General features: G+C 42.7%; 42 protein-coding genes, 1 tRNA gene and 2 pseudogenes (2 of these 45 running past the window's edge). 32 read left to right on the top strand and 13 right to left on the bottom strand.

Annotation, left to right across the window (positions count from 1 at the left end; genetic code table 11):
- Positions 1–1,337, top strand: the final stretch of a protein-coding gene (locus RXX31_RS04075; RefSeq protein WP_317587815.1) for a DUF4157 domain-containing protein. Its footprint begins 2,260 nt before the window's first position; the window shows 1,337 of its 3,597 coding nt (coding positions 2,261–3,597); its start codon lies beyond the left edge, outside the window; it ends in the stop codon at positions 1,335–1,337.
- A 312-nt stretch (positions 1,338–1,649) separates the two neighbouring features.
- On the opposite strand, the gene RXX31_RS04070 is transcribed toward RXX31_RS04075, so the two are convergent.
- The gene (locus RXX31_RS04070; RefSeq protein ID WP_317587814.1) at positions 1,650–2,141 is read right to left on the bottom strand and encodes a hypothetical protein; all 492 of its coding nucleotides are present in this window, start codon (positions 2,139–2,141) and stop codon (positions 1,650–1,652) included.
- Positions 2,142–2,230: 89 nt separating this feature from the next.
- Positions 2,231–2,321: transfer RNA gene (locus RXX31_RS04065), tRNA-Ser, on the bottom strand.
- Between the two features lie 325 nt (positions 2,322–2,646).
- On the opposite strand from RXX31_RS04065, the gene RXX31_RS04060 reads away from it, so the two are divergent.
- The gene (locus tag RXX31_RS04060; protein WP_317587813.1) at positions 2,647–3,327 is read left to right on the top strand and encodes a MaoC family dehydratase; all 681 of its coding nucleotides are present in this window, start codon (positions 2,647–2,649) and stop codon (positions 3,325–3,327) included.
- A 52-nt stretch (positions 3,328–3,379) separates the two neighbouring features.
- On the opposite strand, the gene RXX31_RS04055 is transcribed toward RXX31_RS04060, so the two are convergent.
- On the bottom strand, positions 3,380–4,207 hold the full coding sequence (locus RXX31_RS04055) for a phosphate ABC transporter substrate-binding protein (protein WP_317587812.1): 828 nt from the start codon (positions 4,205–4,207) through the stop codon (positions 3,380–3,382).
- Between the two features lie 227 nt (positions 4,208–4,434).
- On the opposite strand from RXX31_RS04055, the gene RXX31_RS04050 reads away from it, so the two are divergent.
- Positions 4,435–4,788 carry a DUF3024 domain-containing protein gene (locus RXX31_RS04050; RefSeq protein ID WP_317587811.1) on the top strand — a complete coding sequence of 118 codons (354 nt, stop codon included), beginning with the start codon at positions 4,435–4,437 and terminating at the stop codon, positions 4,786–4,788.
- Positions 4,789–4,857: 69 nt separating this feature from the next.
- On the opposite strand, the gene rnb is transcribed toward RXX31_RS04050, so the two are convergent.
- Positions 4,858–6,861, bottom strand: coding sequence for an exoribonuclease II (gene rnb / locus RXX31_RS04045; protein ID WP_317587810.1), 2,004 nt, complete (start codon positions 6,859–6,861; stop codon positions 4,858–4,860).
- A 612-nt stretch (positions 6,862–7,473) separates the two neighbouring features.
- Here rnb and RXX31_RS04040 point away from each other — a divergent pair.
- The 14 genes from RXX31_RS04040 (at position 7,474) to RXX31_RS03970 (ending at position 28,347) form a co-directional block, all read left to right on the top strand.
- Positions 7,474–8,409 (top strand): universal stress protein, encoded by a 936-nt coding sequence (locus tag RXX31_RS04040; RefSeq protein WP_317587809.1) that lies wholly within the window; start codon positions 7,474–7,476, stop codon positions 8,407–8,409.
- 560 nt (positions 8,410–8,969) lie between these two features.
- Positions 8,970–11,576 carry a hydrogen gas-evolving membrane-bound hydrogenase subunit E gene (gene mbhE / locus RXX31_RS04030; protein WP_317587885.1) on the top strand — a complete coding sequence of 869 codons (2,607 nt, stop codon included), beginning with the start codon at positions 8,970–8,972 and terminating at the stop codon, positions 11,574–11,576.
- Positions 11,576–11,932, top strand: a complete 357-nt coding sequence (locus RXX31_RS04025; protein ID WP_317587807.1) for a Na+/H+ antiporter subunit C — start codon at positions 11,576–11,578, stop codon at positions 11,930–11,932. Before mbhE ends, RXX31_RS04025 begins: the two co-directional genes overlap by 1 nt.
- Entirely contained in the window at positions 11,929–13,425 is a 1,497-nt protein-coding gene (locus RXX31_RS04020; protein ID WP_317587806.1) for a proton-conducting transporter membrane subunit, read from the top strand. The genes RXX31_RS04025 and RXX31_RS04020 overlap by 4 nt, the downstream gene beginning before the upstream one ends.
- Complete coding sequence (locus tag RXX31_RS04015) at positions 13,422–13,898, top strand: Na+/H+ antiporter subunit E (protein ID WP_317587805.1); 477 nt, start codon at positions 13,422–13,424, stop codon at positions 13,896–13,898. Before RXX31_RS04020 ends, RXX31_RS04015 begins: the two co-directional genes overlap by 4 nt.
- Positions 13,891–14,169, top strand: a complete 279-nt coding sequence (locus tag RXX31_RS04010; protein ID WP_065298408.1) for a cation:proton antiporter — start codon at positions 13,891–13,893, stop codon at positions 14,167–14,169. The genes RXX31_RS04015 and RXX31_RS04010 overlap by 8 nt, the downstream gene beginning before the upstream one ends.
- Positions 14,169–14,465, top strand: coding sequence for a monovalent cation/H(+) antiporter subunit G (gene mnhG / locus RXX31_RS04005; protein ID WP_317587804.1), 297 nt, complete (start codon positions 14,169–14,171; stop codon positions 14,463–14,465). The genes RXX31_RS04010 and mnhG overlap by 1 nt, the downstream gene beginning before the upstream one ends.
- Positions 14,466–14,885: 420 nt before the next feature.
- Complete coding sequence (locus tag RXX31_RS04000; protein WP_317587803.1) at positions 14,886–15,602, top strand: DeoR/GlpR family DNA-binding transcription regulator; 717 nt, start codon at positions 14,886–14,888, stop codon at positions 15,600–15,602.
- 273 nt (positions 15,603–15,875) lie between these two features.
- Complete coding sequence (fucI, locus tag RXX31_RS03995; RefSeq protein ID WP_317587802.1) at positions 15,876–17,624, top strand: L-fucose isomerase; 1,749 nt, start codon at positions 15,876–15,878, stop codon at positions 17,622–17,624.
- A gap of 42 nt (positions 17,625–17,666) precedes the next feature.
- A complete protein-coding gene (gene fucK, locus RXX31_RS03990) occupies positions 17,667–19,121 on the top strand; it encodes an L-fuculokinase (RefSeq protein ID WP_317587801.1) in 1,455 nt (484 codons plus the stop codon).
- Between the two features lie 86 nt (positions 19,122–19,207).
- The gene (gene fucA / locus RXX31_RS03985; protein ID WP_317587800.1) at positions 19,208–19,855 is read left to right on the top strand and encodes an L-fuculose-phosphate aldolase; all 648 of its coding nucleotides are present in this window, start codon (positions 19,208–19,210) and stop codon (positions 19,853–19,855) included.
- Between the two features lie 15 nt (positions 19,856–19,870).
- Complete coding sequence (gene fucO / locus RXX31_RS03980; protein ID WP_317587799.1) at positions 19,871–21,019, top strand: lactaldehyde reductase; 1,149 nt, start codon at positions 19,871–19,873, stop codon at positions 21,017–21,019.
- 293 nt (positions 21,020–21,312) lie between these two features.
- The gene (locus RXX31_RS03975; protein WP_317587798.1) at positions 21,313–27,234 is read left to right on the top strand and encodes a PAS domain S-box protein; all 5,922 of its coding nucleotides are present in this window, start codon (positions 21,313–21,315) and stop codon (positions 27,232–27,234) included.
- Positions 27,235–27,240: 6 nt separating this feature from the next.
- Positions 27,241–28,347, top strand: coding sequence for a two-component system response regulator (locus tag RXX31_RS03970; protein WP_317587797.1), 1,107 nt, complete (start codon positions 27,241–27,243; stop codon positions 28,345–28,347).
- A gap of 36 nt (positions 28,348–28,383) precedes the next feature.
- Here RXX31_RS03970 and RXX31_RS03965 read toward each other — a convergent pair whose 3' ends face one another.
- Positions 28,384–29,253, bottom strand: a complete 870-nt coding sequence (locus RXX31_RS03965) for an AraC family transcriptional regulator (protein ID WP_317587796.1) — start codon at positions 29,251–29,253, stop codon at positions 28,384–28,386.
- Positions 29,254–29,419: 166 nt separating this feature from the next.
- On the opposite strand from RXX31_RS03965, the gene RXX31_RS03960 reads away from it, so the two are divergent.
- Together RXX31_RS03960 and RXX31_RS03955 are read left to right on the top strand one after the other, a co-directional pair.
- A complete protein-coding gene (locus tag RXX31_RS03960) occupies positions 29,420–30,385 on the top strand; it encodes a phytanoyl-CoA dioxygenase family protein (RefSeq protein ID WP_317587795.1) in 966 nt (321 codons plus the stop codon).
- Positions 30,386–30,872: 487 nt separating this feature from the next.
- The gene (locus RXX31_RS03955; protein WP_317587794.1) at positions 30,873–32,765 is read left to right on the top strand and encodes a DEAD/DEAH box helicase; all 1,893 of its coding nucleotides are present in this window, start codon (positions 30,873–30,875) and stop codon (positions 32,763–32,765) included.
- Positions 32,766–32,841: 76 nt separating this feature from the next.
- On the opposite strand, the gene RXX31_RS03950 is transcribed toward RXX31_RS03955, so the two are convergent.
- The gene (locus tag RXX31_RS03950) at positions 32,842–34,380 is read right to left on the bottom strand and encodes a bifunctional diguanylate cyclase/phosphodiesterase (RefSeq protein ID WP_317587793.1); all 1,539 of its coding nucleotides are present in this window, start codon (positions 34,378–34,380) and stop codon (positions 32,842–32,844) included.
- A gap of 361 nt (positions 34,381–34,741) precedes the next feature.
- Here RXX31_RS03950 and RXX31_RS03945 point away from each other — a divergent pair, with 361 nt between their 5' ends.
- From RXX31_RS03945 to RXX31_RS03935, 3 genes are all read left to right on the top strand, one after another.
- Complete coding sequence (locus RXX31_RS03945; protein ID WP_317587792.1) at positions 34,742–35,941, top strand: acetate/propionate family kinase; 1,200 nt, start codon at positions 34,742–34,744, stop codon at positions 35,939–35,941.
- 249 nt (positions 35,942–36,190) lie between these two features.
- Positions 36,191–37,111, top strand: a complete 921-nt coding sequence (locus tag RXX31_RS03940) for an IS5 family transposase (protein ID WP_317587791.1) — start codon at positions 36,191–36,193, stop codon at positions 37,109–37,111.
- A gap of 69 nt (positions 37,112–37,180) precedes the next feature.
- Positions 37,181–37,495 carry an outer membrane protein OmpK gene (locus RXX31_RS03935; RefSeq protein ID WP_317587790.1) on the top strand — a complete coding sequence of 105 codons (315 nt, stop codon included), beginning with the start codon at positions 37,181–37,183 and terminating at the stop codon, positions 37,493–37,495.
- 123 nt (positions 37,496–37,618) lie between these two features.
- Here RXX31_RS03935 and norR read toward each other — a convergent pair whose 3' ends face one another.
- Positions 37,619–39,151 (bottom strand): nitric oxide reductase transcriptional regulator NorR, encoded by a 1,533-nt coding sequence (norR, locus tag RXX31_RS03930; RefSeq protein WP_317587789.1) that lies wholly within the window; start codon positions 39,149–39,151, stop codon positions 37,619–37,621.
- A 196-nt stretch (positions 39,152–39,347) separates the two neighbouring features.
- Here norR and norV point away from each other — a divergent pair, with 196 nt between their 5' ends.
- The 3 genes from norV (at position 39,348) to RXX31_RS03915 (ending at position 42,372) form a co-directional block, all read left to right on the top strand.
- On the top strand, positions 39,348–40,829 hold the full coding sequence (gene norV, locus RXX31_RS03925) for an anaerobic nitric oxide reductase flavorubredoxin (protein ID WP_059678405.1): 1,482 nt from the start codon (positions 39,348–39,350) through the stop codon (positions 40,827–40,829).
- 9 nt (positions 40,830–40,838) lie between these two features.
- Positions 40,839–41,987, top strand: coding sequence for an NADH:flavorubredoxin reductase NorW (gene norW / locus RXX31_RS03920; protein ID WP_050934930.1), 1,149 nt, complete (start codon positions 40,839–40,841; stop codon positions 41,985–41,987).
- A 73-nt stretch (positions 41,988–42,060) separates the two neighbouring features.
- Positions 42,061–42,372, top strand: a complete 312-nt coding sequence (locus tag RXX31_RS03915; protein WP_317587884.1) for a DUF1971 domain-containing protein — start codon at positions 42,061–42,063, stop codon at positions 42,370–42,372.
- A gap of 59 nt (positions 42,373–42,431) precedes the next feature.
- Here the strand turns inward: RXX31_RS03915 and RXX31_RS03910 are convergent, their stop codons facing one another.
- Positions 42,432–43,502 carry an HPP family protein gene (locus RXX31_RS03910; RefSeq protein WP_059678406.1) on the bottom strand — a complete coding sequence of 357 codons (1,071 nt, stop codon included), beginning with the start codon at positions 43,500–43,502 and terminating at the stop codon, positions 42,432–42,434.
- Between the two features lie 287 nt (positions 43,503–43,789).
- Between RXX31_RS03910 and RXX31_RS03905 the strand changes: the two genes are divergently transcribed.
- On the top strand, positions 43,790–44,437 hold the full coding sequence (locus RXX31_RS03905; RefSeq protein ID WP_317587788.1) for a hemerythrin domain-containing protein: 648 nt from the start codon (positions 43,790–43,792) through the stop codon (positions 44,435–44,437).
- A 56-nt stretch (positions 44,438–44,493) separates the two neighbouring features.
- On the opposite strand, the gene narL is transcribed toward RXX31_RS03905, so the two are convergent.
- Complete coding sequence (gene narL, locus RXX31_RS03900; RefSeq protein WP_317587787.1) at positions 44,494–45,174, bottom strand: two-component system response regulator NarL; 681 nt, start codon at positions 45,172–45,174, stop codon at positions 44,494–44,496.
- A 1-nt stretch (position 45,175) separates the two neighbouring features.
- Positions 45,176–46,927, bottom strand: a complete 1,752-nt coding sequence (locus RXX31_RS03895) for a histidine kinase (protein WP_059678409.1) — start codon at positions 46,925–46,927, stop codon at positions 45,176–45,178.
- A gap of 289 nt (positions 46,928–47,216) precedes the next feature.
- On the opposite strand from RXX31_RS03895, the gene RXX31_RS03890 reads away from it, so the two are divergent.
- The 6 genes from RXX31_RS03890 (at position 47,217) to RXX31_RS03865 (ending at position 55,972) form a co-directional block, all read left to right on the top strand.
- On the top strand, positions 47,217–48,617 hold the full coding sequence (locus RXX31_RS03890; RefSeq protein WP_317587786.1) for a NarK family nitrate/nitrite MFS transporter: 1,401 nt from the start codon (positions 47,217–47,219) through the stop codon (positions 48,615–48,617).
- A gap of 99 nt (positions 48,618–48,716) precedes the next feature.
- A complete protein-coding gene (locus RXX31_RS03885; protein WP_317587785.1) occupies positions 48,717–52,481 on the top strand; it encodes a nitrate reductase subunit alpha in 3,765 nt (1,254 codons plus the stop codon).
- A 2-nt stretch (positions 52,482–52,483) separates the two neighbouring features.
- Positions 52,484–54,022, top strand: coding sequence for a nitrate reductase subunit beta (narH, locus tag RXX31_RS03880; RefSeq protein WP_317587784.1), 1,539 nt, complete (start codon positions 52,484–52,486; stop codon positions 54,020–54,022).
- A complete protein-coding gene (narJ, locus tag RXX31_RS03875; RefSeq protein WP_317587783.1) occupies positions 54,022–54,744 on the top strand; it encodes a nitrate reductase molybdenum cofactor assembly chaperone in 723 nt (240 codons plus the stop codon). The genes narH and narJ overlap by 1 nt, the downstream gene beginning before the upstream one ends.
- Positions 54,741–55,418: a respiratory nitrate reductase subunit gamma gene (gene narI / locus RXX31_RS03870; RefSeq protein WP_065298438.1), complete on the top strand. Its 678-nt coding sequence runs from the start codon at positions 54,741–54,743 to the stop codon at positions 55,416–55,418. The genes narJ and narI overlap by 4 nt, the downstream gene beginning before the upstream one ends.
- A gap of 107 nt (positions 55,419–55,525) precedes the next feature.
- On the top strand, positions 55,526–55,972 hold the full coding sequence (locus RXX31_RS03865; RefSeq protein WP_317587782.1) for a hypothetical protein: 447 nt from the start codon (positions 55,526–55,528) through the stop codon (positions 55,970–55,972).
- Positions 55,973–56,185: 213 nt separating this feature from the next.
- Here RXX31_RS03865 and RXX31_RS03860 read toward each other — a convergent pair.
- The 3 genes and pseudogenes from RXX31_RS03860 to RXX31_RS03850 all read right to left on the bottom strand — a co-directional run.
- Positions 56,186–56,401, bottom strand: a pseudogene (locus RXX31_RS03860) (hypothetical protein); the annotation flags it as partial.
- A gap of 84 nt (positions 56,402–56,485) precedes the next feature.
- Positions 56,486–56,782, bottom strand: a pseudogene (locus RXX31_RS03855) (HipA N-terminal domain-containing protein); the annotation flags it as partial.
- A 534-nt stretch (positions 56,783–57,316) separates the two neighbouring features.
- Positions 57,317–57,671, bottom strand: the 3' portion of a protein-coding gene (locus tag RXX31_RS03850) for a LysR family transcriptional regulator (RefSeq protein ID WP_317587781.1). 530 nt of this gene lie beyond the right edge of the window; the window shows 355 of its 885 coding nt (coding positions 531–885); its start codon lies off the right edge, out of view — the gene reads right to left on this strand; the stop codon is at positions 57,317–57,319.

The following is a 57,671-nucleotide window of genomic DNA, read 5'->3' as shown; positions in this document are numbered from 1 at the left end:
TTGGCTATCAAAATGAACAATGGAGTTTTGGCGGCCAGGTAGGCATTGAGCAGGGCGTTATTTCTGGCATTAGCAGCGCCCAATTGACAGTAGGCTGGGCTGAAGATGTACTCAGTGGCGATGGCAATATTGAGTTTACCTATCCTTGGTTAGAAAGTGGCACGCTAAATTTCAGGCATACTGCCACTGACGGTTTCTCGTTAGGTGCTGAAGTTGGTTTAACCAGTGCCATCCCAGGACTTCAATCAGCCACTTTAGGCACCTCTATCAGTAAGAATGAAGCGGGGGCGTGGAGCCTTGGTGCATCAATTGAAGCCGAGCTAGATACTACGCGCATTCCGGGTCTCAACAGCACAACACTAACAGGGCAAATTCAAGATGGTATATTTACCGCGAGTGTGGAAAACGTGGAATTTGAACGAGATATCGCCACTGGCACGGTCACTCTAGGTGTGACTAATCAGGCAGTCGATGAAAATGGCGACCCGATTGAAGGCCAGTCAACAGAACTACTTGTTTTCTATGGTAGTGGTGATATTAGCTTGCAACTCACCCCTTGGCTGGAAGCCAGTGCGGGTGTTACCTTCGACCGGGAGGGCAGCATCAGTATTGTCGGTAGTGTTGAAGTTACCGAAGACATTGAAATATTAACGGATGAACAAACGCCAGATTTAGAAGTACCAAGAGCAAGAAGACCCGGTTTTGACGTGAATATTCCCTTGGTTAGCGCCGGCGTAGCCGATGTGGCATTGGATTTATCCGGTGAACTTAATGCCTACATACATACCAGCCCACTGATACTCACCGATGTAGTGCTTGCTGTTTACTATGAGTTTGATAACCCGCAAGCGACACGCGTAGACGGCAACGCCAGATTGCACATGGATGCCCAGGCGGGAATTTCGGGCGCACTAGAGCTCGGCTTATCCGCTCGTGTTCTCGTGCTCAGAGGCGGTGGTCGTATTGTACTAACCGTAGGAGCCGAACTTGATGGCAATGTCGATCTCGTTGTTCATCCCTCATGGAATGTGAGCGAGGGTTTTGCGGTAACCGGCGAACTTGATGCGGTTGTACAACCCGTGGTGTTTGTCTCACTGGATGGCTACCTCTACGCAGAAATTGATGCCCTGATTGGTTCAATTGATGTTTGGGAGTCAGAGCGTTTGAATCTTGCGGACGAGCGTGTTCCTTTGGATATCAGAGTAGGTGCCACAGCCGAAGCAAGTTATCACCAATTCCCGCGCGGTGAATTAACCTACAGCGGCATAAATTGGGTAGTACCAACGGCGAGTGAAATGAAAAATGCGCTGTTAATTTTGATTAGGGATAAGGTATAAGCTCACTGATTCAAATAAAAGGCGGCGTATAAGACCTAATACCGATCAGTTAAGTACAAAATAGCTGGTTAAACGATCCTCCAAGGATGTCAAAATCCGAGTTTTGGCGATTGAGAACGACGGCAGGAGACATTAGTCCGGCGCTGCTATCATAAAGCTCCCTCAATACATAACGTCACTGCGGACAAAAAAACACATAGCCACTGATGGAGGATGCAATAAGCCCCAGACTTCAAGATACTATCAGGCGATTAGAAATGGTTTTGTTTTTGAGCTCTTTCTCCACATATGTAAGTGGTCAGCAAACGCCATTCAGTCTGAAGAGGAGGCTTTCATAATGCTTAGTTTTTTCTTTTTTAGATGATCAAGGAAGTAGCGCGTCCTTTGGTTTAATTGATGTACCGTAAGGTTGGTAATTCTCTGTTGTTGTTTAGAGGCGATGAAGTCCTGCTGCCACTTGTAGCCTTGGGCAAAGTTATTTCTTATCGCTTTTGGTTCGCTAGTTCCACTTTGAAAAATCGAGGGAGAGTAGTGCGTTCCCTCATCAGTAAACGAAGCTCGCAAGGCATTAACGGTGGAAACAATCTCTGAGCGCACTTTCTTGTGGCAATCCCTATCTGGATCAACCTTATCTAGGGACTCAAGAACTTTTATGATGATTGGTTGGCTTCGCCTAATCGCAATGGCGCGAATTTTGGTCTTGAGGCTGAACTTAAAATCGAATGGATAGCTGAGTTTGACTAAGGTCTTTGGGGTACAAAGTCTGACAAAGTAAACAGAGTAGCGGTTTTTGAATAGATACATTGACTCAACTGATTGACTCACTGTAGCCAAACTAGGTGCCCTGAAACGAAAAAACCGCTGATAAATCAGCGGCTTCTTTCTATGAATAGTGGCGGAGAGATAGGGATTTGAACCCTAGATACGCTATTAACGTATGCCGGTTTTCAAGACCGGTGCTTTCAACCACTCAGCCATCTCTCCGTGTGGGTCGTATAATAGTGAGAGCGTTGAAGCTTGTAAAGCCTTGAACTCACGAAAAAGAACTGTTTGGTCGTTTTGTAATCATAGGTCTATGCTGTGATAGGGAGTGGCTTAGAAAATTCTATTAAAACAGGGCATTTTATAGAGTTTTTACTTTATCTCCTGACCACTCAATAAAATGGTGTTTTATTGATATCTTTCTGAAAATAAAGAAATAATCTACTTTGAGAATACATGTGTTCGCCCGAAAGTGTTTGCATCAGTTTGTGAACTAATTCAAAATTAACTGGTATAGCCAGTTGTGCTTAAATTTCTAAGGGTGTTTATGAAGGTCACAAATCTATTTAAAGACAAAGTTGATGCGATATCTGCACATCAATCCGAGTTTATGAATTGGATGTCTCCAACGCTACGCGACTATTGGAGTGACTTTTTGGATAAAGCTCAGCACAGTCTCCTGTTCTCAAAAGTACGCGACTACCAGCAGCCTGCGATTAATGAAGAAGTTGCGCCACAACCAGCGCCTATCGTCATGGCACCAGAAGCTCAAAAGTTGTACCAAGAGCTTGGTGAGAAAATTGGTGAAGTCATCCACGTGGGAGAGTGGGTACATGTATCTCAAGACCGTATTAATCAGTTTGGTGCGGTAACGGAAGATATGCAATGGATTCATACCGATCCTGAGCGTGCATCTGCAGAGTCACCATTCAAGACGACGATTGCTCATGGTTTCTTAACCTTAGCGTTGTTGCCAAAGCTGACAGATTCGGTTGATCCAGACAAGCCATTGTTCCCAACAGCGAAGCTCGTTGTCAATCTAGGGCTGAATCAAGTTCGTTTCCCTTACCCAGTAAAAGCGGGTAATAACGTTCGAGCTGTAAGTACACTGACCAAAGTAACGCCAATTAAGAAAGGTCTTGAGGTTGAGCGTGAAATCAAAGTGGAAATTGAAGGTATACGTCGTCCGGGAGCGGTTGTCGTTTCTGTTATCCAACTGCATTTCTAAACGACGGAATAAATTAAAAAAAGAGAGCATCGTATGTGCTCTCTTTTTCTATTTATTGATCAAACTTTTTCACTGGCGTATAGCCATATTCCTCTACCGCCTTTTGGCCTTCTTCTGATTTTAAGAATGCCACGAAGTCTTTTCCTGCTTTGTCCAGTGAACCCACTTTATACAGAACCAAGAAAGGTCTTGCTAACGTATATTTGTGGTTCGCGATGTTTTCTGAGGTCGGTTCAGTACCTTCAAACTGGATAGGTTTTACCGAGCGATCAACCGAACCCACTGAGATAAAGCCAATCGCACGCGTGTTATGGTTTACGATCGTTTTCACCATACTGTTGCTGTTTACTACCAGGTTGTTAGGGCTGATATCAGAGACTAAGCGATCATTAACGATTGTGGTGAGACCCAATAGGCTTTCAAAACTGTAGCGTGAGCCTGAAGACGCTTCACGAGTTACAACCGCGATAGGCTGATCATCACCACCCACTTCTTTCCAGTTCGTAACCTTACCTTTGTATATATCAAACAATTGCTGTTGAGAAAGGTTATCTACAGAGTTCGCACGGTTTACGACAATAGCCAAACCATCGTAAGCGATAGGGATAACGTTAAGATCTTCTCCTTTTTCGCTTTCTGTCAGGTATCGGGAGCTCATCCCAATTTTAACCACACCTTTGTTCACCATGGTGATGCCTGCACTCGAGCCAATGCCTTGGACAGCAATATAATCGTCTGGGTGTGTTTTATTATATTTCTCGGCAAGTACATCCATAACACGAGCAACGGAGGTTGAGCCAGAGATATTCACTTCTTTCGCCATAGCGGAAGGAAGAGCGATGGCCATGGCTAGCAGAGTCGCCACAGTAAAACGTAACATATTAAACTCCAAAAAATGGTATATAGCAGCGCATATGATATTTCGCTGAGGTTACACTTTTGTGAACTAGGAAGCCCTTAGGCAGGGAAACACCTTCTTTTAAAGAAACTTTATTTTTGGGAGTATCAGATGTCATCCACTCACAAGTTGAGCAACACATAGGTTGACAGTACCGCTTTTAATAGTGGTAGGGTGTATACTAAGAACTACCTATCAGGAGATCTTTCATGTCAGTGTCTCAAATGGCAACCAGTCGTTTATACAAACTCGTTCATTCGCTCTGCTCTGTTCGGAATGCTAATTTACCCGTCGAGCAGGGCAAATGCCTATATGAGCCTGTGGAAAACGGTGTAGAGCTTCATCGTGCCCATTTCCTGCTAGACTCCCAGCATAGCGAATATACGTCGCCAGTGGCTAAGATTATGTTTGATGTGCAAAAGCAGCTTTGGCGTTTTTATGTACCGAGTTATCGAACCGGTGAGTTGAAATGGGTGCCATATGAAACCCTACCATATAGTGAGTCTCTCGAAGCGTTGCTAGGGGAATTAGAAAGCGATCCTAAAGCGTGTTTCTGGGAGTAGGCTGTAATACCATGTTAAGTGAGCAATAAAAAAGGCGCTTTGAAAGCGCCTTTTGTGTTTTTATTTTATTTATTCACTAACAGTCTGTTCTGTTTGTGCTTTTGGTGGCTCAGCGAATACCTGGGTCGGTTTCGCAACTAAACTGCGGTTTTCTTGGTTTACATCGGCCAAGACCACTTCCAGCGTATCACCCAGTTTGTACACCACTTCTTTATCGATAGAGATCGTGCCGTTGTCACCGTTACACTCAATGCGTTCTTTATTGTCAACAATCAGTGAGCCAGGAATAAATGCCGCTGCGCCGTTTTCAAGCAGGCGAACACGTGCACCAGCACGATTGATATCAAAAATCTCACCGTTGTAGCGAGTCTGTTTGCTTGGCTCGCCGGCAAGGGTGCGGGCGTATAGCCAATCAGACACATTGCGCTCAGCGATTTTGTGGTGCTTACGGTGTAGTGCCAGTTCTTCACCAACCTGATCATCAGGCTTTTGAACCGGCTCTTTGTCGAGAATAACCGCTTTTAGCATACGGTGGTTGATCATATCGCCGTATTTACGAATTGGTGATGTCCAGGTCGCGTAGATATCTAAACCCATTGCGTAGTGAGGAAGAGGCTGATTGCCGACTTCACTGTACGCCTGGAATTTACGAATGCGGTTATCCAAGTATGAAGTTTCCTGTGTAGACAACCAGCGACGCAACGCTGCAAAGCCTTCCAGTGTCGCGATTGAGTCAGCCGTGAAGCCATGTGTGCCTTCAGGATCAACTAACTGAACCACTTCTTCGATTTTTTCAGCTTTCAAACCTGAGTGAGTATTAAACACACCCATTTCAAACTTTTCGCGCAGAATGCGGCCAGCACAGATATTCGCCGTAATCATAGACTCTTCAACAAGACGGTTCGCGCTACGACGCATGTCAGCATGGATGGCGATAACATCATTGTCTTCACTCAGTTCGAAACGGTAATCCGGACGATCTGGGAATACGACAGCGTTCTTTTCACGCCAGTCGGCACGAGCAAGGGAGAAGTCATACAGATCGCGTACGATGGTTGCGATATCTTCTGTTGGCTGCCATTGTTCAGAGCTGCCATTTTCAATCCAGTCAGACACGTGGTCATACGCAAGACGAGCGTGAGATTTAATGTTCGCGGCAAAGAAGTGGATGTCGTCACCAACCACACCATCTTTACTTACGGTTACAGTACAGCAAAGCGCAGGGCGAGTTTCCCCTTCAATCAGAGAACAGAGATCATCAGCAAGATCGCGAGGCAGCATTGGGATGTTACGACCAGGCAAGTAAATAGTATAACCGCGTTCGCGAGCTACTTTGTCCATTTCATCTTCTGGAGTAATGTATGCAGTAGGATCGGCAATCGCGATAGTCAGTTCAAAATCACCAGACTCTGTTTTCTTCGCGTGCAATGCGTCGTCCATATCTTTGGTGGATTCACCATCGATAGTCACGAATGGCACGTGAGTCAGATCAACGCGCTCTAATTCTGCGTCGTCTTTTAGTTGCCAATTTTCAATACCAGCAGGCTCAGAGTTTGGAAGATCGTTTTGTGCCAAGGTTACCCACCATGGTGCGATTTTATCATCGGCATCAGTGATTTTTTCTGAGATTTCGACAAAGAAAGTATTGTCCCCTTTAAGAGGGTGACGAATAAGGTGAGCGACAACCCAATCACCTTCATTGAAGCTATCTGGTTTTAGGCCTTTCTTCAGTTTTGCTTTCAGAGAAAGCTTTTTCAGTTGAGGGTGGTCAGGGACAACATTCAGCTTACCTTTGAACATTTTTACACGGCCAATAAAACGCGTAAGTGACTGTTCTAGCAGCTCTTGTGGTTCTGCAACTTCACGTTCATTCTCTGTGCGAATAATCGCGACCACTTTGTCGCCGTGAATGCACTTTTTCATGTACGCTGGTGGAATGAAGAAGCTGGTTTTGCTGTCCACTTCAAGGAAACCAAAGCCTTTATCTGTTGCTTTGATGGAACCTTCTTTTTTAGGAAGGTTTTCTTGCATTTGCTGCTTAAGTTGGGCTAATAGCGGGTTATCTTGAAACATCTTGATTTTCTGTCTGATTGCTTTTAATAAATTTATTGGCTGTTTTAGCTTTTTAATCGTTTACCTCCAATGAGAGTAAACGTAAAAAAGAGCTCGGTGAAAGCAATAAATTTACCGAAATAGTTACTGAGACACATGTTACTTGGCATAGAAATGATTGTATAGTGATCATTGTGTTCATCTCGATATTGAAGCGCGCTTTTCTGGCTCAGAAATTCAAGCAAAACCTTCGTATCTAATCCCTCGTCACTACCTGTAAGGCCAATCACTTAACGACTCTTAGAGGGTCATTCCAGCGAGCTTCAGCGAGACTAGGAATCTAGTATCAGCGCGCTGAGAATATTGACAAATACCTTTGGTAACAAAGTGCTCTGATAGAAGACCATGAATCACGCTCCTTCGTCGCTGCCCAGGGCGACGGTAGATTGGAATATTCTGCTCATTGTTAAGTGGCCTCACGATATGTTCTCTCTGCTAAAAATCGTAACGCATGAAAAACAAGCCTGTACTAGGATCAACGTGTAATGAATGTTTATATTTACTCGTCGTTACAATCGTGAGCTAGAAAAAAAACTTCCATTGGTTAAAATCTAATCAATCAAGGAGGCATGTATGAAACGGTTTGAGAATATACTTTTTGCGACTCAAGGACTTCCTGGACATAGTGACGCGTTAGGGCAAGCCATTAGAATCGCATCCAATGATCACGTTAACGTGTCTGGTCTTATTGCTTGTCCAGACTTCCCAAGCCACTTGGTTCAATATCAACAGGCGTATGAGAAGTCTCTGTATGACTCTCTACTGGAACGTGTAGAAGCTTTGCGTCTTGAATATGAGGTCTCGAAAGAGCAAGTGCCGTTTCCTCTCGCAGTGAAAAGCAGCGCGCAGCCAGCTGTTTGTATTATTAAAGAAGCCATAGCCCACCATAATGACTTGATCATCAAAGAGGCCGAGCCTATTGATGAAGGCTCAGAAGGTTTTAAAGCGCTCGATATGACGCTGCTGAGAAAATGCCCTTGTGCGGTTTGGTTACATCGACCAATCAACAAACCGAGAAATAAACGCCGAATTGCGGTGGCGATTGATCCAATGAGAACGAGTGACGAGCAACACGCGATGTCACTGCGATTATTAGAACTCTCGCGTTCAATCGCCGACACATGTGACAGCCGACTGCATATTATTTCTTGCTGGGAATACTACTTAGAAAACTATTTACAAGAAAATGATTGGTTCCAGGTTGATGAAGCTGAACTTGCTGATGAAGTGTCTCGTGCAAAAGTGAAACATGAGCAAGCATTGCAAAGCCTTATCGAGGAATCCGGTATTTCTGGTGAAATAGTGGTCCACCTTCTTCACGGCAAACCCGACAGCCAGATTCCTGATAGTGCTGATGAACTCGAAATCGATGTGCTTGTTATGGGCACACTCGCCCGAACCGGCATCTCTGGGTTCGTCATTGGTAATACTGCAGAAAATATCCTGCAATCCATTAGTTGCTCTTTAGTCGCGATGAAGCCTGAAGGATTTGTTTCACCGATTGAGTAACTCAATATTCATTAAAACGTCAAGGAGAGTCACTAACGTCTACGTTTTTACCACGAAGCTTTAAGTGCTTAAAGGAGGGTGATATGAAAGCTTTTTGTCCCATTTGCCGTACTGAAATGGTTGAACGTGCGCACGTTCTTGTATGTCCGAGAAATGATATTGGGGATTGTTGTTATGATCCGCTCAACATACCGCAGGACGAGGTTACAGCAACGCTAAATCATACAAATACATTCAGCGATACGCGTAGCTACGTTGTCCCTGACACTAAGTAGTTCGAATTATTAGGAATTAAAGTCTACTTTTGAAGTAGATAAGATGCAGTTTGATGCTCATGAATTTTGTTCATCGCTTAGTACCATACAGTCCGTTCATCTGTCTTGCTCGGACTGTATTCTATCCTCAAACGGTTGGCTTTTAAGAGGTCGAGAACACGTTTATGTCGTGAGTATTCAAGCCACTTGATTGTGTTGAACGCATTGAAGGTATGGATGGCGACATTGAACAAAGTTAATGGCAGAAGTCAAAGTCAAAACTCAAAAAAGTGCACGCCGCTTTTGATGATCTTTCCTTTGCTACCGATAATTATCTTACTCTTTGTTTTGAGTTGGTATCGCCCCGAAGGAGTGAGTTGGCAGGGAAGTTGGGTTCCGGGTCTTGATGTCAATTTAAGTTTTCGTCTCGATGGTTTGTCATTCCTATTTGTGTGTTTGATTTGCGGCATCGGTGCACTAATACAATTCTATTCGCTTGCCTATATGCGTAGCCATGCGGCGCGCTTTTCCTTCCATGTCTATCTGACGTTGTTCATGCTTTCTATGTTAGGCATTGTCGCCAGCAACAACGTGCTGCTGATGTTTGTTTTTTGGGAACTTACGACTATCACCTCGTATTTACTGATCGGCTTTAATCATGAGAAAGAGGAGTCACGTGAAAAGGCGTTACAGTCGCTTTTGACCACAGGGGCTGGAGGGTTAGCTCTATTAGCAGGTTTGATTATTTTGGGACAAATGGCCGGAAGTTATGAGCTGAGTGTTATTGTCCAACAATCGACGCAAATTGCCTCTCACCAATGGTTTTTAGCTTCCCTTATATTGATTTTCCTCGGTGTGTTCACCAAGTCAGCGCAGTTTCCATTTCATTTCTGGTTGCCCAATGCGATGGCTGCCCCCACGCCAGTAAGCGCTTATCTGCACTCCGCCACCATGGTAAAAGCGGGCGTGTATCTTCTCGCGAGACTCTCTCCGGCTTACTCGCAAAGTGATATTTGGTTTTACACTTTAAGCATTGCAGGCGGTTTTACGGCTATCTGGTGTGGTTTGTTGGCATTAAAGCAGACGGACTTAAAGTTAATGCTTGCCTACAGTACCAATGTCGCACTGGGTAAGCTCGTTTTGTTAATTGGAATGGGAACAGAGCTCGCTTTGACCGCCGCACTGTTGTTCATCCTGGCGCATTCATTTTATAAAGCCGCTCTGTTCATGGTGGTCGGAAACATTGATAAAGCAACTGGAACGAGAGATATAACAAAGCTAAACGGACTGAAAGCCGTACTTTCTTTAAGTTTGGTAGCTGCGACATTGGCGGCGTTGTCTAAAGCTGGTGTACCACCATTATTCGGTTTCATGAGCAAAGAATATATGTATAAATCGGGCCTTGAGGTGAGCAGTGTGGTGATTGGTTTGTTGCTCGTTGTTAATGTAATCATGGTGGCAGTAACGATTGCATTTATCTATAAACCGTTTTTTGCTCAATCTCATCACGAGCCAACCCCTGCGAAAGGAGTCGAGTCAGACAAAGGTTTATGGATTCCTCCGCTTATACTGTCAATCGGCGGATTGATTGTGCCAGTGTTGGGGCTTGGTTGGATTAATCAGCATGTCATTATTCCCGGGGTCTTAACGAGTCTTCCAACATCGAATCCGGAGGCCACTAAGTTATGGCACGGCGTCAACTTTCCGTTGTTATTGAGCGCTGTGACCTTAGTTCTGGGGTGGGCGCTTTACGCGATGTATTCGCAGCGATTTGCCAAGTGGTATAAAAGCGCCTTTATAGTCCCGGCTGCGGAGCAAGTGTTTAATCACCTTGTTAACGGTGTTATACGTTTGGCTACCTGGCAAACCCAATGGCTCCAGCAAAAACGGTTAAGCAATTATGTGCTTATTTTTAGCCTCGTTCTGGCCATCGTGTTGCTCAGTCGTCCATTAGATATCTCAGTCGCTCGTTTTACCGAGCTGTTTGCTATCAACTTCTACGAAATAACGATTGCTCTGTTACTTGTGGCAGCTGTGTCGGTATGTACGTTCTCCAAATCTCGTTTGTTATCGGTGTCAGCCCTTAGCGTGGTGGGGTTTATGACAACACTCGTGTTTATGTTGTACAGCGCGCCCGATGTCGCAAAGACCTTGTTGTTAGTCGAAACCCTGATGGTGGTATTTTTGGTCTTGTTGATGCGCCACATGCCGAAATTGACCACTGTGCGTGATCACTCTAAACGGCGTCGCTTATTGCATGCGGTTATCGCCGGGATAGTCGGACTGTCTGTGAGTGTTGCGCTCATCAACATCACCTCTCAACCGTTTGACCCAATGTTGTCCGATTACTTTATGCAAAATAGTCTGCCAGAAGGCCATGGCCGGAACATTGTCAATGTCATCCTGGTGGACTTTCGTGCCATCGATACGTTAGGAGAGGTGGTTGTGGTCGTGATGGCCGGCATTGCGGCGACAAGTTTATTTACCACCCCAAATCACAAGCATCCTCCTGTTCATTCAATGATCTTTTCTACCACGGCTCACATTGTCTTTACATTGATGTTGCTGTTTTCTCTGTATTTGCTGTTGCGGGGGCACAACGAACCGGGAGGTGGGTTTATTGGCGCACTCATTGCGGTGATAGGGTTTGCGCTAATGATGTATGCAGAGTCGCCCAAGTACGTAAGGGACCGTTTGTACTTTTCACCATTAAGTATTGCGATGTTCGGTATTTCACTCAGCTTTATGGCAGGGCTATTAGGCTTAGCTCTCAATCTTCCATTCCTGACCGGATTGTGGTGGAAGGACATTCTGCCGCTTGGGACACCATTGCTATTTGATGTGGGCATTTATTTTGCGGTCATTGGTGGTGTGATGGGTGTGTTGTTACATGTGAATGAGGTGCTCGACTGATGGAAGTTCTGTGGAGTTTGGTCGTTGGGGTGTTTGTTGCTGCAGGGATTTATCTGTTACTCGAGCGGCATATATTGAGAGTCTTGTTTGGGCTGATTTTATTAAGCAGTGCTGTGAATCTGGCCATATTGACGGCCGGGCGTTTAACCATAGGTATCCCCGCACTGATTGAGTCAAACGCGCAACTCCCACCAGATGGCGCCGCTAACCCGTTACCTCAGGCACTGATTTTGACGGCAATCGTGATTGGTTTTGGTTTGCTGGTTTTTGCGCTGCTGTTGTTCTATCGGGCTTATTCAGAAACAGGATCAGCAGATGTTGATGACATGCGACGGTCGGAAGAGGAGGGGGAATGACGACGATCTGGCTAACTTTACCTATCGTGATTTCACTCCTGACTGCTGTCGCGGTGTTTATCGCGAAACGTAAAATCTGTCTTGCTGAACGAATTAGTGTCGCAAGTGCTTTATTGACGGTGTGTGCCGCAGCTTTTCTGACCCAAGATGTAATACAGCATGGGCCAGCTGCGGTGGCTTTCGGCCAATGGCTCGCCCCTTTTGGCGTTGTGTTTGTTGCAGATTTACTTACGGTTGCCATGGTTATGGTAACGGCGGTGATTGGTCTCATCTGTGTGCTTTATGCGGTTGGTGATCTGCAAAACAAACCATCATACGGGACGTATCACGCGCTGATACATGTCTTACTTGCAGGGGTTTACGGAGCATTTCTGACTGGTGACATCTTCAATCTCTATGTCTGGTTTGAAGTGATGCTTATTGCCTCCTTTGGCCTGATGGTCTTGGATGCTAACAAGTCTCAGATTGATGGTGCGGTGAAATACGTGATATTGAACCTGATCTCGACGTTATTTTTCCTGCTAGCGATAGGCTTGTTATACGGGGTGACCGGGACGCTAAACCTAGCAGACCTTCACGCTAAAGCGGCTTTGATACCATCCGACACCAAAACCTTACTTGCTGGTCTGTTTTTATTTGCTTTTTCTATAAAAGCAGCACTGTTTCCTTTGTTTTCCTGGCTTCCAGCCTCTTACCACACCTTACCGAGCGGTGTGGTTGCCCTGTTTGCTGCTTTACTGACTAAAGTCGGCGTATACACATTAATACGTGTGTTTACGTTGGTTTTTCCTTTGGCAGAAAGTGGTTGGCAATCAACGTTGATGTGGATAGCTAGTTTGACAATGTTGACGGGCGTCTTAGGGGCGGCGAGTCACTACGACATAAAAAAAATCCTTTCATTTCATATCATCAGCCAGATTGGTTACATGATCATGGGGCTCGCCATTTACACGCCATTGGCGATGGCTGGGGCTATTTTTTATATCGTTCATCATATTCTGGTGAAGGCGAACCTGTTCTTAATTGGAGGCTTCGTCGAGCGTAAATACGGTACCAGTCAGCTTAAGCAATTAGGTGGTGTATATAAAGCGATGCCCTGGCTGGCCTTGTTATTTTTCGTTACAGCATTCTCTTTAGCTGGCTTTCCTCCACTATCCGGCTTTTGGGGCAAGTTCTTAGTAATAAAAGCGAGTATACAAACAGAGGGCTATTGGCTTGCAGGAACGGCTTTGCTGGTGGGATTGTTAACGGTTTTTTCCATGAGCAAAATCTGGAATGCTGTGTTTTGGAAAAAGCAGACAAGTGAGGTTGACGTGCAAATTATGACCAGGTCGACCACGTACTTATATTGCATTCCTATTGTAACCTTGACGGTGATGAGTTTGATCATCGGTCTGGTTGCAGAGCCATTTTATCAATTTGCTGTGCAGGCTGCGCTTCAACTGCTAGATCCCACAGAGTATATTCAGGCCGTATTGAGAGGTGGGCAATGATTTACTTTTTTCTCAACCTCTTCCTCGCAGTAGCATGGATGCTTTTAAACGGCACCTATACCAGCCTCAACTTTATATTTGGCTTTATGGCCGGGTTCTTTGTATTGAGGCTAACCCAGCCATTCGGAATCAAAAGTCGTTACTTTCAAGTTTTCATCTCACTGGTAAGGTTAGTGAGCTACTTCTGTTTCGAGTTGATCATGTCTGCCGCTCAGGTGATGTGGGATGTGTTAACGCCAACCCATTTAAGTGAACCGGATATCATTTACGTACCACTCGATGCGAAGTCGGATATAGAAATCACACTGCTTGCGAATATGGTGTCATTAACGCCAGGTACGTTAAGTTTGGATATCACACCGGATAAAAAGCATCTTATAGTGCATGCCATGTTTGCTCCAGAACACGAGAAAGTGATCCAAGACATCAAAGGTGGATTAGAGAAACGGATATTGGAGGTGACGCGTGGATAACTGGCTGCAGTTTAGTATTTTCTTTGCTTATGGTGGGTTGTTGCTAAGCGTAGTTATGGCGTTGGTACGTTTGGTTCTGGGCCCCACGTTGGCAGACAGAGTCGTCTCACTTGATCTTATCTCGTTTGTCACGATTGGATTTATTGCTGTTTATACCCTGGATAGTGGTCAAGAGACGTTGTTAGATATTGCTATCACACTTGGTTTGGTGGCGTTTCTCGGCACAATCGCATTTGCTCGAATGATAGCAAAGAGAAAAGGGGGAGAGTAATGGAAGTGGTCATTGGTATATTGCTGTGCATTGGCACCTTATTTTTTCTTATCGCCAGCTTGGGAATCGTTCGAATGCCAGATCTATACACTCGTATGCACGCGGCAACAAAAGCGGGTACTGTTGGTGTGGCATCATTGCTTTTGGCAGTAGCCATCGCTATTCCTGATGCCACGGTGATTTCCCGCGCTGTGGGTACCATGTTGTTTATTTTCCTCACCGCATCTGTTGCTGCACATTTATTAGGCAAAGCCATGAGAAAAAGTGGTTATCGAATGTGGCGAAACCCAAAATAAACACGGTAAACCAAGTCATTACTACTGCTCTGATTATCAGAGGCTCTTTGTTTTTCTTTTTTGATTAGAATTAGTTTTAAACAAGTGGCTAGATACATATCGAATGTAATTTAAATATAAATTCAATAAAAAATAAGTCATTTACGAGTCATATCACATATCTATATCATTTAATCTCTTCTAAATCGTTATTGTCTGCCAGTGCCCGTTTTTGACTGATATATACCAATTGTGATTATTACTTTAAATTATTGTTTCTTATGCCCGATTATCTGGGGAATTGCCCGTTTTTTTGTGGTGTCGTTCTATATTTCGGTCAACTTATTTAAAACTCCCATAAATAACATGAACATTGCCTAACATTTGAATGAGCTAAAAGTTATTATCTGCGGCATGTAAAGGAAATGCAGAAGATAACCAATGAAGTCGATATCTAGAACCAATTACATTTTGAATGTTGTTAACAAGTCCGGAAAGGCATTTGTGACGGACTTGGCTAATGACCTTGATGTTTCGGTTGAGACGATACGCAGAGACCTTAAAGTTCTGGATGAGAAAGGGGAGCTGATACGAGTTCATGGTGGAGCAATAGGGAAAAACTATAAAGATGAAGGAACGTCTTTCAACAACAGAGCGAATCGCAATGTTAACGACAAAATGGATTTAGTCGATCAAGTCATTTCCAATATTTACGAAGGTTCAGTTATTGGTTTAGATGCAAGTTCTTCTAGCTGGCTTGTCGCTCAAGCACTACCTAATATGAGATGTACAGTCGTCACCAACTCCATTAACAATATAAATGTGTTAAGTGGTAAAAATAATATCTCAATAATTAGTTTAGGTGGTTCTTTCTCTGAAAAATACAAAGCGTTTTGTGGGCTTATTGCGAGAAAAACCTTAGCTGAAATGTCACTTGATGTCAGTGTTATATCATGTGTTGGTTTCGATGAGTTATCCGGTGTGTGGGACTCTAATGAATACAACTATGAAATAAAGAAAATGTTCATCAACGTGTCAGAAAAAGTAATCCTCTTAGCGGATAAGAGCAAGTATAAGAAAAAAAGTCTATTAAAGGTCTGCAACTTCGATGAAATAGATATTGTAATATCGAATGCTGATGTTAATACACAGTTCTAATTAATTTTACATAATGTAAAAGCTGTTCCTGTTTCTCGGGAGGGATAGTGACACTTGAAGAAAGTTAAAATGACGGACGTTTTATCATCCACCAATCCAATAAAGTCTAAAAAATATACAAACCAAGTAATAACTAAATCTATATAAATCGAAGCATATTAAGACTGCGTTCATTATCCCGTTAATTGGCTTTGTCTACTTAGTCTTATTTAGCCTTAAAGGCTACCAAATTCAAAAAATAATCTCTCGTTAGTGTGAAATAGAGAATCGAAAATGAAAAACTTAGTAAAAATCGGTATTCGCCCAACCATCGACGGTCGTCGTCTTGGTGTTCGTGAATCTCTTGAAGATCAAACAATGAACATGGCGAACAATCTGGCAAATTTCATCATTGAAAATGTACGCCACGTTAGCGGTGAAAAAGTCGAATGTGTCATCGCAGACACTACCATTGGTGGTGTTGCAGAAGCAGCAGCATGCGCTGAAAAATTCAAACGTGAGAACGTTGGTCTCTCCATTACGGTAACGCCTTGTTGGTGTTACGGCACGCAAACGCTGGATATGGACCCGCATCTACCAAAAGCGATTTGGGGCTTTAACGGCACCGAGCGCCCAGGGGCGGTTTATTTAGCCGCAGCAATGGCTGGTCACGCGCAGCTTGGTTTGCCAGCATTTTCTATCTACGGTGAAGAAGTTCAAGACAAAGATGACACCTCTATCCCAAGTGATGTTCAGGATAAGATCCTTCGCTTCTGTCGCGCAGGTCTGACCGTTGCGACAATTCGCGGTCAGTCTTACCTGTCAATGGGGTCTGTATCTATGGGGATCGCGGGTTCTATCGTGGACCAACCGTTCTTCCAACACTACTTAGGCATGCGCAATGAGTATGTCGATATGACCGAAATCAAACGTCGTCTAGACCGCGAAATCTTCGACAAAGAAGAGTTTGAACTAGCACTATCTTGGGCGAAAGAACACTGCAAAGAAGGCAAAGATTACAACCGCGTACCGATGACCGAAGAGCGTAAAACCGATGATTGGGAAACGGTGGTCAAGATGACCATGATCATGCGTGACCTGATGGTCGGTAACCCGAAACTGGCAGAGATGGGTTACGCAGAAGAAGCGATGGGACACAACGCAGTTGCTGGCGGCTTCCAAGGCCAACGTCATTGGACTGATCACCTACCAAACGGTGACTTTAGTGAAGCGGTGCTTAACTCTACGTTTGACTGGAATGGTATCCGCGAGCCGTTCGCGATTGCGACTGAAAACGACTGCTTGAATGGTGTGAACATGCTGTTTGGCAAAATGCTGACGGGGCAGGCGCAAGTATTCTGTGACGTCCGTACATACTGGTCTCAAGATTCGGTTGAGCGCGTCAGTGGCTATCGCCCTGAATCTGGATTGATTCACCTAATTAACTCAGGCTCGGCAGCACTGGATGGCTGTGGTGAAGCGCGCGATGCGCAAGGCTCTTCTGTCTTCAAACCTCACTGGGAAATGAATGCGCAAGACGCAGAAGCATGTTTAAGCGCAACGCAATGGCCACCAGCCGATGTTGAATACTTCCGTGGCGGCGGTTTCTCTTCCAACTTCCTCACTCACGGCGGTATGCCATTTACGATGCACCGTATCAACATCATCAAAGGCATCGGTCCTGTGCTGCAAATTGCGGAAGGTCACTCAGTGACATTACCAGCCGAGGTACATGAAACGCTCAACGAGCGTACCAACCCAACTTGGCCAACTACTTGGTTTGCACCTCGTATCACCGGAGAGGGTGCGTTTAAAGACGTTTACTCAGTGATGGCAAATTGGGGCGCGAACCACTGTGTTATCACTTACGGCCATGTCGGTGCTGACTTGATTACGCTGGCGTCTATGTTGCGTATCCCAGTTGCGATGCACAACGTCGAAGAGCAAGAGATCTTCCGACCTCACACGTGGACGGCATTTGGTCAGGACAAAGAAGGCCAAGACTACCGCGCTTGCGCAAACTTCGGTCCTTTGTACAAGTAACCACTATCGGCGGGAGACTCTCCCGCCCTTTTAGGAGTCTCTATGTCCGTAGTGATTGTTTTAGATTGTGGAGCGACGAACTTACGTGCTATCGCGATTGATCCCAAAGGGGCAATCGTCGCGTCTCACTTCATCAAAAACGCGACCAAATGCGACACGCAAAATCCAGACTTCCACATCTGGGATTTTGACGACATTTGGCAGAAGTTAGTCGAGTGCGGTAAGCACGTCGTGAATCAAGTCGGCGCGAAAAACATCCTAGCTGTAACGGTAACCACATTTGGTGTCGACGGCGCACCTTTTGATAATGACGGAAAACAACTTTACCCCATCATTTCTTGGAAATGCCCAAGAACGATACCGATGATGAACAAGGTCGAACAAGAGCTTAATCGCTTAGACCTGTATCAAGATAACGGCATTGGTGATTACAGTTTCAATACCCTCTATAAGCTACGTTGGCTTAAAGAGCATCAGCCAAGCGTCTACGCCAAGATGGATAAGTTTGTCTTTATTTCTTCGATGATCACCCACAAGCTAACTGGTGTCATGACCACCGACTACACCATGGCAGGCACGTCGATGCTGACAGACCTTAGCAGCTGTGACTGGAATAAAAAGGCGTTGGACTACCTAGATTTAACACCTAACCACTTTGCGCCACTTGTGATGGCGGGTGAACAGGTGGGTTCACTCAGTCAGGACGCGGCCCAACAATTGGGGTTGGACTCTGGTACGCCGGTCATTTCTGCGGGTCACGATACGCAATTTGCCCTAGTCGGTTCTGGCGCAGAAGAAAACCAAGCATTTTTAAGTTCAGGAACCTGGGAAATACTAATGGCGCGCAGCCAGCGCCCCGCCTTGAATCAACAAGCATTAGCAAACGGCGTTACCGTCGAGCTCGACTCACAAAAAGGTTTGTACAACCCTGCGATTCAATGGCTTTCCAGCGCTGTGGTTGAATGGGTCGCCAAACAATTCTACGGCGCTGAACAAGGGTCTAGCGAGCTTTACACCACCATGATTCAAGAGGCAGAAGATGCGGGCTCGACAGCCGGCGGAGTGGTGTTTAAACCTAATCTAGCAGTTGATGAAAGTGGTATCGGTCAAGGGTCAATAGAAGGCCTTTCTATTCATACTTCGCGTGGCCAAATTGCCCGAGCGGTATTTGAAGGATTAAGCCAACAGCTGAAACAACGTTTTCTTTACCTGAATCAATTATGCCAATTGAGCGACGAGCCAATCGTTGTTGTGGGTGGTGGCACCAAAAATCCGCTTTGGAATCAGCTTCGTGCTAATGCGTTACAGCGACCACTTCATATCGTAGAGCAGGCCGAAGCGACGGTAATTGGTGCAGCGATGTTCGCATTTTATGGCGTGGGCTTTTACCGCTCTGTCGATGAATCTCAACACAATATGCGTCCTAAATTGCGTGTGATCTATCCAGAAGCAACGGCAATCTTAAATCAAATAAAACGGGAGCACAGCCATGCTTAGAGGCAGTCATCCTGCACTTTCGCCAGCGCAACCGGCGACACTCTCATAAAAAGCTTATCCAGCATTTAAATTTAAGGATTAACAAAATGAACAGAATAGAGCTTTCCCAACACATTATCGATACTTGTATCGAAATGACCCGTTTAGGTCTAAACCAAGGTACTGCAGGTAACGTCAGTGTCCGCTTTGATAACGGCATGTTAATCACCCCAACGGGCATTCCTTACGAACAACTGACGCCTGAGCAAATCGTCTATGTTGCGGAAGATGGCACCTTTGAAGAGGGTAAACTTCCTTCTTCTGAATGGTTGTTCCACCTAACTTGCTATCAACATCGCCCAGATATAAATGCCGTGGTTCATAACCATGCGATCAATTCTGCAACGGTCTCTATCTTGAACAAACCAATCCCTGCTATTCACTACATGATCGCAGCATCGGGAACGACTGAAATTCCTTGTGTACCTTACGCGACATTTGGTAGTCCTCAGTTAGCGAAGTACGTGGAAGAAGGCATCTCAAAAAGCAAAGCAATCTTGCTTCAACACCATGGCTTGATCGCAGGGGAAGTGAACTTAGACAAAGCGCTTTGGTTAGCGCATGAAGTCGAAGTATTGGCAGAGTTTTATCTCAAAGCTCTCGCGGTTAACCCAGAAGTACCAACGCTGGATGATGAATCTATGCAGGTGGTGCTGGACAAATTCAAGTCATATGGCTTACGAGTTGAGAAGTAATAAGGAGTAAATAAAATGGCCTTTGCATTAAACCTACCAAAACTGAGTTACGCAGGCGTCGGCGCCGTTGATGACGCGATTTCTACGTTGAGCCAGCAGCCAATTCAGCGAGCATTGATCGTAACCGATGCAAATCTGGTGGAACTGGGAATCTTAGATCATCTGATTGCTCTGTTAGATAAAGCTGCAATCGACTATGTGTTGTTTGACCGCGTGACACCTAACCCGACGGCATCACTTGTGCGCGAAGGTTTGGAAACGTATGTCGATACCGGGTGTGATTGCTTTATCGCGGTTGGTGGTGGTAGCCCGGTAGACTGTGCGAAAGCCATTCGTATTGTGGCATCTAACGTTGGCGATATCGTCGATTTTGACGGTATCGGCAAGGTAAAGTGTGAGGGCGATTTCTTCATTGCGATTAATACGACGGCGGGCACTGCAGCGGAAATGACATCAAACTCAGTCATTACCGATGAAGAAAGACAAGTGAAGATGGTCATTATTGACTCTAAGCAAATTCCTGATATCGCGGTGAATGATCCTACTTTGATGATTAATTTACCTAGTCATTTCACGGCAGCTACGGGTATGGACGCACTAACTCATGCGGTCGAAGCATACGTGACTCCAGGCGCTCACACCCTGACTAAACCAACGGCTTTAGAGGCGATTCGCCTCATTACCCAGTGGCTACCCGTAGCGGTTGAAGATGGTCAAAATATCAAAGCGCGTGAAGAATTGGCTAACGCACAGTTTTTAGCGGGAATGGCGTTCAATAGTGCCGGTTTAGGCTTAGTACATGCAATGGCTCATCAGCCGGGTGCGACACACAACCTACCTCACGGTGTGTGTAACGCGATTTTGCTACCAGAAGTATGTGCGTTTAACGCAGAAGAGCATCCTGAGAGATTCCGTGATATTGCACAGGTAATGGGTGGGAAGACAGAAAGTTTAAACGATAAAGAAGCAGCAGAATTAGCCGTTGATTTAATTCGTCAATTATCTAAGCGCGTTGGCATCCCAGAAGGATTTAAAACCTTAGGTATTAGCCACGATGATTGCAAAAACTGGATAGACAAAGTATTGGCTGATCCATGCTTAGGCGGTAACCCTCGTCAACCAACGCCAAAAGAAATTGAGGCGCTATATATCGCATGTATCTAATCGCTCAATAAATTAAATTTATAGCAGGAGACGCTGTATTATTAGGTTCACGTAGCCTGCTTTAATTTACTTTGCCACATTTAACATGTGGCTTCTTGTCAACTTCAGTCCCCCCCAAAAAAAATGACGTTTTCTTAGTTTGGTTAAGAAGCAGGATCACGCACACATCACCTAGAAGCAACTTAGCTAACATTTTAGAAAATGTTCACCATACTAATAACTTACGTTTGCTACTCTTAACGTTAGAAAGCCTGTATCGGGATCATTCCACTCGGGAATATTAAGAAGCAATGATGAAAATAGTCTTTATTGGGTTGTGTTTCGCTTTGTCATTTTACTCTTCGGTTTTAGCTGCGGCATCAACAGCTGTTGATAATTTGCAGTCCGAGGCGGTAAATAGCACCGTCGTTACCCAGCTTAGCGAGGAAGGAACAAGCTGGTTAACCACGTCAGGGAATGTAGAACCGTTGCTAAAAATCTCAGGATTGGCAACGGCTTTTATCTTCCTCGTGGTGGTGGTGTTGGTTTTGTTCTTAAAACGTTATGCAAAAGACCATTCTTCTCAAATGCTCAATTCGCAAAAGATTCGTACTTTTGGCTTAGTATCATCATCGCTGTTTCTCGTTCTGGTTTGCGTTGTGGCCTATTGGGTGATCGATGATGTGAAGCACAAAACTGTGAACAACGTGAAAGATAACTTGGTGTTTGCACGAGATTCAGCTCACAACATGGCTAAATTCTGGGTACAACAGAAAATTAGGGAGACGGAAAGTTACGTGAATTCGTCCGCTTTTATTGAGTTGGCGCAGCCAATAATTAGTGGTGACCTTGAAGGGGAAGCATTAGAGAATGCACAGGAACGGTTACGCAAGTACTTTCAAGCCACAGAACGAAATAGCGTATTCGCCTATGAAATCGTCTCGCCGGATTACATTAGCCTCTCTTCAAGTGATAACTCTGATGTGGGGAAACCGAGTCATATTGCTGAATTTCATTCCGATTATCTGCGTCGCGTCTTTTCGGGGCGTACTACCTTTATTCCGTCGATATCAATGAGCACTGAGGGCGAATACAAAACTTTGTCCATATCACATGTCGCAAGCCCGATGATAGACGTTGATGGCGATGTTGTTGCAGCCCTTATTTTAGAAGATGATTTAAGTGAAATTTTTTATCGATTTCTTAGTCTTGGTCAACGCATGGGTAAAACTGGAGATACCTATGCATTCGATTCTGATGGCTGGATGTTGTCTGAAAGTCGTTTTCTACCCACGCTTAAGACGCTGGGACTACTTGATGATGCCAGTACGTCAATTCGCAATATAAAGTTAGTCGCTCCTCCGCGGGATTTAACGTTGCAACCAGCCAGCGACTTCTCGCCTGAAAATTATCCTCTTACGTTTATGGCAAGCCACGCACTCAAAGGTGAAGCAGGGTTTAATGTTCAAGGTTATCGAGACTATCGTGGTGTCGAGGTGGTCGGTGCTTGGGTTTGGGACCGGGACTTGGAATTAGGCATCGTATCAGAAATTGATTTGGAAGAAGCGTTCAGTGATTATTTTGAAATAAGAAATATGCTGGTACTGATCTTAGCTATCACACTGTTTATTGCCACAATTTTGGCGAGTATATCTTTGTGGATGGCTAAAGTCGCTAACGATGGTCTGCGTTTATCTAAAAGACACTTAGAACAAAAAGTAGAAGAAAGAACGATTGAGATTAAAAGGGCCCAGGAACGCGTCCAGCTTCTTTTGGATTCGACGATTGAAGGTGTGTTAGAGCTTGACGTACATGGCAACATTGTCTTTTGTAATGACGCAGGAAGCGCGTTACTTGGTTATCCAGCAAATGACATGATCGGCTGGAATATTCATGAGAAGTTCCACCATTCAGACGAAAATGGGGAGCAATACCCGATTGATACCAGTCCTATTACCGCTGCGTATCATCTAGGGCAAGCGAGCCGAGTGAGTGACGAAGTGTTATGGAAAAAAGGAGAGACTTGTTTCTTCGTTGAATACTCCGCGACACCGGTGTTCATTGACGGTGACTTATGTGGGGCAGTCATTGTCTTCAATGATATCAGTCAACGAAAAGAGAGCCTGAAGACGCTTGAGTCAAGAGAAAAGCAATTTCGCACCTTATTGGAGTCTTCACCTGATCCTTTAATCATTGTTAATGAGCAGGGACGCATCATTCTGGTCAACCACCAGGTAGAAGCGGTATTTGGTTACCTTCGAAATGAGAGTATCGGTAAGCATGTAGAGCTACTGCTGCCCCAGAAGGGTAGCGACAATGATAAAGCAGAACTGTATCAATACTTGTCTGCAATCAAATCTGATGATCCAAAACGCAGTGTTAGTGAAGCTCTGGAAATTGTCGTGGAGAAAAAAACAGGTGAGTGCTTTTTTGCTGATATTACGTTTAGTCCAATTGAAATAGAAGACGAAGGTTTGTTAATTGCGTGTAGTGTGCGTGATATTACGGAACATAAACGTTCAGAGCAAGCCATTCAGAATGCTGCAGAAAAGTTTCGCTTTTCGTTGGCCGCTCTGGGTGCGTATTACTGGACTGGCGATTTAGAGTCAACGATAGTCACGTACGACTCACCAACGTTTTTTATCCAATATGGGTACGCTGAGAGTGAAGTACCTACGAATGCGAAGGAGTATGAAGCGCTACTCCATCCAGACGATATGCCCAGGTTTATCGAAAGTTTCCGCAAACACTTACAAGGAATAGAGCCCGTTCACAAGGTTGACTTGCGCATAAAGAGAAAAGATGGCAGTTGGGCTTGGGTTTCTATGGTTGCTCGTGTCGTAGAGTGGGACGCGCGGGGTAAGCCAATAAAAATGGCTGGTCTTTCGGTAGATATCAGTGAGCAAAAAAGTGTGGAACAAAAATTAGAAAAATTCCACAAAGCCGTAGAGTACAGTCCTGCTACGGTTGTTATCACAGATAACAATGGCACGATTGAATACGTCAACCCAGAATTTACTCGTGTTACTGGGTATAGCTACGAAGAGGCGATAGGTGAGAATCCGCGTTTGCTTAAATCGGGGAAAATGCCAGTGGAGTTTTATGATGCGCTTTGGGCGACCATTTTAGCCGGCAATGTTTGGAAAGGAGAAATTGTCAATAAAGTAAAAAGTGGTGACTTTATATGGGAAACTATCTCTATTGCGCCGATCATCTCAGAGAGCGGGCAGATCACACACTTTGTTGCGGTAAAAGAAGACATAACTGAAAAACGCCAAGCTTTAGATGAGCTAGAGCAGCGGAAAACCTTGTTGCGCAGCATCATCGACAATGTCCCAAATATCGTCATTCTCAAAGACCGTGAAGGGAAGCATCTCGTTGTTAATAAATATCACCTCTTGGCGACTGGTTGTGAGTCTGAACAAGTTTTAGGTAAAACCGACGCAGAGTTTCTTGATGTGGAAACGGCGACCAGAATTATGGCTGACGATCAGGCGATCATGAATTCGCACCAACCTAAGACATTCGAAGAGTCAGTGCCACACCCTGATGGGACGCTACATAAATATCTAACCTCTAAAGTACCGCTGCTAGATGAAAATGGTGACGCTTATGCACTTGTCTGTATCGCAACGGATATTACCGAACAAAAAATTCTCGAAAATGCCCTTGTTGAAGAAAGAGAGCAGCTACAGACCATACTTGATACCAGCCCTATCGGTGTGGCGTTTTCAGTAGACGGTATATTTAAATTTGCCAATCCTAAAGTACTTGAAATTGTGGATGCCCAAATTGATCAACCCGCGACCAATATTTACGTCAACCCGGAAGAAAGGGAAAAAATGGTCAGTCAATTAGAGAGTGATGGTCAGGTAAACAATTATGAAATCCAGATGTATTCGCCGGATCACAACATTAGAGACGTTTACGCGAGCTTTATGCCATTACGCTTATTTGGCAGAAAAGGGATCCTTGGTTGGTTACTTGATATAACTGAACGTAAGCAGAGCGAGCGCAAGTTAAGAATCAGCGAAAGTAAGTTTCGTACCATTTACGAGGCGACGGGCGACGCGGTGATGCTTTTCGATTCTGACCACTTTATTGATTGCAACCCTGCGGCACTAGACATGTTTGGTTGCGAGACTGTGGAAGAGTTTACGACATACCACCCAACCGATATTTCGGCCAAATTTCAACCGGATGGTGTTTCTTCATTTACGTCGGCAAAGCACAAGGTTGAGGAAGTCTTAAAAAATGGCACAAGCCGGTTCCAGTGGGTACATCGACGTTTAAATGGTGAAGAGTTTACCGCTGATGTGTTGTTAAATTTGATTGAAATCGAAGATAAACCAATCATTGAGGCAGTCGCTCGCGATATCAGCCAAATAAAACAAGTTGAGCAGGAACTCATGCTTGCAAAAGAGCTCGCGATAGAAACGGCTCAGGCGAAAAGTGATTTCCTGGCAAGAATGAGCCATGAAATTCGTACGCCAATGAATGCGATTATTGGCATGAGTTACTTAGCCTTGGATACGGACCTCTCACCACTTCAAAGGGATTACATCAGCAAAGTCAGTCGTTCAGCTCACTCTCTCCTGGGGATTTTAAACGATATTCTGGACTTCTCTAAGGTAGAAGCAGGAAAAATGGTTGTTGAGAAAGTCGCCTTTAACCTCGACGAGGTGATGAGCAATGTTTCGACTATTTTCAGTCTTAGATGTGAAGAAAAGGGAATAACGCTAGCGTTTAAATCATCGCCAGATGTTCCTCGTTACTTAGTTGGTGACCCATTACGTTTAGGCCAAATTCTTATTAACCTGGTCGGGAATGCTGTGAAATTCACAGATAAAGGGGAAATTACGATTTCTGTGGAGTTGTTGAGGCGAAGTGAAAAACAAGCTGATTTGACATTCTCCGTCAAAGACACCGGAATCGGCCTGACAAAACAACAGATCGAACATCTATTTGATCCTTTTGTGCAGGGCGATGGTTCCACCACCAGAAAATATGGCGGCACCGGGTTAGGCTTATCAATTTGCCGCAAACTCGTTGAATTAATGGGCGGGGAAATTAATGTCGACAGCGTATTTGGTGAGGGAAGTACATTCTATTTCACTTGTCGTTTTGGTATCGCTGATAGCGCGTTTGAAAGCCAAGCGATGCCAAAATTCGATACGCGTTTATTAACAAAGATATCTGGAGCAAAAGTCCTGCTGGTAGAAGATAACGAAATTAATCAAGAGGTTGCCCTGGAGTTGCTGAGAAAGTTACAGCTCGATGTCGATCTGGCCGGAAACGGAGCCGAAGCATTAGAAAAAGTAAAAACATCGGAATATGATGTCATACTGATGGATATTCAGATGCCAGTGATGGATGGCCTTACTGCATCTCAACAGATTCGCCAATTGGGCAAGACCATGCCAATTATCGCAATGACAGCCCATGCGATGGATGAGGATAAGAAAAGAAGCAAGCATGCGGGCATGAATGACTATGTGACCAAACCCATCAACCCCGATTCGTTATATCAGGCACTGATTAAGTGGACGCCTGAGCAAATAGCCAGACACATTAGCGATGAGGTTGCTTTTGATACGGCAGATAACAATTTGGTGATTGCCGACGATCCGAGGCTAAACGTCCAAGAAGCACTTGCGCGCTTGGACGGGAACCGAACCTTGTACTTAAAACTGCTCAAAAAATTTGTCGTCGATCATGCGACGGCCGTAACTGATATACAGGCCTCACTGGATAAGCGAGATATTGATACCGCAATAAGACTGGCTCATACCATGAAAGGGATCGCAGGAAATTTAGGTGCAACAGAGCTCGCTCGTTGTGCAGCTGCGACAGAGCGAGCCCTACGGGATAACGCGATGAAAGAAATCGAATCCTTGTTAGGCGAATTTCAAGCAGCGCTAAAAGAAGCCTTGGAATCAGTCAATCGAGTCATTGCTGATAATGATGATTTGGCTGCTTGCAAGGATGTAGAGTCCGATAAAAGTTTGGATTCAGAGGAGATAAAAGCGCTACTCATCAACCTTCAGCGAGCGTTAGAAGACGATTTGTCAGAAGCAATGAACATTGCCGGTATCCTAGATAAGCAGTTACGGGGGACAGCGTTACGGGAACAAGCGACCAAGCTCGTGAGCAGTTTAGATACATTTGATACCGACTTAGCAGCTCAACTCATTGAGAAAATGACAGCAGCGCTTAACAACCAATCCAAGGAGTGATGATTTATGCAATTGAAACATCAGAAGATCCTAATCGTTGATGATGCGCCAGAAAATATTCAAGTATTGATGGAGCTGCTTAAGAAGGACTACAAAATTATTGCTGCAATGGATGGTCCGAAAGCCATTGAACTAGCGCAAAAAGAGCCTCAGCCGGATTTGATTTTACTCGATATCAAAATGCCAGATATGGATGGATACGAAGTTTGTGTCCAACTCAAAGCCATGCAGCAGACTGAGCATATACCAATCATATTTGTTAGCGCATTGAGTGACGAAAAGCATGAGTTCAAGGGACTTTCTCTTGGGGCAGAAGACTATATCACTAAGCCTTTTTCACCCGCTTTAGTTAAAGCAAGAGTCCGAAATCAACTCATTGCCAAGCAGAATAAAGATGATTTGGAAAAAATGGTGGCTGAACGAACTGAGGAACTACAGCTTACTCAAGCGGTTATGATCGAAAGTCTGGGTACTTTAGCCGAGTATCGTGATCCTGAAACAGGAGGGCACATCAGACGCACTCAGAGTTACGTAAAGGCACTGGCGGTGCACTTACAGAAGCAAGGAAAGTTCAGTGACATTTTAACTGATGATTATATTCAGCTACTTTATATTTCTTCACCTCTCCACGATGTCGGTAAAGTCGCGGTGCCAGACTATATCTTACAAAAACCGGGGAAATTGACCGAAGAAGAATTTGAAGAAATGAAACGGCATACTATTTATGGTTATGAAACGCTGAAGAAAGCCGAATTACGTTTAGGTGAAAATGCTTTCATTCATGTTGCTAAAGAAATTGCCTATACACATCAAGAACGGTGGAATGGGAGTGGCTACCCGCGAGGGTTAAAAGGAGAGGAAATCCCACTTTCTGGGAGACTCATGGCGTTAGCTGATGTTTATGATGCGTTGATAAGCAAACGAGTGTACAAGCCCCCTTTTACTCATAAAAGGGCAGTGGAGATTATTACCAAAGGCGATGGGCGTACCTCACCCGATGATTTTGATCCGACTGTCTTGCAAGCGTTTATCGAAATTCAAGATGACTTCAAACGTATTGCGTTAATGCATGCAGACTTTGACGAAGAAAGAGAGCTCCTTAGCGGGGATTAAAAATAATGGCTCGTTAAGCACGCTGAGACTGGTTTATTAAGCCGTTTTCCTGAATTTGTCTCGAAACTCTTTCGGTGTCAGCTTTTTATATTTTAAAAATAGCCGGTTGAAGTTAGAAAGGTTATTAAAACCAGAGAGCTCTGCGATGAGAGAGACGGGCTTGTCGGTTTGAACTAATAACGAGCAGCCTTTTCCTAACCTCACTTGTGTAATGTAGTTATTTACGCTTTGTCCCATCATTTTTTTGAAAAAACGACCTAGGGTACTTTCACTCATACCGACCAACGAGGCTAACTCCGTTATGGATAATGTTTGGGTATAATTTTCATGTATTGCTTCGAGAAGTTGGCTTAATAAACGTTGCTGGCGTTTATCAGAATCCTGCCTGTCCAGCATTTGGTGCACAGAAATACACTGGTAGTCTTGTGTACTGCTCAACTCATCCAGAATATTCAGTATGCTTGTAAGTCTGTGCATGGGGCTTGCTTCATCCAATGCCTCAAACAACGGCAGTAATTTCTGAGCCACCTCCTTCGAGAAGTTCACGCCGCGATGTGCCTCTTGCAGCAGTGGAGTAAAAGACCGGCATTCCGGAAATAACCGTGTCACCTCATTGATCCACTCAGTGTCGAACCACAGCACATAGACCTTTTGTTCCTGTGTGGCATTCAAACTTGCCCGAGAATGCCACGAATGAGGAATATTTGGGCCAAGCAACATCAAGTCGAAGTCCCCGTACTCTAAGACGGTATCGCCAATATAGCGTTCGCCAGTACTGTTAAGTGTCAGCGTCAGCTCATATTCAGGGTGAAAGTGCCATTCAAATGGAATCGCATCCAATCGACGAATTAGTAGTTGCCAGGAGTTGTCCTGGTTGTATTTGACTTTTTCATACTGGGCTTTCATTAGTAATACAAAGCTGCGTATATCGCTAACTATTAATGACTATAAAGTATCAGTATATGCTGTTTTTGTATCACTTTGTTAGGTCAATTGTTGTCAGAATGTAATCAAACGGACGAGCTCAACGTCTTACAAGCCACAATAATCAGCCCTACAGGAAACCGTCATTATGAAAAACAAATATGGATTCGGAGACAATGCGCCTGGCAACAATAGTGTTTCCAACATCAACTCAGCACAGTTGAAAGACATACAAAAAACATTGTCTTTGAAGAAGCTAACACAAGAACAGTTCGAGTTTTGGCAGCACAATGGTTACCTGGTCATCCCGCAAATCATCTCGCCAGAGGCGGTAAAGCGTTCACAAGATTTTTTATGGGAGTTTCAGGAAATGGACCCGACTGATCCACAAACTTGGTATCAGGCACAGCGCCGCGATCATGCCATGGTGGAGCTCAACAACTCAGGGATGGTGGAATGTTACAACAACCAAGTTCTGTGGGATAACCGTCAAAACCCAGACGTTTACAATGCCTTTGTCGATATCTGGGACCAGGAAAACCTATGGGTCACCATCGACCGAGCGAACTTAAATCCACCAAACAAATCAGGACGCGAGTTTAGTGGGTTTATTCACTGGGACGCCGATTCCTCACTCGATCCGCTTCCAGTTAATGTACAAGGCGTTCTAGCGCTATCTGATACCAGTGAAGAGACTGGTGGATTCCAGTGTGTTCCTGAGCTTTACCGTCAACTGGAGGAGTGGCGTAAAACACAGCCCGCTGATCGTGACCCTTATGTTCCCGATCTTGCTGGGTTTGATGTGGAGTTTATCCCAATGAAAGCGGGTGACTTGCTGATATTTAATAGTTTGCTTGCGCACGGTATTCGCCCTAATCAATCGAACCAAGTGCGCATGGCACAATACATTTCGATGGTTCCGGCTGAAGAAGACAACCAGGCGATCAGAGATTGGCGCATAAACTCCTGGCGCGAACGAACGCCACCGCAAGGTTTCGCTTTCCCGGGAGACCCTCGCAATTGGGAGCAAATCAAGTACCCGCAAGCAGAGCTCACAGCATTGGGTGAAAAGCTTCTCGGTTTGACGAGCTGGAAAGAATCCCTAACGGCATAAAGTGCGATTCTGATATGTTGTGATGTTTAAGGTTTTCAAGATAGACTTTAATCCGTCTATCTTGGAACCACTTCACTTATCTTTAGAGGTGGACACGATTATGATTATTACGAGCTATTATTAGCAATAGAGCGCAATTTGGCTGTGAATTGTCCGTAGGGATTGATAAAGGAAAGGCCAGTGTAATGCTTTGGGGTGGTCAAGAACCCATCAGCTTTCATCGAGCGCTTTTTTGTGGAAAATGGTGGGCTGGTGGAAAATTATGCGAAAATGGCATTATTGAGAATAAATTGTGATGTAATTCAATTTTTTCTGGCTTTTTTTATGCTTTTAAGGAATAATCCGCCTCCTTTAGTCGTCCCTAATGGCTTATCGCGGTTGTGTACTGTGCTAATTCCTATCTGAATGGATTTAGTATCTGGATAATTCAGTATTGAATTGGAAGAGCATATGGGACTGTTTTTTTGTTTAATTAAGTAGGATCCCAATGCAAGATTCTGTTATTCAATTCAGTGATTTATCTCTGAATGATTCTATCCTTTCTGCTCTAGACGGAATGGGTTTCGTGTCACCAACTCCAATTCAGGCTGCGGCAATCCCACACCTATTGGAAGGTGCTGACGCGCTGGGCAAGGCACAAACGGGTACAGGTAAAACGGCAGCATTCTCTCTGCCTCTTCTCAACAAACTAGATCTAAACCAACGTAAACCACAAGCAATTGTACTTGCTCCGACTCGTGAGCTAGCGATTCAGGTTGCTGCGGAAATGAAAAACCTTGGTAAAAACATCAAGGGCTTGAAAGTTCTAGAAATCTACGGTGGTGCTTCTATCGTTGATCAAATGCGCGCGCTTAAGAGCGGTGCACATGTTGTTGTAGGTACACCTGGCCGTGTTCAAGACCTTATTAACCGTGAACGTCTGCACTTAGACGAAGTTAGTACCTTTGTCCTTGATGAAGCGGACGAAATGCTGAATATGGGTTTCGTGGACGACGTAACTGCAATCATGGAGCACGCTCCTGAATCTGCACAACGCGTTCTGTTCTCTGCGACTATGCCTCCAATGCTGAAAAAGATTGTTGAGCGCTTCCTTCGTGACCCTGTAACGGTAGACGTTGCTGGTAAGAACCACACTGTAGACAAAGTTCAACAGCAGTTCTGGGTAGTGAAGGGTGTAGAGAAAGATGAAGCGATGTCTCGTCTTCTTGAAACTGAAGAAACGGACGCATCAATCGTATTCGTACGTACTCGTCAAGATACTGAGCGCCTTGCTGACTGGCTTTCAGCTCGTGGCTTCAAAGCTGCGGCACTGCACGGTGATATCCCTCAGTCTCTACGTGAGCGTACTGTTGATCATATCAAACAAGGTGTTATCGACATCCTAGTTGCAACTGACGTTGTTGCACGTGGTCTTGACGTACCGCGTATTACACACGTATTTAACTACGACATCCCATTCGATGTTGAGTCATACATCCACCGTATTGGTCGTACTGGCCGTGCTGGACGTAAAGGTAAAGCGATCCTTCTTGTTCGCACTAACCAAATCCGCATGCTTCGTACTATCGAGCGTGTAACTAAGTCATCAATGGAAGAAATCCAACTTCCTCTACGTGACCAAGTTGCAGAAGCTCGTCTGGCTCAGCTAGGTGCAGAACTAGAAGCTGAGAAAGACCACAAATCACTAGATAAGTTTGCTGAGTTGGTTGAGAAACTACAAACTTCTCTTGAAATCGATCCAGCGATGCTTGCTGCGATGCTTCTTAAGCGCCAGCAAGGTAAACGTCCATTGTTCTACATTGGCGAAGACCCAATGGTTGAAGCGATTGAGCGCGACAAGCAACGTCGTAAAGAGCGTCGTGAAGGACGTGACAATGGCGGTCGTAACTTTAACAACCAAGACTGGGATACTTATCAGCTACAAGTTGGTCGTGAGCAAGGTGTTCAAGTTAAAGACATCGTTGGTGCTCTTGCGAACGAACTTGGCCTGGGCAAAGGTTCTATCGGTGCGATCAAGCTAGCGCAAGGTCACACATTCGTACAGCTACCAAAAGCAATGACTTCTGAAGCGGCGAGCAAGCTAAGCAAACTTCGTATCCGTCAACAAGATGTTGGTGCCGTAGTATGTGACTTCGATGACTTCCGTGAGTCTCGTGGTGGTCGTCGTGACGGCGGACGTCGTGATGGTGGTTACCGTGGTAACCGTGACGGTGCTCGTCGCGAAGGTGGCGGTCGTCGTGATGGTGGTTTCCGTGGTAATCGCGATGGTAACCGAGAAGGTGGTGAGCGTCGTTTCGATCGTAACCGTGGTGGTGATCACCGTGGTAACTACCGTGGTGAACGAGGTCACGGCCGTGGTCGTCGCACACAAGACGCATAATCTAGCCAGGTTATTGAAGTAACCTGTTGAGATAAAAGCTGATTTAGAAAACCGAGCATTAACATGCTCGGTTTTTTTATGCGGGTAAGAAACTGTCGCGTTTTTCGTCGTGCTCTGCCACCCAACTGATCACTTCTTCAAGTGGGAGTGCAGGACAGAATAAGTAGCCCTGAATAATGTCACAGCCACGGTTGCGCAAAAAGTGCAGGGTATCCATATCTTGAACGCCCTCTGCAACCACTGAGTATCCGAGTCCGTGAGCAAGCGCTATGGTATTTTCAACAATTGAGCGCGTACCTTCGTTGCGGTTCGCAGTCGATAAAAATGAGCGGTCAATCTTAATTTGATCGACAGGCAGGTCCCTTAACAATGACAGAGACGAATATCCTGTACCAAAGTCATCCAGACTGATCTTGATGCCCAGTCCTTTTATCTCTTTTATCAGCGGGTTAAGCTCTTTTACCCTATCAATGGCCATGGTTTCGGTTATCTCTAAACTGAGAAGATCAGCAAATTCCGGCGACTGTGCCAATAAATTTTCTAAACGGTTAAGTAGCAAGTTGGATGACAGGTCTTTGGCGGATAAGTTGACATGAATCGGGAGCTTAATCCCTCTGCTGATAAACGTTTTTAAATCTTTTTCTACTTGTCCTATTACCCACATCGTTATGTTGTTGACCTGATTACTGCGTTCGGCGATTGGGATAAAATCATTAGGAGAAATGTTATTACCTTGCCCGTCACGCCAACGAATAACCGCTTCAAATCCAACTACCATACTGGTACGTGCATCAATTAGTGGCTGGTAGTACAAACGAAACTCGTCCTGATCTAACGCACACTGTATGCGTGATGAAATTTCCAGTTGATATTTGGCCCCAATATTCATCCTATCGTTGTAAAACGCAAAAAGGTTACCGTTACTTTTTGCGTGATACATGGCAACATCTGCGTGTTTGATCAGTAATTCATTGGACATTGCATCCTGGGGGAAAGTGCTGATACCAAACACGACTGCCGAAGAAACTTGGAATTCATCGAGGTGAAAACGAGTGGAAAGTGCTTTATTGAGTTTCTCGATCAGTTTCTTACCATCTTCCTCAGTAGCCGATGCTGTGATTATCACAAACTCATCACCACCGACACGAAAAATTTTGTCATTATCTTCAAGCGCTTCGTGCAGCCTTTGACCTATTTGAATCAGTAATTGGTCACCACAAGAGTGACCCATTGCATCGTTGACTTGTTTGAAGTTTACGACATCAAAAAGAATGACTGAGAAGGGCAAGCCAGATTGAATACGATCGTCGATTACCTCGAAACAGTATTTTCTATTTGGAAGACCAGTCAGCGCATCATGAAAGGCATTTTGTTTTTCGCGCTTTGCAAGGCAATGCAATTCGACGATAGAGTCATTACTAAATTTGATGACGAAAACGACAAAAATGCTTCCAGCAAGTAGGAGCAAAGATATGCCTGTTTCGATAAGTGAACCCGTGGGGGTTTGCGCGATGGTGTATAAGTACGTTGCATACGCAATGATAAAGTAGCTTATCAACACCAACAGCCAAGTCCACCCAGAAACATCCGTTTTCGAGCGAATATTTTTCGTCATTTGCCATCCGAAGCAGAGCAACAGTAAGCCTAAACTGACAAGTAAAAGCGTAATTTTGGGCACAAGATTCCCCGATGTGTTGTAGTGTTTGTTGTTTTTATTCGTCTAATAAATAAGTTAGATCATAAATTAGTCAATACACAAGGTGGGTGAATCACAATTCTCTTTAATGAGAAGATATTTTTTATGCATCGAATAAAATTAAAAAGTGTCCTAGATCAATAAAAATTGTTCAATCAGACTATTAATTTTAAAAGATAGTTGAAAGATTAAAAAATTATTGAATAATAGAAAGCAACCACGTAGTGCGCAGCGCGGAAGCGTACTTACAGCCTCTGCTCCACAACAGGATAACTATTTCATGTCTAATTCGTTTGTACTAGTGATCAACTCAGGTAGCTCGTCACTTAAATTCGCTGTCATCGATTCAACTTCAGGTGAAGCTGTGCTGAGTGGCTTGGGTGAGTGTTTTGGTCTTCCAGAATCTCGTATGAGCTGGAAATTCAACGGTGAAAAAAAGGAAATTTCAATCGAAGGTGATGATAGCCATCATAAAATTGCTATCGGAAAACTAGTAGGTTTAACCGACGAGTTAGGTCTGGCTAACGACATCGTCGCAGTCGGGCATCGTATCGTGCATGGTGGTGAAAAATTCACTAAGACGGTTCGTATTACAGACGAAGTAACTCAAGAGATTGAAAAGCTTGCTGATCTTGCTCCATTGCATAACCCAGCAGGTGCTATCGGTATTCGTGCTGCGATTGAAGCGTTTCCAACGCTTCCTCAATTTGCTGTTTTCGACACGGCATTCCACCAAACGATGCCTCAAAAGGCATTTACTGGTGCTATTTCGCACGAACTATACGAACAGTATGGTATTCGTCGCTACGGCTTCCACGGCACAAGCCATTACTTTGTAAGTCGTGAAGCGGCAAAGATGCTGAACAAACCTGCGCAGCAGTCTAGCTTCATTACGGTACACCTTGGCAATGGCGCATCTGTATGTGCAATTAAAGACGGCCAATCAGTGGATACCTCAATGGGCTTTACTCCTCTAGCTGGCCTGATGATGGGTACTCGCTCTGGTGATTTGGACCCTGGCATCATTGAGTTCTTAATGAAGAAAGGCTGGACTCAAGAGCAAGTATTCGAAACGCTAAACAAAAAATCTGGCTTCTTGGGTGTATCTGGTGTGACATCGGATGCCCGAGGCATTCTGCAAGCGATGGAAGAAGGCCATGAAGGAGCGAAATTAGCATTTGAGGTATTTACTTACCGCGTCGCGAAGTACATTGGCTCTTACCTGATTCCACTTGATAGTCTGGATGCGATTATTTTTACGGGTGGTATTGGTGAAAACTCTCTGGATATTCGCCGTGAAGTGTTGAAGAACCTAAGCTTACTTGGCTTCGTTGAAGATGAGAAAGGCAATGAAGCGGCTCGGTTCGGTAATTCTGGCGAGATTGGTAAATCAGAATTACTCGATGCGAAAGTATTGGTTATTCCTACCAACGAAGAGTGGGTGATAGCATCGCAATCCGTTGAGCTTTTAAATCAATAGTATAGCCGCTAATTAAAACAAAAAAGCCACCAAATTTTGGTGGCTTTTTTGTTTAATAAATTCAGTGAGTTAATGTATACATCCATATTAAAATCTCTTTTTATTGATCCATTTGATTTATTTGCGATAATCAATCCTAAGTTAAATTTATGGGTTATAACATTACAGGGGCTTTGTTGCGGAAATCGAATGAACTAAATCAGAATCTTACGATCAGATCAGGGGCATTCATTCATTGACTTTGATTACATGCCGAAGCCTCGCTACAAAACCACTAACTGGTGCAAGTACAATAACTCCTTGATCAACAGAGGTTCACTCACGTTTTGGATTGACGAAGAGGCCATATCTGAGTGGAAACAATCTAAACAGGCTAAACGTGGTAGACCAAGATTGTTTAGTGATCTCGCTATCACGACTGCTCTCATGGTAAAGCGCATTTTTTCCTTACCTTTAAGGGCGCTACAAGGCTTTATCGACTCTGTTTTTAGATTGGCGAACGTCCCATTGGTTTGTCCCCACTATACTTGCATCAGTCGCCGAGCTAAGGATGTAGAGGTTAATTTCAAAGCCTCATCACGAGGCGCTATCCAACACCTGGCTATTGATGCAACTGGGCTCAAGGTATACGGTGAGGGCGAATGGAAAGTGAAAAAGCACGGAACCGATGGTAAGCGTCGAGTCTGGCGTAAACTCCATCTTGCTGTTGATACTGACACTCATGAAATTATTGCAGCTGAACTGACACTTTCAGGCGTGACGGATGCGGAAGTACTCCCAAATTTACTCAAACAAACACGCCGAACCATCAAGGAAATTTCGGGAGATGGCGCATACGATACAAGGGAGTGCCACAGGGCGATTAGGGTTAAGAAAGCGATACCTCTAATCCCTCCACGTGAAGGAGCCGCCTTCTGGGAAAAAGGTCATCCACGTAATTTGGCTGTTGGTTGCCAAAAGCTCTATGGTTCGAACAAAAAGTGGAAACGAAAGTATGGTTACCACAGGCGTTCATTGTCGGAGACCGCTATGTATCGCGTAAAACAACTACTAGGCGCTTCACTCACGTTTCGAAATTACAACGCACAAGTTGGGGAGACATACGCCATGATCAAAGCACTCAACAAGCTAACAGGGATAGGTATGCCCAAAACTCAGTATATCGTTTAAAATGTAAACGATTTAGCTAGTGTTCGCTCTCAAGTTGAATTCCGCAACAAAGCCCGTCAATACATCAATATGCGCAATGATTTTGGCCCAAATACAGATATTAACGGCCGAAATGGCTTTTCTATCGGTTGGAATGCGGGCTATGCATTTGAGGCATTTGGAGAAAGTTTCTTACTTACCAATTGGCATGAAACTGAATTAGACCGAAACGATAAATACGCTGAGAATAATGGTGGCTCGACAGGTGTTAATGGGGGGTTGAATTTAACTTGGAATATGACTGATGAAATTTCAACTACGGTGATGTACAGATATTTCTACAATAAGCTAGGGAATGATGATTACGGCGATATCCTAATTTATCGTATTGCATACAACTTTTAGCCGCTAATTACTTCCTACTTTACATTAGGAGCAGTTTTCCCAATCTGCTCCTAATTTGTCATTCAATTTGATTAAAATATCACTCGCATCATAAAGTGATAGTTCAAATTTGCATCTCTGTCATTACTTGATTCCTAAACGTTTAGCTAAACGATGTAGGTTCCCACTATCAAGCTCTAATTGGCGAGCCGTTGCTGCCCAGTTTCCCTGGTTAAGGTTGAGCGTTTGCGCAATGACTTTTTTCTGATACCTATCCGTTGCTTCTTTAAGTCCCACGATTGGTTCTCTAATCGACGAAATATCTGGTGTGTTGATTCCATCTGAATTTGAAGTTGGTGATGTATCAATATCAAAGTCTGACACCATCAATTCGATGTCCGCTGAGTGTGCGCGAGCTTTGGACAATACACCTGCACGTTTGATCATATGCTCCAGCTCTCGCACGTTCCCTGGCCATGAGTATTGTTTGAGTGCTTGGATAAGATCGGGCGAAAAACGAATACTATTTAGCCCCAATTTACTTCGTAGCTGTTCTGCGAAGAAACCCGCTAACAATACTACGTCCTCCTCACGTTCACGCAATGGGGGAACACGAATCGGGAAGACGCTTAAACGATGATATAAATCGGCTCTAAAACGTCCTGCTGTCACTTCTTCATATAAAACTCGGTTGGTGGCTGCCACAATACGAGTATTGACACGAATGTGCCGATCATCCCCGACGCGCTGAATATCCCCATACTGCAAAGCTCGCAACAGCTTTGCTTGCAATTCAAGTGATAACTCACCAACCTCGTCTAGAAATAACGTACCACCGTCAGCCTGCTCGAATTTACCTTTGCGATTACTGATCGCGCCAGTGAACGCCCCCTTTATATGCCCAAACAATTCACTTTCTGCTACAGATTCAGGTAGCGCTGCACAATTTAGGTAGACCAATGTTTTATCTGCGCGGTTAGAACGATGATGAATGGCATTGGCGACCAACTCTTTTCCTACTCCAGTTTCGCCCATGACTAATACGGACAGTTCAGTGTCAGCGACCGCATTAATTTGTTGTTGTAATGACTTCATTTCTGGCGACTCACCAATAATGTCGTCATTCAATGTACGTTTTTCAGTATACGATTCTCTCGGCAAGCTAGTTTGTGTTTCCAATTGTTCTAGAAGCAATGCGGTATGAAGCCCGCCAGCGGCCAACGCACTGATAAAACGTAGCTCATGATTTAGAAGTGAATCAAACTGGAAGGGATCAAAAGCATCAATAGTGATTGCGCCAATGAGATGATCGTCTATTAACAAGGGTAACCCGATGCATGAATGGATGTGTAATTTGTCATCATGGTTAGGGATCAAGCCGTCGTAGGGGTCGGGTAAGTTACTATCCGATGGGAAACGCACAATATCACCCGCGCGGGCAATCGCTTCTAATCTTGGATGTTCATTGATAGAGAAACGGCGACCCAATACTTCTTTTGCTAAACCGTTAATGGCTAGCGGTTTAAAGTGTTGATCTTCATAAAGAAGCAAAGCAGACGAATCGCACTTTAAGACTTCTCGTATTGTGGTGAGCAAGGTGTCAAAGCGAGCTTGTCGAGTAAGAGCTGAATTGAGATCTTGTGTAATGTGAAGCCATTGGGCGATTAGTGTAGTCATATTGAATACCCACAATTGTCAGTATGACAATTTTAATGTCTTAATGACAGCTGTCAACAATGTCATTAGGACATCGTTTGTGTGATGAGATTGAGTTAGGTTATTGATAAATAACAATATGTGTTTTTGGCATGCCTTGTGCAATATCTAATGTATCAGAGATAAATTAATTTAAATCCACGTTAAGGTAGTGACAATGACAATTCATGTTAAAAACAATATTCACTGGGTAGGTCAACGCGATTGGGAAGTGCAAGATTTTCATGGTACAGAATACAAAATGACTAAAGGTACCAGCTACAACAGTTACCTCATTCGAGAAGAAAAAACGGTATTGATTGATACTGTTGATCATCGATTCAGCCATCAGTTTCTTCAAAACCTTGAGATGGAAATTGATCTTAAGTCCATTGATTTTATCGTTGTGAACCATGCGGAAGAAGATCACTCAGGCGCTTTATCCGCATTAATGGAGAAAATTCCTAACACCCCCATATATTGTACCGAAGCCGCGATAGATTCAATTGTTGGACATCACCATCATCCTGAGTGGAAATTCAAAACGGTAAAAACAGGTGACAGCATTGATATTGGTAACGGAAAACAGCTCGTTTTTGTTGAAGCGCCAATGCTTCACTGGCCTGACAGTATGATGACTTATCTGACGGGTGATGCGGTGTTATTTAGTAATGATGCATTCGGCCAACATTATTGCGATGAACGATTATTCAATGATGAAGTCGATCAAAATGAGTTGATGGAGCAATGCTTACGTTACTATTCCAATATCTTAACGCCATTCAGCAGCCTAGTAACGGCAAAGATTAAAGAGGTACTCAGTTTTAATCTGCCTGTCGATATGATTGCTACATCACATGGTATTGTGTGGAGAGATAATCCTGCTCAAATTATTGAGCAATATTTAGAGTGGGCGGATAATTATCAAGAAGATCGCATTACGATTTTCTACGACTCGATGTCAAATAATACTCGAATGATGGCGGATGCGATTGCACAGGGCATTCATGATGTTGATCCTGGCGTTGCCGTTAAGGTTTTCAACGTCTCTAAGCATGATAAGAATGAAATTCTCGCTAACGTATTCCGTTCCAAAGGGATTTTGGTCGGGTCCTCAACCATGAACAACGTCATGATGCCAAAAATTGCAGGAATGCTAGAGGAAATTACAGGTCTTCGTTTTAAAGCGAAAAAAGCGGCCGCCTTTGGTAGTTACGGTTGGAATGGTGGCGCGGTTGATCGTATACATGCGCGGTTAACCGATGCAGGATTCGAAACTGCAATCAGCTTGAAAACCAAATGGCGACCAGACGGAAAAGCGATGCGCGAATGTCGTGAACATGGTCAGGCTATTGCTAAATTATGGGCCAACAACTTGCTATTAAGACCTACTGAACTCCGTTCGCAAGCTTTAGAGCAAACACCACAAGTGAATCCGCGAAAAGTCGAAGAAGTTCAGCTTGGTGTCCAACAGGAGCAGCCACACCATGAAGGGTGTCAGTGCATGATATGTACTGTGTGCAACTGGGTATATGATCCTTCAAAAGGTGAGCCAAACCAAGGCATTGAGCCTGGAACAGTATGGTCTGACATACCCGATTACTTCTTATGTCCAGAATGTCACTTAGGCAAAGATGTCTTTGTTGAATATAAAGCGTAAGGAGGCAGTATGCAGACACCTATAGTGATTATTGGTAGTGGTTTTGCTGCTTACCAGTTAATTAAAACAGTGCGTCGTATGGACGCACATATTCCAATTCAGGTCTTTACTGCTGAAGATGGTGCCGAATACAACAAACCAGATTTGAGTCATGTCTTTAGTCGAAAACAAACCGCCTCGGATTTAGTTGTCAAATCTGGCGACGTGTTTGCTAAAGAACATAACATCGAGTTGTTTGCAAACACCAAGGTTGAAAAGGTGGATGTTCACACGCAGCGTGTAACAGCAAATGGGCAAGTTTACCCCTATGGAAAGCTGGTGTTTGCTACGGGAGCAAAAGCATTCGTGCCACCAATGAATGGCGATGGATTAGGAGACGTATTGACGTTGAATTCGCTACAAGAGTATCAGGAGGCTGAGATACAAATTAGCCGAGCAGAACGAATTTTGATAATTGGTGGTGGGTTAATTGGTGTTGAAATTGCTATGGATCTTGCAACCAGTGGTAAAAACGTAACCGTTATCGAGCCAAATACTCGATTATTGGCAAACTTAATTCCTGAGTTCATTGCTTTGCCAATAGAAAGACAGCTTAAGCAGCAAGGCGTTCAACTGGTGTTAGAAACTAGCGTAGTAGCAGTAGACCGTTCAGAAAGTGGAACAACGGCAACATTAAGCTCTGGGCGCACAGTTGAAACCGATATCGTGATTTCAGCGGCTGGCTTATGTGCTAATACACAGTTGGCTAAAGAAGCATCTATTAGAGTTAACAAAGGGATTGTCGTCGATAGTCGTTTGCAGACTTCAACTCGCAATGTCTTTGCGTTGGGAGATTGCGCAGAAATCCAAGAGCGAATGATGCCATACCTACAACCCATAGTGTTAAGCGCCAACGTTCTAGGCAAACAACTATTGGGGCAAGACGCCGAGCTGGTGTTACCTCCCATGATGGTTAAGGTCAAAACACCTAGTTACCCAATCCAACTCGCGGGGACCGTAAACGGTGTTGAGAATTGGGAGGTGAGTATCTCTGCCCCTGGTATTGTGGCGAAAGCGAAAGATGATAACGGCCATCTCGTTGGCTTTGTCGTTACAAGCGAACAAGTTACGCAGGCATTCCCACTGCTTCGCGAATTGTCAAAATCATCTGGTCAATAGAAACATCGAATTTCAATAAAAGTTAAACAAAGAGGGTATTATGTCGCACCTACGTATTCCAAAATAGTGGACGATTCAACGCTCAACCCCATTCTTTACAAAAGACAACGTACCGCAAGCGTTACTATCTCACCATAACACAGCGGAAGGTGTGTTCGGTCAATTATGTGTGATGGAGGGGCAGGTGACTTACTATGGCTTTGCGGATGGGAATGCAACGGAGCCAGAAGCGGTAGTTGTCATTAATGCAGGACAGTTTGCGACAAGCCCGCCGCAATATTGGCATCGTGTTGAGTTGAGTGATGATGCACAATTCAATATTAATTTCTGGTCGTTGCCAAATAATATAAAACAAAAAATGTACAATACAAAACAAGACTCCTAGGTTCGTTACTCCTACCGTTGACATTAATCTGTCAACGGTAGGATGTCTTTGTCCAGGTATTACTTTTTGAGATTGTATAAAAATTCAATCAGATCAGATTGAGTAACCATCCCAACGAGTTGAGATTTAGAATTAACTATAGGTATATGGTGAAATCCTGACGTTAAATAAGGGATGAGACGAGCTACATGTTGTTCCTCATGCATAGTAATCGGGTTTCTTTTCATATATTGACCAATGGTCTTAGACGTCTTTTTCTTCGCTAAGAGATATAAACCTACAAATGAATTTATTTTTCTTTTCTCAACATAAAGTAAAAAATCGACTAGCGAAAAAATACCTACAATTTCTTGATCGGAATTTATAATAGGAATTGCACTAAACTTATTATTTTGAAGTGTATTGAGACCCTCATAGACAGAATCACTTTCAGTGAGTGCCAGAATGTTCTCTGTCATTACATGTTTGCAGGTCAGTTTTTGACTTTTATGCTCTAAAGCGAGCAAGTGAGTTTGTTTAAAAATTTCATCGAGCGTTTGTTCATCAATATCTAACCATTCATTTCTCGTTTCCAGAACCTTATGTAGTTCATCAAAGTAAAGTGATGACTTTTCATGAGCCGACTTTGAGTTAATTGATGGTTTTTGAGTTGTTTTCGAAGGCCTTATGGCATTCCATCTACGATACACAATGCCAGACAAGGCTAGGGGAAGAACATTCAGTAAGACAGGATCGAGTATGAAGTAGACATCTGGCTGCGATGTGTGACTCAACACAGGGACAAGCGCAGTTGCTACGCCAGGTGGATGGACACATTTTAGGACAATCATAATGATGATAGTGCAAGTTATTGTCAGTGTTATCAAAACTATGAGATCATCGAATGCCGTCGATAAACCGATACCGACCAACGCCGCCGTTAAATGTCCACCGACCAAAGGCCATGTCTTTCCCATTGGACTGCTAGGGATCACAAAAATGATCGTGATGGAAGCCCCTATTGATGCAATCAATAAAGGGGTTGTGGAAATGGTATGCCCGTAGTTTGCAAGTACCGCAATGATAGCTGATGTAAGGAATACAGGTATTGCAATGAATGAAAGATTGAATAAGCGGTCAAAATGAGACATAGGAATCAAAGTAAAAGTGAAAAACGGAATTTTATGCGATCATTAAATGTTGATAAAGCGTTTAAATTTTTATGGATATAATTAAAACGAACATGAGTTGTCTAATCTTTATATAAATAGGCTTGATTTATAAATACCATTATCGTATGCCGTGTATAAATATGAAATGTTATTTTTCATTATTGTCGTAATCATTTAGAGGTAAATTTAATTAAATCATATATTAAGACTAATAGGTTAGATAGTTCTAGAGTAGAATAAAAGTGGTATGAAAGAGGATAATTGATATGAACATAAATAATACTTCCCTATGTGATATTATAAAAAACGTTCCAGGTTCAATAAATGTATTAAAATCGTACAACATTAATGTATATATAAACTTAAGGAAAACATTAAATGAATTTTTAGTTATCGATGATATTTCCAAATATTCTAATATGATTGATGAATTAAACGAACTGAGTCTGGATAACAAAGAGTTGCTGAAATTTTGTGATATACCTCATCAAGAGTTGATAAAATATATCATTGCTAACTTTCACATAAAACACAGAGATCAGTTGAATCGGGCGATAGAGTTAGCGAAACGTGTTGAAACTGTACACTATGACCACCCTAAATGCCCTCTTGGTTTGAGTGAATGCTTAGAAGGGATTGAGAACGATCTATGCAGTCATATGGAGAAAGAAGAACAAATCTTGTTTCCAATGATCAGTCAAGGGATCTATCCTGATGGTCCTATTTTCGTCATGGAGAAAGACCATGATGACCATATCCAGGCATTGAGTGATTTAATGACTTTGGTGAACTACTTGGAAGTACATGAAGATGCATGTCAGTCATGGCAAAATTTATATTTATTATTAGAGCAATTTGAAAGTGACATCCTCACGCACATTGCTTTAGAGAACAATATTTTATTTAAAAATTAATGTACAGTGAAGAATGAATTTCTGCTTAATCGATGTGTTTAGGCAGAAATATCTAATTATTCGAACCTGATTTTTTCTTGATGTACCCAAACTGCTGCTTCAACTCGAGAGCGTAATTGTAGTTTTTTCAAGATGCTTTTTACATGAACTTTTACTGTGCTTTCGGAGATGAAAAGTTTATTAGCAATCATTTTGTTTGATAAACCAACAGCAATGTTTTTCAGAATCTCCTGTTCCCGAGTGCTAAGAACATCAATAGATACATTGGTTAGTTTTTCTTGCTTCTTTTCTCTTAGATTTCCTACTAAAATTGATGTTAATTCAGGGCTAATGACTGTTTTTCCTAAACATGCATTTTCAATAGAGGCTAGTAATTCTTCTGGTTCCATATCTTTTAAAAGATATCCGTCTGCACCTAATTTAATCGCCTTAGACACGTCTTCATCGTAATTTGAAACGGTAAAAATAATAATTTTGCTTAAGATGTGTTTATCTCGTAGTAATTTTAACGTTTTCAATCCATCTAATTCTGGCATATTGATATCTAATAGGATTAAGTCTGGTTCGTAGTCAATAGCATAATCCACCCCTTGAAGCCCATTACTTGCTTCTGCAACAACGGTTAGATGTTTTCTGGTATTAAGTAATTGTTTAATACCACTTCTTAACATGGGATGATCGTCGATTAAAAGTATTGTGGATGCTTCAGCATTGGTAAATGTGTGTTCTTTTATCATATTATACTCGTGAATATATAGGAAAAGTCAGGTGGAATTCAGTCCCTTTGCCAGGAGAGGAGATGATATCCCATTTTCCTGATAGAGACTGTGCTCTGTCACCAATAATTTTTAAACCATAGCGAGAGTTTTCTTGTGAAGTAGAGAATCCACAACCATCGTCGAGAATAACTAAAGAGATATCATTATCTTTCATTGATAAATCTAGCGTTACATAGGAAGCTTGTGCATGCTTATAAATATTATTTAATAGCTCGCGAATTATTTGTATTAAATGTATTGAATGATGAATGGATATTTTGTTAGCTGGTACCTCATAACTAAAATTTATTTTTGTGCCTATTTTTTTGTTATATTCCTTAACCGTGTTTTCCAGCGCAGGTAAAAAGCCTAGCCCATCTAACTTCAACCTAAAGGTTGTCAAAAGCTCTCTAAGTTGACAATAAGCAACATTTACTTCTTCTCGCATTTCCCCAATAATCGATATCTGTTCTTCGTCTAAGTTTGATAAATCCATTTGTAAAATACTCAATTTAATCTTGAGACAAGACAGGGACTGAGCGATTGAATCATGCAGTTCGCGTGCAATTGTATTTCTTTCTTTTAATATTAATAACTGCTGATCTTGCTGAACCTTATAGAAAACGGAAAGGGATTGTGTTAATAGTTCTGAAAATGCAATTATTAATTGCTCATTTTCTACATTTATACAGGATTTTATATTGTTTGATATGACGATTTTTCCATAGTCATGATTAGAGTCCTTTAGTTTTATAGTGATCTCTGATAGGTTTTCTATGAACGTCTTTTCATTATCAAAGCAGAGGTTGCAGCTGAGGTTTTTGCAAAAATCAGGTCTGCTTATTGAACCAAAATCAAATATTTGAGCATTATCACTTTCTTGATAATCATTAATTAATATTTTAACTTTATGTATACCAGTTAATTCAATTAACTCTTGAGTTAATGGTGCCAACATATCGCAACTATACTGTTCATTATTAAACTTTTTACATGCTCGATATAGAAAGTCTAAGTATTTATTTTTTCTATTCAAATCCTCTGTCTTATGATATACAACATTTTCTAAATTTATATATGTTTCTTTTATACTTTCTGACATTAAATTAATAGAATCGCCCAATTCATTCATTTCATCTTTATGTTTCTGTACGATAAATTTCTTACTAAAGTCTCCAGATTTAATCGATCTTGATATATCAAGTATTGACATCCATGGCTTAAATAGCCTTGAGTATAGGTTTCCAATAGAATATATTCCAAATATTATTATCATAATGGAAAATGCTTTTTGGATGTTTTCTAGAGATTTAATATTGTTCTCGGTATTACGTTCTACTTTATAGATCAGATTATCTATTATTTTCACAAACTCGTCAGAGTTTGATCTTATTGATTCATAACTCTGGTTTTCTATCTTTTCCTGAAAGAAAGCTAATAAATTTCCATGTTCATCGTTTAAACCACTTTTAATCATGTACTCTATTATGTTTGGATTATTCAGCTTTTTATTAATTTTAATTATATTTTCTGACGTAATACTTTTATCTGTAGACAAAATAGATTTATAGATGAGCATTCTTATCGAACCAATTTGATTAACAATGTGCGTTCGACCTTGAATATTGTCTACCGTTATGAGTGAAATAAACATACCAGATAAAGATATACTACATAGCATTAATATAAAGAATGAAATTTTTTTTGTTATGGATATATTGAAAAAATTCATTATCTCATCTAATAAGCTAGTTTTCCGTATCTAATAACATACCGCTTTTTTATGGAACAAGACATACTACTAGTGGGTTACTACCTAATAGTTTCCTAAACCGCCCGTTTATGAAGTTCTTTGTTTTTTCAATGATATCAATAGTTTATAAAGTTATGCTGTAACTACAATGAGCAGTATCACTTAACGGGTGGGTTTTATTAGAAATATGTCTTTGATCTAAATCAATAATTTTACTACGTGATTATCACTAAATGTACTGGTTTTTCCAATAACAATGGTGTTAATCATGTCAATAAATATAGATACAAAGGACATGGAGTCGTCTGGTCGATTAAGTACGCGTTCAATTAAACAATGGCTTCCCGAGGATAGTTCGTTTTGGTTATCTCAAGGACAATACATTGCAAAACGAAACTTATGGATTTCGATTCCTTGTCTACTATTGTCCTTTTGTGTTTGGATGATCTTTAGTGCTGTTGCAGTTAATCTGCCTAAAGTCGGCTTTTCATTTAGTACAGAACAACTGTTTTTGTTAACGGCTTTACCCTCTGTCTCAGGAGCGATCGGTCGTATTCCGTATTCTTTTACAATTTCAATATTTGGCGGTAGACGTTGGACAGCATTCAGCACGCTGATACTTATTGTACCAATGGTTTGGCTAGGGATTGCAATCAGTAATCCTCACACTGCATATTCCACGTTCGTCATGATTGCACTGTTGTGTGGACTAGGCGGTGCAAACTTTGCCTCAAGTATGGCCAATATTAGTTTCTTTTACCCAAAGGAAATGCAGGGGAGTGCGCTTGGGTTAAATGGAGGACTTGGTAATCTCGGTGTCAGCGTAATGCAGTTGGTGGTCCCTATCGCTATTTCGTTTCAATGGTTTAATTCGCAATCTGAAGGACTACAGCTCCAAAACGCAGCATGGATTTGGGTTCCGTTAATTTTGCTCTTTAGTGTCATTTCTTGGTTTGGAATGAACGATATAGAAAGTGCAAAAGCCTCGTTCAAAGAGCAGGTCAAAGTACTTAAACAAGGGCACTTATGGTTGATGAGTTTATTGTATCTCTCCGCATTTGGTTCTTTTATAGGGTTCTCTGCTGGCTTTGCGATGTTGTCTCAAACTCAATTCCCTGAAGTTGATGTGTTGAAATTTGCATTTATTGGTCCGCTCATTGGTGCGCTTATGAGACCTGTTGGTGGGGCATGGTCAGATAAATTTGGTGGTATAAAAGTAACGTTTTTAAATTTCGTTCTAATGGCGTTATTAACAATTCTTATCTTCTTTACTATTCCATCAGAAAGATCGCCAGGTAGCTTTGTTCTCTTCCTTATCATTTTCATGGGATTATTTGCCTGCTCAGGTATTGGCAGTGGGTCAACATTTCAAATGATTGCGGTTTTATTCCGCCGTATTATCACGCAACAAGCGAGAGTAGCTGGGTTGGATGAGGAAATTATCACACGTAAATCAGCAACGGATACGGCAGCAGCATTGGGATTTATATCTGCCATTGGCGCGTTTGGTGGTTTCTTTATTCCCCAGGCATTTGGTCTATCGCTCTCTTTTACAGGCTCTGCTTCAAGTGCCTTAATACTATTCCTATTTTTCTATGTCGTTTGTTCAATCATTACGTGGTTCGTTTATGGACGAAATATAGAGAACGGTTACGCGACAAAAATATAAGTCACATATTTAACTCGAACATTTTTATCGTAGATATCAACGTTAATTATTAACTAAGCATAAATAATAATTAGTTCCTAAATATAGGAGAAACACTGAATGAGCAAGTTTTTGGATCGATTTCGATACTTTAAACAAGTCGGAGATTCGTTTTCTGGTGATCACGGACAAACACTTAATACAAACCGTGATTGGGAAGATGGATACAGAACGCGTTGGCAGCATGATAAAATTGTACGCTCTACTCACGGCGTAAACTGCACGGGGTCTTGTAGTTGGAAAATTTATGTCAAAAACGGGTTGGTGACATGGGAAACTCAACAAACAGATTATCCTAGAACACGTCCAGATCTTCCTAATCATGAGCCGAGAGGATGCCCGCGAGGGGCGAGTTACTCTTGGTACTTATATAGTGCGAATCGCCTCAAGTACCCAATGGTACGTAAACCGTTATTAAAACTTTGGCGTGAGGCAAAACGTCGTTTTGCAGATCCGATCGATGCATGGAAATCTATCGTCACTAACTCTGACGCGACTACTGCTTATAAAACAGCGCGGGGACGAGGAGGATTTGTACGTAGCTCTTGGGCTGAAGTTAATGAAATTATTGCCGCTTCTAATATATACACCATAAAAGAACATGGACCAGATCGCGTGGTGGGTTTCTCCCCAATTCCAGCCATGTCAATGGTGTCTTACGCTGCTGGTGCGAGATACTTGTCTCTCATTGGTGGCTCTTGTTTGAGTTTTTATGATTGGTATTGTGATTTACCACCAGCATCTCCGATGACGTGGGGGGAGCAAACAGACGTTCCTGAATCAGCAGATTGGTATAATTCTTCATACATTATTGCTTGGGGTTCGAACATCCCTCAAACTCGTACTCCTGATGCGCACTTCTTTACCGAGGTCCGCTATAAAGGGACGAAAACGGTCGCAATTACACCTGATTACGCTGAAGTTGCAAAACTCTGCGATCATTGGCTTAACCCAAAACAAGGTACGGACAGTGCAGTAGCACTCGCAATGGGTCATGTAATTCTTAAAGAATTTCATGTTAAACGGCAGTCTGAATACTTCCAAAACTACTTGCGACAATATTCAGATATGCCGATGTTGGTGAAGTTGGAACCTAGAGCTGACGGTAGCTACAGTGCAGGTCAGTTTTTACGTGCATCAGAGCTAGTGAATAACCTCGGTGAGTCCAACAATCCTGAATGGAAAACCATCGCTATTAACGAAATGGATGGAGAATTTATTGCGCCTAATGGCTCTGCTGGTTTCCGATGGGGGGAGAAAGGTAAATGGAATCTTGAGCAGCAAGCGGGAGATGGCCAGAATAATGTCAAATTACAACTAGGGATAAAAGATGCAGACGACACGCTTGATGTTGCCTTCCCTTATTTTGGTGGTTTAGAGCACGAACATTTTACCCATGTGCCACTCTCAGACCTCATTAATCGTAAGCTACCAGTGAAACGTATTACTTTGGAAGACGGAACCGAAACATTTGTCACTACTGTATATGATCTGACACTTGCGAATTATGGTGTAGAGCGTGGATTAAGTGATCCTAGTTGTGCGGCAGAGTATTCCGAACTCAAAGCTTATTCTCCAGCATGGGCTGAAAAAATCACAGGAGTCTCAGCCGACGAGATCTTTCGAATTGCAACTGAGTTTGCGGATAATGCAGAGAAAACTCGTGGACGTTCGATGATTATTGTGGGTGCAGGCTTAAACCACTGGTACCACATGGATATGAACTATCGCGGTTTGATTAACATGTTGATCTTCTGTGGCTGTGTTGGCCAAAGTGGTGGTGGTTGGGCGCATTATGTCGGACAAGAAAAACTTCGTCCTCAGACAGGATGGCAACCTCTAGCGTTTGGATTAGATTGGCAGAAGCCTCCACGTCATATGAATGGCACATCCTTCTTCTACAACCATTCGAGTCAATGGCGATATGAGAAGTTAAAAGTCGATGAATTACTGTCTCCAGTAGCGGATAAAACGCGCTACAGCGAACACTTGATCGATATGAACGTTAAAGCAGAGCGAATGGGATGGCTACCTTCGTCACCACAACTTAACGTCAACCCGTTGAATATTGCCAAACAGGCACAAAGCTCAGGACAGTCAGCAACTGATTACGTTGTGAATGCGTTGAAAGACGGTGAGATTCGTTTCGCATCAGAACAACCTGAAAAACATTATCCACGAAATATGTTTATATGGCGTTCTAACTTACTTGGCTCGTCGGGTAAAGGTCACGAATACATGCTCAAATACTTACTCGGAACCGAGCATGGTATTCAAGGTAAAGATCTGGGCGAGTTTAGTGCAACAAAACCGAGTGAAGTGGAATGGAATGATCAACCAACACAGGGCAAGCTTGATCTCGTTGTTACGTTAGATTTTCGTATGTCGAGCACGTGTTTATTCTCGGATATCGTTCTTCCAACCGCAACGTGGTATGAAAAAGATGATATGAATACGTCGGATATGCATCCATTTATTCATCCTCTATCAGCAGCGGTTGATCCAGCTTGGGAAGCGAAGTCTGACTGGGAAATCTACAAAGGCATTACCAAAGCATTTTCGAGTCTTTGTGACGGCCATTTAGGTAAAGAAACCGATATCGTTACGTTACCTATACAGCATGATTCTCCAGCGGAAATAGCGCAGGCATTTGATGTTAAAGATTGGAAACTTGGTGAATGTGAGTTGATCCCTGGTAAAACTGCGCCACATATTATGGCCGTGGAACGTGACTATCCTAATACCTATGCACGATTCACCTCTCTAGGCCCACTATTAAATAGTCAAGGTAACGGTGGAAAAGGAATCAACTGGAATACCGATAGTGAAGTTGAATTGCTCAAAAAACTCAATTATGTCCATCATGAAGGAGCCGCAAAAGGACTCGCTAAAATTGAAACAGCCATTGATGCAGCAGAAGTGATTTTAACGCTAGCGCCAGAAACGAACGGGCAGGTAGCAGTAAAAGCTTGGGATGCATTAAGTGAATTCACTGGGCGAGAACACCGCCACCTGGCCATCAATAAAGAAGAAGAAAAAATTCGCTTTCGAGACATTCAAGCACAACCACGAAAAATCATATCAAGTCCAACATGGTCTGGCTTGGAAGATGAACATGTGTCCTACAACGCTGGTTATACCAATGTTCATGAGTTGATACCATGGCGAACAGTAACAGGGCGTCAACAGTTATATCAAGATCACCAATGGATGAGAGATTTTGGCGAGAGTTTAATTGCTTATCGCCCACCTATTAACACTCGTACTGTTCACGACATTATGGGTAAGAAAGGCAATGGCAACAAAGAGAAAGCTTTGAACTGGATTACGCCACACCAAAAGTGGGGAATTCACTCTACGTACAGCGAAAACTTACTGATGCTGACATTATCACGTGGTGGCCCAATTGTGTGGATGAGTGAAATAGACGCAAAAGATCTTGGTATTGAAGATAACGACTGGATCGAAGCATTTAACTCGAATGGCTCATTAACGGCACGGGCTGTGGTCAGTCAACGTGTGCCTGAAGGGATGGTCATGATGTACCACGCACAAGAGCGCCTTGTTAACTTGCCTGGTGGTGAGATTACTGGACAACGAGGTGGGATCCATAACTCAGTCACTCGGGTATGTCCAAAACCTACTCACATGATCGGCGGCTATGTACATCAGGCTTATGGCTTTAACTACTACGGAACAGTCGGTTCGAACAGAGATGAATTTGTTGTTGTTCGTCGAATGAAGGAAGTCAAATGGCTAGATGGCGAAAACAACGATTATACACAAGCACCGAATATGTACAGTGGTTTAGTGGGAGATAAATAAGTATGAAAATTCGTTCACAAGTCGGCATGGTATTGAACCTTGATAAATGCATCGGATGTCATACCTGTTCAGTCACCTGTAAAAACGTTTGGACTAGTCGCGAAGGCATGGAATACGCGTGGTTTAATAATGTCGAAAGTAAACCTGGGACAGGGTATCCAAGTGATTGGGAAAACCAAGATAAGTGGAAAGGAGGATGGATTCGAAATATTAAAGGAAAGCTCGAGCCAAAAATGGGCAATAAAATTGGCGTTATGGCGAAGCTGTTTAATAACCCAGATATGCCTACTATAGATGATTACTATGAACCGTTCACTTTTGATTACGAGCATCTCCAAAATGCACCACAAAGCAAGCATCAACCGATTGCTCGTCCTCGCTCTCTGATCACTGGCCAGCGGATGGACAAAGTGGAAAAAGGGCCAAACTGGGAAGAAATTCTGGGTGGAGAATTCTCTAAACGTTCTGCTGATCAGAATTTCAACGACATGCAAAAGGAGATGTATGGTCAGTTTGAAAATACGTTCATGATGTATTTGCCTCGCTTATGTGAGCACTGTTTAAATCCTGCTTGTGTGGCGACTTGCCCAAGTGGTGCAATATATAAGCGGGAAGAAGACGGTATCGTATTGATTGACCAAGACAAATGTCGTGGATGGCGGATGTGTTTGACAGGGTGTCCATACAAAAAGATTTACTTCAACTGGAAGAGCGGTAAATCGGAAAAATGTATCTTCTGTTACCCAAGAATTGAGTCTGGTCAGCCTACTGTGTGTTCAGAAACCTGTGTCGGGCGCATTCGCTATTTAGGTGTGATTCTATACGATGCAGATAAGATAGAGCAGGCGGCGTCCGCGAAAGATTCGACGGATCTTTACCAAAACCAGCTAGATATATTTTTAGACCCGAATGACCCTGAAGTTATTGAAGAAGCACTTGAACAAGGTATTACGGAAAATGTACTAGAGGCCGCGCAGAAGTCACCCGTGTATAAAATGGCGATTGATTGGAAACTTGCGCTGCCTTTGCATCCAGAGTATCGCACCTTGCCAATGGTTTGGTATGTGCCACCTTTGTCACCAATTCAGTCTGCGGCAGATGCTGGATATGTGGGTAATATTGGTGTGCTTCCAGACATAGAGAGTTTAAGAATCCCTGTGCAGTACCTTGCAAATCTTCTGACTGCGGGAGATACCGCTCCCGTACTACGAGCATTAAAAAGAATGCTGGCAATGCGGCATTACAAACGCGCCGAAACGGTTGATGGGCAAACAGACATTAGTGCATTGGAACAGGTTGGGTTGACAGCACAACAAGCTGAAGAAATGTATCGCTATCTGGCAATCGCAAATTACGAAGATCGATTTGTCATTCCTTCAAGTCATCGAGAACTTGCGCGTGAAGCCTTTCCTGAAGCCAAAGGTTGTGGGTTCAGTTTTGGTAACGGATGCCATGGCGGAGATGATAGTCGAGTCAATCTATTCAATAGTCAACGCATCAATTCCATAGACATCACAGCTAAGACAACAGGAGATAAGTAATGGAACTGAAATCTCTCAGATTAATTTCGGCATTATTGGATTATCCGAACTGTGATATTTGGGATTATCCACATGAATTAATTCGTATAGTAAAACATTGCGAAGAATTAAGTCTCGATCAAAAGAAAACAGTGGTTAAATTTATTAACAAAATTTTAGCTTTGGACCTGATGGATGCACAATCTAATTATGTCGATTTGTTTGATCGAGGACGCTCACTATCTCTTCTTTTATTTGAACATGTGCATGGAGAATCTAGAGATAGAGGCCAGGCAATGATTGACTTGATGAGCCAATATGAAGAAGTTGGGTTGCATCTTAGCGGTGGTGAACTTCCTGATTATTTGCCTAGATATCTAGAATATGTGTCTCAATTGAATGCAAAACATGCCAAGGAAGGGCTAAAAAATATTGCTCCGATTTTAGCGCTTATTACTGAACGGTTAAAACAAAGAGACAGTTACTATTTTGAACTATTTAAAATATTGTTGGATTTATCGGAAGAGAATGTAGACGCTGAAGCTTTGCATCAACAAGTATCTAATGAAGATGATGACTATACACCAGAAGCCTTAGATGCCGTTTGGGAAGAAGAGCAAATCCGATTTTTAGGTGAAGAAGGATGCAATTCTGCGTTGCAACATCAGCATCAAAGACGATTTGTAAATAATGTTTCGCCGCAGTATTTAAACATTAGTGATATTAATGGAGTACAGCAATGAGTTTTTTAAATGGTTTCTTTTTTAATATCTATCCCTACATCGCTGGTTCCGTATTCTTGATCGGTAGTTGGGTAAGGTATGACTATGGCCAATACACCTGGCGTGCAGGGTCTAGTCAAATTCTAGACAATACCAATATGCGATTAGCTTCGGGGTTATTTCATGTCGGTATCATAGGCATATTACTTGGACATTTCTTTGGTATGTTAACCCCACACTGGGTCTATGAATCATTTCTGTCTTTAGCCGCAAAACAGTTAATTGCAATGATTGCTGGTGGTATTTTCGGCGTTATGACTATTATTGGAGGTGCACTGTTGCTGAGGCGACGCCTGACTAATGTTCGAGTGCGTGCAACATCATCTTTTGCCGACATCCTCATTCTTACACTGCTTGTCATTCAAGCATGTCTAGGTGTCTTGACGATTCCGTTTTCCGCACAACACTTGGATGGCAGTGAAATGATGAAGTTAGTTGGTTGGGCGCAAGATGTCGTGACATTGAAATCTGGTGCAGCAAGCAACTTAGATGGCGTGAGTTTTATATTTCGCATTCATATGATATTGGGAATGACGATATTTCTTATTTTTCCATTCTGTAGATTGGTTCATATTTGGAGCGTTCCATTTGAATATGTTTCAAGACGTTACCAGATAGTAAGAAGTAGAAGATAACACTAGTGAGCGAAGTGAGTACTGAATGTCTTTGTTTAGTACTCACTTTATTCTACAACGTATTTTTACGTTAATTTTATTATGGGTTTGAATTTTAAGGAAAATATATGGTTTATCATGTTTCAAGAAAATATCTTTTACATAAAATATTAGAGCCATTTTTTATTACATTTTTTTGGCCTTTTTCGATTTATTTAACTTCACAATTCGCTAACATTGGTATGAGTGAAGAATTAATTTATCAAATTAAAATATTTACTATAATTATATTTTTAATTACGATTGTTATCGCTATAATAAATATTTATTTTTTAAAAAAAACAGTGCTTGTTATAGACAAGAATGGAATAATTTATCGAGTTAGAGATAAGGTTACTAAATTTACATGGACTGATTTATCAAGGGTTAAAATTTATAAGTCTAGAAGAAAGATCATAAGTATTGTTCTGTTTCCTTACAGAAGTAAGTTGAGAGTATACTGTTTTGATAGGATGGATAATTTTATTAATGATATAGAAAGGCATGGAAAAAATAAAATTAATATTATTTATTGATTTATATTGGAGAACCATAATTTAAAATATATTTTATGGGAGCATTCGAATGGAAACGTGTGGGAAGTGTAGACATTTTTTCAGAGAAAAACTTACGGACGAGGAAATTTGTGAGGCATGGCAAAAGCCTACCCATATGAAGAGACAGGCTTGTTACTCATATATACCTAAAACAATTAAGATTAAATATATCAGAAATGATAAACAATAACACTATATTCTTTTGTTTCGGACAAGAGCACGTCTTACATTTTTACACATTTTTCCAAATGAATATATTTCGTCAAATGTAGGTGAAATTCCTCGGTTCAACTGGTGCTGCCAATATGATAATTCTGAATCGACAAGCTCCATTAACTTTTTAGGACAACCGATACAACTATTGTCTGTGCCACATTTAAATGTATCCTCGTTGTATAGGGGGAACTCATGTAAATTACGAACTGAAAGTGGCTCTAGCCGCGTTGAAGCAAGACCATTCTGTACTTCATTTTCTGGCAGCAATGAGAGTGAGCCAACGCAATCGCGACCGATTGCATGCAATAAGTCGAAGGTGTTTGTTGAGTCGGTGCTATAGCGACGTTGTATGTTCTTACGTGTTGAAGTTAGGTCGGGTAACAGATTATCAAAATAATTTGCGACAGGGTCACCTTTATGCGGTTGATGTTGAAGTGGAAGAGACAGCGAAATCGGGTAGGCATGCGGCTGATCTAACCATTTCTTATCGTAACAAAACTGCATTTGACCATCGGTAATCTTGGTTAGATGGCCAACTTTGGTGTTGTTGATGTGTGCTATTAATGAAGGCATTGGCATCTTTGACTCTCGATTAGAGCAGTAATTACTCAGATATCATATTATCGTACTAACAGTTGTTTGTACGACTCTTTTGGAGATACCAGTAATCCATGTAGGCTGAAATGTTTTAGTAGAGTTTTACTGTTGTCTTCTTGTAGTTGCAATACTATTTGATGCTCAGTAAGTGAGGGGGGTATTTCTATGTGTTCGGTTGAACTGTTGTAATTTTTTGTAAAAAATATGGTTGAATTCGAGCACAGTGCTCGATTTTTTGGTGTCGGATAGACAATCGCTAAGCACGCGCATGGCGACACAGTCATTACCAACAACATTGACTTCTGCAATTCATTTTTCTAACCCCAAGTTAGCGAGGCTAGTGTTGGCTTGTTTATGTCCATATCCCTATTAGTATGTGCGATACTAATAGATATCCTACCAACGAAGAGTGGGCGATCGCTCAACAGTCGGTAGAGCTGCTGTAGGATATAAAAGCAGAGATTTAAAAGCGAGCACCGTGCTCGCTTTTTTGGTTTATTATGAGATTTGTTATTCCTGCCATTCTGCAAAGTGGTCGAGTAGAAAATCGATGGCCAGCCTTGCTCTTAATGGTAGGAAATGACGGTTTTGATATACAATCCAACTGCTGCTGCCGCTTCCCCAGTAAGGCTCAAGAACGGGTACTAAACGACCTGATGTAATGGCATCGCTAAAGCTGCTTTTTGGTAGATACGCCACGCCTAACCCCTCTGTACAAGCTTGCAAAACGGTGTGGGTATTATTGCTTTTCCACCTTCCTTGAACTCTCACGCCATTTAAAGGCTTGCCATTCTTTTCAAACAACCACATATCTTTATTGGCGATAATACAACTGTGATGCTTAAGCTGCTCTGGGTGAGTCGGT

This window comes from Vibrio sp. EA2 (assembly GCF_033042495.1).
Classification (GTDB): domain Bacteria; phylum Pseudomonadota; class Gammaproteobacteria; order Enterobacterales; family Vibrionaceae; genus Vibrio.
The sequence above is the reverse complement of the archived record's forward strand: the minus strand, read 5'-3'. Positions and strand labels throughout refer to the sequence as shown.

Bases quoted from the DNA above. Each gene is read 5' to 3' on its own strand.
- RXX31_RS04070 (WP_317587814.1), bottom strand. From the start codon at position 2,141: ATGTATCTATTCAAAAACCGCTACTCTGTTTACTTTGTCAGACTTTGT.
- RXX31_RS04060 (WP_317587813.1), top strand. From the start codon at position 2,647: ATGAAGGTCACAAATCTATTTAAAGACAAAGTTGATGCGATATCTGCA.
- RXX31_RS04055 (WP_317587812.1), bottom strand. From the start codon at position 4,207: ATGTTACGTTTTACTGTGGCGACTCTGCTAGCCATGGCCATCGCTCTT.
- RXX31_RS04050 (WP_317587811.1), top strand. From the start codon at position 4,435: ATGTCAGTGTCTCAAATGGCAACCAGTCGTTTATACAAACTCGTTCAT.
- rnb (WP_317587810.1), bottom strand. From the start codon at position 6,861: ATGTTTCAAGATAACCCGCTATTAGCCCAACTTAAGCAGCAAATGCAA.
- RXX31_RS04040 (WP_317587809.1), top strand. From the start codon at position 7,474: ATGAAACGGTTTGAGAATATACTTTTTGCGACTCAAGGACTTCCTGGA.
- mbhE (WP_317587885.1), top strand. From the start codon at position 8,970: ATGATCTTTCCTTTGCTACCGATAATTATCTTACTCTTTGTTTTGAGT.
- RXX31_RS04025 (WP_317587807.1), top strand. From the start codon at position 11,576: ATGGAAGTTCTGTGGAGTTTGGTCGTTGGGGTGTTTGTTGCTGCAGGG.
- RXX31_RS04020 (WP_317587806.1), top strand. From the start codon at position 11,929: ATGACGACGATCTGGCTAACTTTACCTATCGTGATTTCACTCCTGACT.
- RXX31_RS04015 (WP_317587805.1), top strand. From the start codon at position 13,422: ATGATTTACTTTTTTCTCAACCTCTTCCTCGCAGTAGCATGGATGCTT.
- mnhG (WP_317587804.1), top strand. From the start codon at position 14,169: ATGGAAGTGGTCATTGGTATATTGCTGTGCATTGGCACCTTATTTTTT.
- RXX31_RS04000 (WP_317587803.1), top strand. From the start codon at position 14,886: ATGAAGTCGATATCTAGAACCAATTACATTTTGAATGTTGTTAACAAG.
- fucI (WP_317587802.1), top strand. From the start codon at position 15,876: ATGAAAAACTTAGTAAAAATCGGTATTCGCCCAACCATCGACGGTCGT.
- fucK (WP_317587801.1), top strand. From the start codon at position 17,667: ATGTCCGTAGTGATTGTTTTAGATTGTGGAGCGACGAACTTACGTGCT.
- fucA (WP_317587800.1), top strand. From the start codon at position 19,208: ATGAACAGAATAGAGCTTTCCCAACACATTATCGATACTTGTATCGAA.
- fucO (WP_317587799.1), top strand. From the start codon at position 19,871: ATGGCCTTTGCATTAAACCTACCAAAACTGAGTTACGCAGGCGTCGGC.
- RXX31_RS03975 (WP_317587798.1), top strand. From the start codon at position 21,313: ATGAAAATAGTCTTTATTGGGTTGTGTTTCGCTTTGTCATTTTACTCT.
- RXX31_RS03970 (WP_317587797.1), top strand. From the start codon at position 27,241: ATGCAATTGAAACATCAGAAGATCCTAATCGTTGATGATGCGCCAGAA.
- RXX31_RS03965 (WP_317587796.1), bottom strand. From the start codon at position 29,253: ATGAAAGCCCAGTATGAAAAAGTCAAATACAACCAGGACAACTCCTGG.
- RXX31_RS03960 (WP_317587795.1), top strand. From the start codon at position 29,420: ATGAAAAACAAATATGGATTCGGAGACAATGCGCCTGGCAACAATAGT.
- RXX31_RS03955 (WP_317587794.1), top strand. From the start codon at position 30,873: ATGCAAGATTCTGTTATTCAATTCAGTGATTTATCTCTGAATGATTCT.
- RXX31_RS03950 (WP_317587793.1), bottom strand. From the start codon at position 34,380: ATGACGAAAAATATTCGCTCGAAAACGGATGTTTCTGGGTGGACTTGG.
- RXX31_RS03945 (WP_317587792.1), top strand. From the start codon at position 34,742: ATGTCTAATTCGTTTGTACTAGTGATCAACTCAGGTAGCTCGTCACTT.
- RXX31_RS03940 (WP_317587791.1), top strand. From the start codon at position 36,191: ATGCCGAAGCCTCGCTACAAAACCACTAACTGGTGCAAGTACAATAAC.
- RXX31_RS03935 (WP_317587790.1), top strand. From the start codon at position 37,181: ATGCGCAATGATTTTGGCCCAAATACAGATATTAACGGCCGAAATGGC.
- norR (WP_317587789.1), bottom strand. From the start codon at position 39,151: ATGACTACACTAATCGCCCAATGGCTTCACATTACACAAGATCTCAAT.
- norV (WP_059678405.1), top strand. From the start codon at position 39,348: ATGACAATTCATGTTAAAAACAATATTCACTGGGTAGGTCAACGCGAT.
- norW (WP_050934930.1), top strand. From the start codon at position 40,839: ATGCAGACACCTATAGTGATTATTGGTAGTGGTTTTGCTGCTTACCAG.
- RXX31_RS03910 (WP_059678406.1), bottom strand. From the start codon at position 43,502: ATGTCTCATTTTGACCGCTTATTCAATCTTTCATTCATTGCAATACCT.
- RXX31_RS03905 (WP_317587788.1), top strand. From the start codon at position 43,790: ATGAACATAAATAATACTTCCCTATGTGATATTATAAAAAACGTTCCA.
- narL (WP_317587787.1), bottom strand. From the start codon at position 45,174: ATGATAAAAGAACACACATTTACCAATGCTGAAGCATCCACAATACTT.
- RXX31_RS03895 (WP_059678409.1), bottom strand. From the start codon at position 46,927: ATGAATTTTTTCAATATATCCATAACAAAAAAAATTTCATTCTTTATA.
- RXX31_RS03890 (WP_317587786.1), top strand. From the start codon at position 47,217: ATGTCAATAAATATAGATACAAAGGACATGGAGTCGTCTGGTCGATTA.
- RXX31_RS03885 (WP_317587785.1), top strand. From the start codon at position 48,717: ATGAGCAAGTTTTTGGATCGATTTCGATACTTTAAACAAGTCGGAGAT.
- narH (WP_317587784.1), top strand. From the start codon at position 52,484: ATGAAAATTCGTTCACAAGTCGGCATGGTATTGAACCTTGATAAATGC.
- narJ (WP_317587783.1), top strand. From the start codon at position 54,022: ATGGAACTGAAATCTCTCAGATTAATTTCGGCATTATTGGATTATCCG.
- narI (WP_065298438.1), top strand. From the start codon at position 54,741: ATGAGTTTTTTAAATGGTTTCTTTTTTAATATCTATCCCTACATCGCT.
- RXX31_RS03865 (WP_317587782.1), top strand. From the start codon at position 55,526: ATGGTTTATCATGTTTCAAGAAAATATCTTTTACATAAAATATTAGAG.